Consider the following 57,671-nt stretch of genomic DNA (forward strand, 5'->3'; position numbering starts at 1 on the left):
AAATGCCTTCCAGAAAAGCTCCTCCATGGCTCCGATGGAAGCGGAAATCCTTTTTGGGCAGGGGTTCGGGTGCAATCTTTTGCAGCCCATAGCCACAAACGGCTCCCATTTATCATCAAAACTTCAGCTTGGCTGCACTTAATATATAATATCCGTATAAAAACAAACCCGACAGGTTTTCAAAAAACTGCCGGGTTTGAAATAAAAATTACTCTTATATATAATAGGAAACAAAAGCTATACTATATAAGTAGGTGTTACTGATTCAAAGTGTCTATTACTTCTTTGGTAATTTGAATGCTTTTTAGTTTTGCTTGATGATCGAAGATCGGACTTGTTACCATTAGTTCGTCGATTCTTGCATAATCAATAAACTTTTTCAAATCGGTTACTAATTGTTCTTTGTTTCCTGTAAAGGTTCCTGCTGTCATTTGGTTTACATGAAAACGTTCTGCTTCGTTCATGATATCATCTAATGAAGGAACTGGTGGTTGCAATCCTTTGCGGTCATTCCTAATTAGGTTTAGGAACATTTGATACAAACTAGTAGACAATAATTCTGCTTCTTCATTTGTGTCTGCTGCTATAATATTGACACATGCCATTGTTTTTGGTTTATCCAAATACTGTGATGGCTGGAAATTTTCTCTATAAAACTCAAATGCCTGAATCATCAATTTTGGTGCAAAATGACCAGCGAAAGCATAAGGCAAACCATAAGCTGCCGCCAAAGCTGCACTGTCCATACTTGACCCTAAAATCCAGATTGGCACATTAAGACCTTCTGCAGGAAATGCACGAACTTTTCCTGTTGCATTTTCTGCTGAAAAATATTCCTGAAGTTTGCTCACGTTTTGCGGGAATCGTTGTGCTTGCTCAAAAAAGTCTTTTCGAATTGCTTCGGCAGTTGGCTGATCTGTTCCAGGAGCCCTTCCTAAACCTAAATCGATTCTATTTGGATAAAGCGTTTCTAGAGTTCCGAATTGTTCTGCTACTACTAAAGGAGAATGATTTGGAAGCATGATTCCTCCAGAACCTACACGGATCTTTTCAGTTTGACTTGCCACATAACCAATTAAAACAACCGTTGCTGTACTTGCAACGTGTGCCATATTATGGTGCTCTGCCAACCAGATTCTTTTGTATCCAATTTTATCGGCTAATTGTGCAATGTCTTTTGTTTTTTGAAATGTTTCTGTTGCGTTACTATCTTGAGTGATAATTGCAAGCTCTAATATTGAGACTGAAATTGGGTTTTTCATATTAATTAAGGCTAAAATGCAAAATTAAGTCATTTATACGAATGCCTTTGTTTTCTAATGTTAATAGAATTATAATATTTGTAGCTACAAATATTATTTCTCCAACTGAATAAAAATCTGCTTGTGAGTTGTTTTTCCGTCGTCTTTTATTTTCAAATCTTTATTTGGCTCGACTTCAAATTTTGATGCAGTTTCTACATTCAATGAAATTTCACGATTTCTGAAAGTTTCTGGAATTTCAGGAAGCTGAATTGTAACGGTCACTTCTTTATTTTTCTGCTGAAAATCTGCTTTTATTCTATCTCTTAACCAAATATATTCGTAAACTTCCTGCCATGGCGCCATCCAAATCGAATCATTTCCTTTTAATCCATATTTATTGGCTAGCGTAGTCATATAATATTTAAATTCTGGAAAACGCATGCTTAGATTCCATAGATTTGTATTTCCTGTTCCGTGTGTGAATTCGTTAAACCAAACTGTATTTGGCTGTTTCACGATCGAATCTAACATTTGTAAATAATGGTCCATAGTTTTAAAAGTGATAGTATCTTTTGAGCTTTGAACAAAAGTTCTAGCAGAAATCATTTTATCTAAATCTACTTTTGAGTCAACTTTAAAAACTGGACCAACACCATAATAAGAAGCTACTGAAAAATGTCCATTATTAAGCGCTTCTTTTTCATATTCTAAATAATATTTTTCATCACCTTCTCCGCCAGGAACTACAAAATGAGACATTGTAAAATCTAGATTCTGCTTTATTGAAGTTTTATTTTCGGTCACTTCTGCAAAATAATTCGTTCCATGTTTTGTGGCGTGATGAAAACCGTGATTCAAAATGTCCCAGCCTGCATTGTACATTTCCTTTACCTCAGCCCAAGAAAGATGTCCGCGATTTTCTGGTAATTCACGAATCGAACCTCCATTAATCGCTAATGCCAATTTAAACGGAATTTTATTTCCCATTCCGTCTGAATAGAAAAGTCCTTCCGAAGTTGTTCCGTCTCCGCCTTGATCGATTTTCCATTCGTTAATCAAAGAATTACTGATTTTTCCTCCATTCAATAATGGAAAAGCTGTTAAGTAAGCAGATCTATAACCATCGTCGAGCGTAAAACTATAGGCTAAATGTTTATTGTATTTTAAAGGCGAAACGGTAATTTTTACTTTATCAGCCGATTTTAGTTTTATTTTGAATGAAATGGTTTTCGGTTTTAAAGAATCCTTTTCGATAATTCCGTTTGAAAAACAATTGAAATTGCTAAAAAATAAAGCAGTTACTATTAAAAGAATTTGTTTTGACATAAAATTTTAGTGGTTCATTTTCGAATTAAAATTACATTTCTTTTTCAAAAAAATATTTTAAAACTGATTCTAGCACTAAAATAATTTCTGTCGATTCAAAAAAGCGAACAAATTTAAAACCTAAATTTGTAGATCAAATACCAAAATTTGATTTAGCATCTCTGCAAATGACACACAAAATTTTAATTATAGACGACGAAGAAAAACTGAGAAGTCTGTTGGTTCGTATTATTAAATCGGAAGGATTTGAAGTTTTTGAAGCGAAAGATTTAAAAACTGGTTTTAAAAAACTGGAACAAACCGATATTGATGTTGTTTTGTGTGATGTAAAATTACCTGACGGAAACGGCGTTGATTTTGTTCAAAACATAAAAAGCAGTTTTTCTTTAACAGAAGTTATTCTGCTGACGGCTTTCGGAAATATTCCCGACGGTGTTCAGGCGATGAAAAATGGTGCTTTCGATTATATTGTAAAAGGTGATGATAACGACAAGATCATTCCGCTTCTTTATAAAGCAGTCGAAAAAGTACATTTGCAGAAAAAAGTAAAACAGCTTGAAAAACGCATTGGCGATAAATACTCTTTCAATACCATAATCGGAAAATCAAAAGGAATTGAGCAAGTTATTGATTTAGCTCAAAAAGTAGCCAAAACCGATTCGACTGTTTTATTGACTGGTGAAACGGGAACAGGAAAAGAAATTTTTGCACAGGCGATTCATGAAAACAGTAATCGTGCAGGAAAATCTTTTGTGGCTTTAAACTGCAGTACCTTCAGCAAGGAAATTTTAGAGAGTGAACTTTTTGGTCATAAACAAGGTGCATTTACAGGAGCTTTGAAAGATAAAAAAGGTTTTATTGAAGAATCAACGGAGGAACTTTATTTTTGGATGAAATTGGTGAAATGCCAATTGATCTTCAAGCGAAATTATTACGTGTTTTAGAAACTTCTGAATATATTCCTGTTGGCGATACCACTCCAAAAAAATCAAATTTTAGATTAATTGCGGCAACAAATCGAGACTTAAAAACAGAAAGTGATGAACATCGTTTTCGTTCCGATCTTTATTTCCGTTTGAATATCTTCGAAATTAAATTGCCTTCGCTTCGTGAAAGAGCAAAAGATATTCCGTTGCTAGCGAATTTTTATGTGAAACAGTTTTCAGAAAAAACAAATAAAAAGACTTTACAAACCTCAGCCGATTTTATAGAGAAATTAGAAAATTATTCTTGGCCAGGAAATATCCGTGAACTCAAAAATGTCATCGAAAGATCGGTTATTTTGAGCAATGGAGATATTTTAACTTCGGATGTTCTTCCTTATGAAATGCAACATCAAACGGAAAATAATTCGAAACCAATGTCGGCTTTTTCAATGCAAAGTGTTGAGAAATTGCATATTCAAAAGGTTTTAAATTATACGAAAGGAAATAAGGCTGAAACGGCAAGATTACTTGAAATTGGAATTGCGACCTTATATAGAAAGCTGGAAGAATACCAAATTCAATAACAATTACAAAAATCAATTTTTAAAAGCTTCGGAGAAGCGACATATTTATAGCATAATTTAACCGCAATTTATTAAAAGCTCTAGCGGAGCGACACCGCCACAATCTAAAAAACATGTCACCCCGCTGGGGCTCTTGTAAATGTGAATACATCATTTTCTATAAATATGTCGCTTCTCCAAAGCTTCAAAATAACATATCAAAACGAGAAAAGCTTATCAAAATGATAGGCTTTTTTTATGCCTGATTTTTTGCACAAAAATACATTCCTTTTATTTACAACACTTTATACTCAACCTGACTTTTTCGGAACATCTTTTGGCATAAGAAGGAAGAACATAAAAATTCCTTCTCATGAAAAATCAAGTTAATTCTATTTACAAACAGGCTGAACGCTTTGCTGAGATAACTAAAAAAAACATTATCTGCGGCAATATCGTTCGGGCTAAAAAATGTCTAGCACTTGCTGAACGATTATTTATTACTGGAAGCATCGAAACTAAAAATGCTATTTCGAACGTGTATATTTTCTCAGTTTCGTCTTTTATGGAAATGCGTCATTGCAATATCTCTCATCTTTTCCCTCAAACCCTTAAAGCGGAATATATCAAGCAGGTTAATGCTTCGGGAGTCTAAAAAGTTTAATCGGTTAACTGTTTAATCGTTTAATCGCTTCAATACAATCTAAAATCTGAATTCTAAAAAAATTTCCTATGATCACTTTTCTTTTACTCGCATTAGCCGTTGTGCTGTTTGCCATTTGTTTTCTGTCAGTTGAATTCTTTGAAAAAATCTAAATCATGACCGCACTATTTATTATTTCAATCGCCGTTTTCGTGTATTTGATTTATGTACTAATCAAACCCGAAAAATTTTAAAAAAAAGAATTTTAGAATTTCAGATTCTTTCAAAGAAATCTAAAATCTAAAATCAACAATCTAAAATTAAATAATATGAACACAGAGTTACTTGGCGTCATTAGTATTTTTATCCTAACTATTGTTTTAGCGATTCCTTTAGGAAAATATATTGCTAAAGTTTATTTGGGAGATAAAACACTTCTTGACCCAATTTTCAATCCAATTGAAAAATTTATTTTTAAAATCAGCGGTATAAATCCTGCCGAAGAAATGAACTGGAAACAGCACTTAAAAGCACTTTTAAGTATCAACATGGTTTGGTTCTTTCTTTGCTTTTTCGTTTTATTGTTTCAGGGATCTTTACCTCTTAATCCAGATAATAATCCCTCAATGTCACCAGATTTGGCATTTAACACTGCTATTTCATTTTTAGTCAATTGTAATTTACAGCATTATTCAGGCGAAAGTGGGGTTTCTTACCTTTCGCAAATCGTCTTGATGTTCCTTCAATTTGTTTCTGCTGGTATCGGAATGGCTGCTGCCGCTATGATTTTTACAGCAATGAAAGAAAGAACAACAGAAAAACTGGGTAATTTTTATAATTATTTCATCAAAAGCTGTACTCGTATTTTATTACCGCTTTCAGCAATTGTAGCTGCAGCACTAGTATTTAGCGGTACTCCAATGACTTTTGAAGGTAAAGATGCTATTACAACGCTGCAAGGGGATCATGTAGAAGTTTCTCGCGGACCAGCTGCAGCGTTTATTGCGATTAAACATATTGGTACAAATGGTGGCGGATTTTTTGGAGCCAACTCAGCGCATCCATTAGAAAATCCAACTTATTTTACGAATGGAGTTGAACTTTGGGCGCAGATGATTATTCCGTTTGCAATGATTTTTGCTCTTGGATTTTACCTCAACAAAAGAAAACTTTCAAATATTATTTTTGGTGTAATGACGGTTGGATTTTTACTTCTGGTTGTTCCAACAGTTACGAGTGAAATCAACGGAAATCCCGCTATCGAAAAAATGGGCATCGCACAGACAACTGGAGCGATGGAAGGAAAAGAAGTTCGGTTTGGTCCAGCAATTTCAGGTTTCTGGAGTATTGCCACAACGGTAATTTCTACAGGTTCTGTAAACAGTATGCATGATAGTTCTATGCCTATTTCTGGGGCTATGCAATTATTATCGATGATGGTAAATGCCTTTTACGGCGGATGTGGCGTTGGTATTTTGAACTACTATATTTTTATTATTCTGGCTGTATTTATCTCTGGATTAATGGTCGGCCGAACACCTGAGTTTTTAGGAAAGAAAATTGAAGCACGAGAAGTAAAAATTGCTGCTTTTATTGCGATTCTTCACCCATTATTGATTTTAGCAGGAACAGCTTTGGCTTCTTATTTTGCTGCACATGATACTGCAATGGGTTATTGGTTCAGCGGAAATGCAACAGGTTGGTTAAACAATCCTAGCAATCACGGATTCTCTGAAATGTTATATGAATATACTTCAAGTGCTGCCAATAATGGTTCTGGTTTTGAAGGTTTGGGAGATAATAATCCGTTCTGGAATATCACTACAGGAATTGTATTACTTCTAAGCCGTTTTATTCCAATCATTGGCCCACTAGCAATTGCAGGTTTATTGGCCGGAAAAAAATACATTCCAGAAAGTGCTGGAACTTTAAAAACTGATACCTCAATTTTCGGAATCATGACTTTTGCCGTAATCGCAATTATCGCTGCTTTATCATTCTTCCCAGCGTTGGCTTTAGGTCCATTGGCAGAATTCTTTACTTTAAAATAATATAAAAAATGACAACTAATAAATCCACATCATTGTTTGAAAGTAAACAGGTAAAAGAAGCCTTAGTGCAGTCTTTTGTCAAGCTGAACCCAAAAATGATGATCAAAAATCCGGTAATGTTTACTGTAGAAATTGGAACTGCAATTATGTTTGCCGTTTGCATTTCTATCTTAATGGGCGCAAGCGATCAGGGAAGTTTTATTTACAATTTGATTGTTTTTCTAATATTACTGGCAACACTTTTATTTGCCAATTTCGCTGAAGCCATTGCTGAAGCACGCGGAAAAGCACAAGCCGACAGTTTAAGAAAAACAAGAGAAGAAACTCCTGCAAGACAAATTATGCCTAATGGAGAAATCAGAAATATCAGCTCTTCAGCATTAAAAAAAGATGATTTTTTCATTTGCGAAGCCGGTGATTTAATCGCTGCTGATGGAGAAATTATTGAAGGTCTGGCAACAATCGATGAAAGTGCTATTACTGGAGAAAGTGCTCCCGTAATTAGAGAAGCTGGCGGGGATAAATCTTCAGTTACTGGAGGGACAAAAGTACTATCTGATAAAATCAAAGTAAAAGTAACTTCAGAACCTGGGGAAAGCTTTTTGGATAAAATGATTGCTTTGGTTGAAGGCGCAAGTCGTCAGAAAACACCAAACGAAATTGCCTTAACCATTTTATTAGCCGCATTTACTTTAATCTTCGTGATTGTGTGTGTTACGCTAAAACCGTTTGCCGACTATGCCAACGCACCCATCACGATTGCGGCTTTCATTGCTTTGTTTGTATGTTTAATTCCAACTACAATTGGAGGTTTACTTTCTGCGATTGGTATTGCAGGAATGGATAGAGCTTTACGAGCTAACGTAATTACAAAATCGGGTAAAGCGGTTGAAACTGCTGGAGATATTGATGTTTTACTTTTGGATAAAACCGGAACCATTACAATTGGAAACCGAAAAGCAACCAATTTTTATCCAACAAAAGGAATTTCTTTTGATGATTTCGTGAAATCGGCTGTTTTGAGTTCGCTTGCTGATGATACCCCTGAAGGTAAAAGTATCTTGGAGTTAAGTGAAATGATAGATGTAAAAAATGAAACGAAAGCAAGTTTCTTAAAAACTACTTCTGATATTTCACACACAATAAAATTTACTGCAGAAACCAGAACTTCTGGAGTCGTATTAAAAGACGGAACTAATATTAGAAAAGGAGCACAAGACGCTGCAAAAAACATTGCGCAACAAGCCGGAAATTCTTTCCCTGAAGATACTGCACAACAAGTATTTTCAATTTCTTCTAATGGAGGAACACCTTTAGTAGTTATTAAAAACAATGAAATTCAAGGTGTTATTGAACTTCAGGATATTATTAAAACCGGAATGAAAGAACGTTTTGAGCGCTTACGCCGAATGGGAATCAAAACGGTTATGGTTACTGGTGATAATCCGCTTACAGCCAAATTTATTGCCGAAGCTGCCGGTGTTGATGATTTTATTGCCGAAGCTAAACCTGAGGATAAAATGAACTACATCAGAAAAGAACAAGCCGATGGACGTTTAGTAGCCATGATGGGTGACGGAACAAATGATGCTCCTGCCCTTGCTCAGGCGAATGTTGGAGTTGCGATGAACAGCGGAACTCAAGCAGCTAAAGAAGCTGGAAATATGGTCGATCTTGACAACGATCCAACGAAACTAATCGAGATTGTTGAAATTGGAAAACAGCTTTTAATGACTCGAGGCACTTTAACTACTTTTTCTATTGCAAATGACGTTGCTAAATATTTTGCTATTGTTCCTGCTCTTTTTATTACTGCGATTCCTGCGCTTCAAGGTTTGAATATTATGCATTTGCATAGTCCCGAAAGTGCGATTTTATCGGCTGTAATTTTCAACGCGGTAATTATTCCAATTTTGATTCCGCTTGCGCTGAAAGGTGTTGATTATCGACCAATTGGAGCAAGTGCCATCCTTAAAAGAAACCTTTTAATTTATGGTCTTGGCGGATTGATTGTCCCTTTTATTGGAATTAAAGTTATTGATTTGTTAGTAGCACTTTTTATGTAAGATACTGAGATGCTAAGATTCTAAGGAACTAAGGTTTTCTCTTAGAATCACAAATACAGGAATCTTTAAAAACTCTAATTAAAAACGTGACTTCGATTTGCTAAGCTTCTGAAAAAAAACTTAGAACCTTAGCAACTTAGTCCCTTAGAATCTTCAAAAAAATGAAAAATCTATTTTCTATAATAAAACTTACTGTGGCTACTTTAATCTTATTCGCAGTTATTTATCCTCTTTCGATTTACGGAATCGCGCAAATTGCTCCCAATCAAGGAAAAGGAGAAACGCTTTCGGTTAACGGAAAAGTAGTGGGTTATCTAAAAATTGGACAAAAGTTCGATAAATCGAATTATTTCTGGGGAAGACCTTCGGCCATTGATTATAATGCTGCAGGAAGCGCCGGAAGCAACAAAGGTCCAAGCAACCCTGATTATTTGGCTTTGGTTCAAAAAAGAATTGATACACTTTTATTGGTTCATCCGTATTTGAAAAAATCTGATATTCCGTCAGATATGGTTACGGCTTCCGGAAGTGGTTTAGATCCGAATATTTCTCCGCAAGGGGCTTTGATTCAGGTGAAACGAATTGCTAAAGAAAGAAATTTAGCTGAAGCTAAAGTAAAAGCTTTGGTGGAATCTAAAATTAATACTGCTGTTGTTGGTCCTGAAACAGTGAATGTTTTGGAGTTGAATGTGGCTTTAGATGCGCTTCGCTAAGACTCTAAGATGCTAAGATTCTAAGATACTAAGTTTTTCTGTGCACATTCTTGTCATTTCGACGAAGGAGAAATCTTCGCAAGAAGCTCCGCAAAGAATGTCTAATCTGTGGCGATCTAGCAACGAAGATTTCTCCTTCGTCGAAATGACAAAGATTGGCGATTCACTAGGTGGAATTTCTAGTGTGATTTCTCCTTCGTCGAAATGACAAAACGAGCCGTTGAATCAAAAACGTAAAAAATTAAATACCCACAAGGTTTTGAAAACCTTGCAGGAAAAGAAAACTCCTTTTTACCCCCAATACCCTAGCCCCGATAGTAGTGGAAATCCTTTTGTGTCTCGTTAAAGAAACGAGACACAAAAGATTGAAACGGATAGCGGGATTAGCTTCTAAAAAATCTACTAATAAATAATCGAATACCACAAAAATGAAAAAAATAATACTTACTGCTTTAATCGCTTTTGGTTATAGCAATTTACATGCACAAGAAGAACCCAAAAGTCCGCTAAAATTTTCAGGATATGTAGAAACCTATTATAGCTATGATTTTGGAAAACCTGAAAATCATACTCAGCCAAGCTTTTTTTATAACTTTAATAAAAGTAATGAAGTAAACATCAATTTAGGTTTGGCAAAAGTAAATTATACGAAAGAAAATGTTCGTGGAAACTTTGCTTTAATGGCTGGAACGTACGCTGAATATAACATGTCGGCAGAACAAGGTTTGCTGAAAAATATATACGAGGCAAATGTTGGTGTGAAGATCTCACAAAAACATAATTTGTGGATCGATGCTGGAATTATGCCTTCGCATATTGGTTTTGAAAGTGCAATTGGAAAAGACTGCCAGACTTTAACCCGAAGTATTCTGGCTGAAAATTCACCTTATTATGAAACGGGTGTAAAAATTGGCTATACTTCTGATTCTGGAGAATGGTATTTGGCTGGTATGTACTTGAATGGCTGGCAGAGAATTGAGAAAGTTGAAGGCAATCAAACGCCAGCTTTTGGAACTCAGGTTACTTACAAACCGTCTGATCGGATTGCTTTGAACTGGAGTACTTATGTTGGAAATGAACAGCCAGATATTGATAAAAAATGGCGTTACTTCAATAATTTTTACGGGCAGTTTAAAGTAGCTGAAAAAGTAAATTTAACGACTGGCTTTGATATTGGTTCTCAGCAATCGGCTAAAGGAAGCAATAAATATGATGTTTGGTTCTCTCCTGTTTTAATTCTACAATACAAACCAACTGATAAAATCCAGCTTGCAGCACGTGGAGAATATTACAGCGATGAAAAAGGTATAATTATCGCAACTGAAACACCTAATGGTTTTAAAACTTACGGATTTTCGGCTAACTTTGATTACTTAGTTACTGATAATGTAATGTTTAGAATTGAAGCCAGAAATCTTTCCAGTAAAGACGAAATCTTCACAAACAAAAACAATCTTCCAACGGATACAAATACGTTTGTAACGACTTCCTTGGCGATTAGTTTTTAGGGGAATATTTCTTGCCACAGATTACACAGATTAAAGGGATTTTTAAATGTCTTTGTGTAGATTTATTTGCCACGAATTACACAAATTTTCACGAATTATATTAAATAAAAATTTGTGCAAATTTGTGTAATTCGTGGCGGAAAAAAAAACTTTGTGACTTAGCGCCTTCGTGGCAAAAAATATGGAAAACGAAAATAATAACGCACAGCATTTTCTCGATTTAATTCAGAAATCACGAAAGGGGAAGTTTAAAATCTACATTGGGATGAGCGCCGGCGTGGGCAAAACTTTTCGTATGCTTCAGGAAGCGCATTCGTTATTGAAAAACGGAATCGATGTGAAAATTGGCTACATCGAAACGCACATGCGAAAGGAAACGCATGGATTATTAGCGGGTTTGCCGATTATTCCAAGGCGGACTATTTTTTATAAAGGAAAAGAACTCGAAGAACTCGATGTTCAGGCGATCATCAACCTTAGACCGGAAGTGGTTATTGTTGATGAATTGGCGCATACGAACGTTGAAGGAAGCAAAAACGAAAAACGCTGGCAAGATGTCCTGGAGATTTTGGAAGCAGGAATTAATGTGATTTCGGCCGTAAACATTCAGCATATTGAAAGTTTAAACGAAGATGTAAAACGTATTACAAACATTGATGTTCAAGAAAGAATTCCAGATAATGTTCTTCGTTTGGCGGATGAAGTGGTAAATATCGATTTGACTTCAGAAGATTTGATTGCGCGTTTAAAAGAAGGAAAAATTTATACGGCAGATAAAATTCCAACTGCTTTAGCTAATTTTTTTAAATCGGAACAAATTCTACAATTGCGGGAATTGGCTTTGAAAGAAGTGGCGAGTCAAGTGGTTCGAAAAGTTGAAAATGAAGTTCCTAATCTTCATGCTTTAAGGCATGAGAAATTGTTGGCTTGCATTAGCAGTAATGAAAAAACAGCCAAAATTATAATTAGAAAAGCAGCTCGATTGGCGAGTTATTATAATGGTTCATGGTATGTTTTATATGTAGAAACGCCACACGAAAGCAGTAATAAGATTGCACTTGATAAACAAAGACATTTAATTAATAACTTTAAACTCGCTGTGCAATTAGGCGCAGAAGTTATTAAACTGGAAAATTCAAACATTACAGATGCTATTTTGACAACAGTAGAAGAAAAACAAATTACAACTGTCTGCATTGGGAAACCACATTTTAATTTGTTTAAAGTAATTTTGTCTACCACAATTTTCAGACGTTTGCTAAACAAACTGTCTTTGTCAAATGTTGATCTTGTTATACTGTCTTGAAAAAAATTTTAAACCATATAAGTTATATAAGTTCATTTAATCGGGACGTTGAATTTTAACCGCAAAGAGCGCAATAATTTACGCAAAGTTCGCTAGAGTTTTTTGCTCGCAAAGTCACAAGGACACAAAGCTTTTACTTTAATCTTTGTGTGCTTTGCTAAACCTTAGCGCTCTTTGCGGTTAAAAAAAAAACTAATATTTCTTATATCACTTATATGGTTCAAAAAAAATTAAATGTTTTATAAAATGAGAATTAAAACCAAATTGAATCTGGGTGTTGGATTGTTATTTTTGATGATCATCATTCTCTCTTTAGTGAGTGCTTATTCTGTTTTTTTGATTAAGCAGGACACCGAGAATATTCTGAAATCTAATTATAATACGCTAGAATATTCTCGAAATATGATTTTTGCTTTGGACGAAATGAAATCGGATTCAAAAGAAACGATTCAGGATTTTGAGGAAAATCTCGAAAAACAAACCCAAAACATAACAGAACCAGGTGAAAAACAAGCAACCGAAAAACTGAAAGAAAGTTTTGCTCTTTTAGAGAAAAATAACGCTGATGAAAATATAAAAGCACAAATTCGTCAGGATATTTTTGCTATTATGAAGTTGAATCTCGACGCTATAAAACAGAAAAGCGACATTGCCAAACATTCTGCTGAAACAGCTAATCTGTCGATTGCGATTGTTGGAACTTTATGTTTTTTAATTGCTTTTAACTTATTGGTTAATCTGCCCAATAATATTGCCAATCCAATTAAAGAGTTAACGCTGAGTATTAAAGAAATTGCCAATAAAAATTATTCAGAACGTGTTCATTTTACAAGTCACAGCGAATTTGGAGATCTTGCCAAATCGTTTAATACCATGGCTCAAAAACTGGAAGAATATCATGACAGCAATGTCTATAAACTTCTTTTTGAGAAAAAACGATTAGAAACGCTTATCAATAATATGAACGATCCAATTATTGGTTTGGATAATGAGGGAATTGTATTGTTTGTGAATGATGAAGCACTGAAAATTATTGGTCTGAAATCGGAAGATATAATAGGAAAACCTACATCTCAATTAGCTATTTCTAATGACTTAATTCGTTCTTTAATTTTAAAAGAAAACGAAACTCCCAAAAAACAGCCTCTCAAAATTTTTGCTCACGGAAAAGAAAGTTATTTCGAAAAAGAAATACATAATATTACCATAACACCAACAGGTGAAGAAAAAGAAATCAATATTGGCGATGTAATTATTCTGCGAAATATTACCCTTTTTAAAGAATTGGATTTTGCCAAAACCAATTTTATTGCCACCGTTTCGCACGAATTAAAAACTCCGATTGCTTCCATAAAATTGAGTCTTCAATTGCTTGAAAATGCTAAAACGGGTGATATGAACGATGACCAAAAACAATTAGTAGAAAGCATTAAAGATGACAGTCAACGTTTGTTGAAAATTACGGGCGAATTGCTCAATTTGTCACAATTGGAAACAGGAAATATTCAGTTGAATATTGGCAAAAGCAATCCGCATGAAATTGTGAAATATGCTGTTGAAGCTGTAAAAATTCAAGCCGACCAAAAACAGATTCAATTGATTATTGATGCCAATGAAAATCTCAAAAACGTAAAAGCAGATGCAGAAAAAACAGGCTGGGTTTTAATTAATTATTTATCGAATGCCATTAGATATTCGTCTGAAAAAAGTACAATTCTCATTAAATTAAAAGAAGAAAATAATCAGATGGTTTTTCAGGTTATTGATACTGGAAAAGGAATTGAACCTCGATACAAAGACAAAGTTTTCGATAAATATTTCCAAATTCCAGGAAGTCAGAAATCTGGAACTGGATTAGGTTTAGCAATTAGCAAAGAATTCATTGAAGCTCAAAATGGAAATGTTGGCGTTGAAAGCAATTTGGGGCTAGGAAGCACTTTTTGGTTTACATTGAAGGTTTAAAGTTGTTTTTTCTTCTTGAAATTGTCATTGATTTCATAATTTCTATTCCCTTGATTAATATTCGCTTAAGGTTCAATTAAGCCCAAAATACCAAGGTATAACATTCGTTAATATTGCAAAACATAACGACTACAACAATGTTCCACAAAACGATTTTCCTAGTGTCTCTATTCGGATTATTTTCTGCAAATGCACAGCAAAACGATTCGATTACAAAAATTGACAGTACTTCACATCAGCTAAAATTCAATTATAAACAATTGATTATTCCGGGTGTATTAATTGGCTATGGTGTTATTGGGCTAGAAAGTGATCAGTTGCTGAGTTTCAATTCACAAATCAAAAATGAGGTCACCGAAGATATTGATAACAAAATTACCATTGATGACTTTTCGCAATATGCGCCTGCAGCATCTGTTTACGCTTTGAATGCTTTTGGCGTAAAGGGCAAGAACAATATGCGTGACCGTTCTGTAATACTTGTAACTTCGTATGCAATTATGGCTACAACGGTTTTGAGTTTAAAATCGATTGTACATGAAGAAAGACCAGACGGAAGTTCGAATAACTCCTTCCCTTCCGGACATACTGCAACTGCATTTATGGGTGCCGAATTTTTATATCAAGAATATAAAGATAAATCGATCTGGTACGGAATTGCTGGTTATGCCGTTGCAACAGGAACGGGATTATTTAGAATTTACAACAATCGCCATTGGCTAACCGATGTCGCTGCCGGAGCTGGAATCGGGATTTTGAGTACTAAAATCGCTTATTGGATTAATCCGTATATCACTAAAAAATTGTTTAAATCATCAGCCGAAAATAAATCGACTTCTATGATAATGCCTTTTTATAATGGACAACAATATGGATTGGGATTTGCGAAGGTTTTTTAAGTTTTTTTTGCCACAAAGGCGCTAAGACACAATGTTTTTTAAGCCACAGATTGCATAGATTAAAAGGATTTTTTTACTACTCTGTATAGTTTGTTTGCCACGAATTGCACAAATTTTCACGAATTATGTTGATTATATTTTGAATAAAAAATTTGTGAAAATTTGTGCAATTGCTTCGCCTATTCGCTATCGCTCGGGTCGTGGCGAAAAACAATCTTTTTAATCTGTGAATCCCGATAGCTATCGGGAGTGGCAAAACTCTTTTTATGTATTCGATGTATTATTTTTAATCTCCCTAACTTCCCTTTTCAATTCTAAAAGCAAATCTTTCATTGCTCCAGTTTCTGTCATTTCTTGTTTTTTATCCGAACGGCCGATATTACATTCGTATTCCCAAATCTCCAAAATATCAGAAGCTTTCACTTCATAATTGGGGTAAAAACTGTTATCAGATTCTAAAACCAAAGAGTTCTTTTTGTTTTTATTAAGACGCTTATAGACCATTCCTTCATTTTTAGTGATAAGAATATAGGTTTTGCCGTCCATCACCTCTCCTAGTTTTTCTACATAACGGCCAATAATAATAGAACCATCTTCGTGTGGTGGCATTGAATCGCCTTCAACTGGAAATCCGCGGTGTTTTCCTGGACCTAAAAACGGAAGTGTAATTTGCTGTAAACTTTCAATATATTCTGGGTCGGCATATCCGTTTAGATAACCTGCTTTTGCTTTTTGAGATACAATTTCGATATAATTTTCTCCAAAACTATCCACTTGAATGGGTAAAATAAGTCGATTGCCTTCTAGTTTTATCAAATTTTGCACATCAATTTTGCGTATATCGACAGATAATATCAAGTCGATACTCATATGAAAATATAATGCAATCTTCTTTAAAATGTCATACGGTGCTTCCGAAGTTCCGTCTTCGTATTTCACGTACCTTCCTCTTGTAATACTTAGGTTTTCAGCTAATTTTTCTTGTGATATTTTATGCTTAACCCTTAGTGCTCTGATATTGTCTGAAAATAAGGACATAATTAATTTGTTATAATTTGGAACAGCAAATATACAAAAAATTGTTACCACCTGTACTAATTTTGTTTCATACAAAAACAAAAGGAAAAAATGGCACGGGCAATTGTACATATGGATTTGGATACCTTTTTTGTATCCTGCGAACGACTCACCAATTCTGAACTTAACGGAATTCCGCTTATTATTGGCGGAGGCGATCGTGGCGTTGTGGCTTCTTGTTCGTATGAAGCCCGCAAATTTGGTGTACGTTCTGCAATGCCCATTGCAATGGCAATAAAACTTTGCCCACAGGCAAAAATCATGAAAGGAGATATGGAATTGTATTCGCGATTATCTCACGATGTCACTGAAATTCTTCAAGAAAAAGCACCTGTTTTAGAAAAAGCAAGTGTCGACGAATTTTATCTGGATATTACGGGAATGGACCGTTTTCATGGAAGTTATAAATGGACAGATGAATTGGCGCAAAAAGTGATTAAAGAAACCGGATTGCCTATTAGCTTTTCGTTATCGATCAATAAAACGGTTTCTAAAATTGCTACAGGCGAAGGCAAACCAGTAGGAAATCTCGAAATTCCAGAACACAAAGTACAGACTTTTTTAAATCCGCTTTCGATTCAGAAAATACCAATGGTCGGAACAGTGACCTTTCAGCTTTTGTCCCGAATTGGCGTTCGTAAAATTCAGACTTTGGCCGAAATGCCTGCTGAGATTTTACAGCAAATGATCGGTAAAAATGGTTTAGATATTTGGAAAAAAGCTAACGGAATCGATCATACGCCCGTTGAACCTTATAGCGAAAGAAAATCTATTTCGACAGAAAACACTTTTTCTCAAGACACCATTGACATTGCAAAACTCAAAAGAGTGCTTTTGGGAATGGTCGAAAAACTGGCTTTCCAATTACGTTCAGAACAATGGCTAACTTCTACGGTTACAGTTAAAATTCGTTATGCCAATTTTGATACCGAAACCAAACAATGCCGCGTTGCTTATACTTCAGCCGATCATATTTTAACTAAAACTGTAATGGAGCTTTTTGAAAAAGTATATCAGCGACGTATGCGTCTCCGCTTGATTGGTGTTCGCTTTAGCGGATTGGTGCGTGGAACATATCAAATTGATCTTTTTGAAGATACTCAGGAAATGTTGGCGCTTTATGCTGCTATGGATAAAATGAAAAGCCGTTACGGTTTTGATGCCGTTATGCGCTGTGCCGGAGCTCATTTTAAACCTAATACTAAAGACGAAATTTTAAAACGCACTAAATAAACCATGTATCTTAATTGTCATTCTTATCATTCTCTGCGTTATGGCACGATTCCGTTGAAAGATCTTGTTGGTCTAGCGGTTTCTTGTGGCGTAAAAGCAATGGCATTGACTGATATTAATACGGTAACTGGAATTTATGATTTTATAAGAGATTGTAAAAAAAACGAAATTAAGCCTTTGGTTGGAATGGAATTTCGTTGTAATCATCAATTCAAATATATTGGTTTGGCTAAAAACGCAAAAGGTTTGGCTGAAATGAATCGTTTTTTAACGGAACATAATTTCAGCGGAGAAACTCTGCCTTTACGAGCTCCAAAATTTGAATCGGCTTTTGTGATTTATACTTTAGAGAATGCTCCCGAAACACTTTATGAAAATGAATTTATCGGAGTTCGTCCTGAGGAAGTTTCAAGTCTTCTGACTTCAAAACATAAAAATAAAATTGCCAAAATGGTGGTTTTACAGCCTGTGACTTTTAGCAATAAAAAAGAATATAATCTCCATAAAGTACTTCGCGCTATTGACACGAATATTATTCTGTCAAAACTTACCGAAGCGGATTATTGCAAAGTTTCTGATATGATGAAACCTTTAGAATCGATTCTACCATTTTATGAAAAATATCCTGAAATCATTTTGAACACACAACGTATCATTGACGATTGTAATTTTCAATATGATTTTTCAGCTAAAAGAAATAAAAAGTTCTATACTGAAAACCGTCAAAAAGATTTAGAAAAACTGACCGAATTAGCTTGGGAAGGATTTGAAAAACGTTATGGAGACGAAAATATTGAAGCAAAAGCTCGCGTAGAAAAAGAATTAAAAGTTATTGACGAATTAGAATTCAGCGGTTATTTTTTAATTACTTGGGATATTATTCAATATAGCAACAGTCAAGGTTTTATGCACATTGGAAGAGGAAGCGGTGCCAACAGCATTATTGCTTATTGCCTTGGAATTACTGATATCTGTCCAATAGAACTTGATTTGTATTTTGAACGTTTTTTAAATCTGAACCGTAAAACGCCGCCCGATTTTGACATTGATTGGAGCTGGCAGGAACGTAATGTGATTTTAGAATATATATTCGAAAAATATGGCAGTGATCATGTTGCTTTCTGCGGAACTAATGTCGAATTTAAATACCGTTCTATTTTCAGGGAAGTTGGAAAAGTTTTTGGTCTTCCGAAAGAAGAATTAGATGTATTGGCAAAAAATCCGGAAGAACTTCATCCTACAAATAAGATTGTGAAATTGGTTCAAGAATATGGTTTTATGATGCAGAAATACCCAAACCAGCGCAGTATGCATGCATGCGGAATCATTATTTCTGAAGAACCAATTACCAATTATACACCACTAGAAATGCCACCAAAAGGATTTCCGATCGTGCTTTTTGATATGCATATTGCCGAAGAAATTGGTTTTGACAAATTTGATATTCTAAGCCAACGCGGTATCGGACATATTGATGACAGCGTAAAACTAATTGAAAAAAACCGAGGTATAAAAGTTGACATTCGCAATACTTCGATTTCTAAAGATGAAGCTACGTGCAATGTTTATCTAGCGCAAGGAAACACGATTGGCTGTTTTTATATTGAAAGTCCAGCAATGCGTGGATTATTACGCCGATTGAATTGTGATAATTATAAAATTCTTGTTGCCGCTTCGTCTATTATTCGTCCTGGAGTTGCACAATCTGGAATGATGAAGGAGTATATTTTTCGTCATAATAACCCAAATCAGTTTGAGTATTTCCATGAAGTTTTTAGAGAACATCTTGGCGAAACATATGGAATTATGGTGTATCAGGAAGACGTTATTAAAATCGCCCAACATTACGGCGGACTTCCCGCTCCTGATGGCGATATTCTGCGTCGCGCCATGTCGGGAAAAGGAAGATCTTTAGAAGCGTTGCAAAAAGTAAAAGATAATTTCTTTGCGAGCTGTGCTCAAAAAGGGCATCCTGAAACTTTAAGTCAGGAAATTTACCGCCAGATTGAGTCTTTTGCGGGTTATTCTTTTTGCAAAGCACACTCGGCCTCTTATGCGGTTGAAAGTTATCAGAGCTTGTATTTGAAAGTCAATTATCCTGTAGAATTTATGACAGCGGTAATCAACAATCAAGGCGGATTTTACAGAACTGAAGTGTATGTACACGAAGCAAGAATGTCTGGCGGAACGGTTCATAATCCGTGTGTGAATAAAAGCGAATATCAAACTACTTTATATGGTACCGATATTTATTTAGGTTTTATGCACATTCAAAGTCTGGAATCTAAAATCGCTCATTTGATTGAAGAAGATCGAAATAAAAAAGGAGATTTTACTTCTCTGGAAGATTTTATCAACCGAATTCCAATTGGGATTGAAGGCGCTAAAACTCTGATTTTTATTGATGCTTTTCGTTTTACAGGAAAAACCAAAAATCAGCTTTTGGTAACAGCCAGTCTGTTGTTGAATAATTTTAAACCTGAAAATAGAGATTTAAAATTACTGCAAGAACCCGTTAAAGAATACAAGCTTCCAAAATTGGAACGCTCCATTTTTGAAGATGCTTTTGATGAAATTGAGCTTTTAAGTTTTCCTGTTTCGTGCACTGTTTTCGATCTTTTACAAACCAAACACCGTGGAGATGTCATGGCGAAAGATTTGGTTCAATATCATAAAAAACAAGTCAGAATGCTGGCGTATCTCATTTCCAGAAAACACGTACCAACAAAAAAAGGCACCATGTATTTTGGAACCTGGATCGATCATGAAGGCACTTATTTTGATACAGCACATTTTCCAGATAGTCTTGCTAAACATCCATTTCAGGGAGGTGGCTGTTATCTTTTGTTAGGAAATGTTGAGGTCGATTATCATTTCCCGACCATTACAATTCTCAAAATGGCAAAAATGCCTTTTATTCCAGATCCGCGTTATATGGATTCAAAAGATCAATATAAAACACAAAATCAGATAAAAGAAGATGTGAGTTTGACGCATCGAGCGCCTTATCCGCAAGGACATGAAATTAATCTGCCGAGACATCGAATGAAATTTTAAATGAGTACAATGATTTAACACATAGAAAAATAGTTTTTAGCTTGTAGAGACGCCATTTTAACTTTAACCTATGTGTTAAATTTTAAATAACTAAAGAACAACTTACGTTATATAAAGATGAAAAATACGGAATATGCTATAGTCGATATTGAAACCACAGGCGGAAATGCCAGTGGCAGCCGCATTACAGAAATTGCGATCATTATTCATGATGGTAAAAATGTGCTGGATCGTTATGAAACACTTGTAAATCCTCAACAGGACATTCCTCCTTCTATTTTTGGATTAACAGGAATTAACAACGAAATGGTAGCCAATGCGCCAATCTTTGATGATATTTCAGAGAAGGTATTAGATATGCTGACAGATAGAATTTTCGTTGCACATAACGTCAATTTTGATTATTCGTTCGTTCATCACCAACTGGAACAAGCGGGTTTTAAATGGTCGGCAAATAAGCTTTGTACGGTTCGTGCTGCTCGAAAAATCAAGCCTGGATTGGGTTCTTATAGTTTAGGAAATCTTTGTAATTCTTTAAATATATCTTTAGAAAACAGACATCGCGCTGGTGGAGATGCCGATGCCACAGCTTTATTATTTTCACTTTTATTGGAATGGGATGATGCTGGAGAAATTGATAAAATGATCAAAAAAACAGCAGAAGATCAACGATTACCTCCAAATCTTCCTGCAGACGATTTTAATAATTTACCTGATAAACCTGGTGTCTACTATTTTTATAATCAGGCTAAAAAAGTAATTTATGTTGGAAAAGCAATTAACTTAAAAAAACGTGTCACTTCACATTTTACAGGAAATAACATTAAACCGCAAAGGCAACATTTTTTAAGAGATATTCACGGAATTTCCTTTGAAGTATGTGCAACCGAATTAATGGCGCTTCTTTTAGAATGTACTGAAATCAAAAAACTTTGGCCAACTTACAACAGAGCTTTAAAACGTTTTGAAGCCAAATTTGGCATTTATCAATACGAAGCCAGAAATGGCTATAAATATCTGGCAATCGGGAAAATGAGCAAATTTCAGACTTGTATTCATGAATTCAACAACCAACATACTGGTATTCATTTCTTGCGAAGTCTTGCAGAACAATTTGAAATTGACCATCGCTTCTGTAAATATTCAAGACCTGAAGAGGGTGATTTTTTCTATAACAATGAAATAAAAGAATTGCCAGATGTTTCGCTTCACAATGAACAAGTCGATAATGCCATTACTTTTTTATTGAATAACAGACCAAGTTTTGCCATTATAGACAAGGGACGATCTGCAGACGAAAGAAGTTGTATCTGGATAGAAAACGGTCATTTTTACGGAATGGGATATATTTCAAGAGATGTAGCCATCAACGATTCTGATGAAGTTAAAAATTACGTTACACCATATAAAAGCAATCAATATATTGATCAGTTAATTTTTGCTTACGCCGAAAAATATCCTCGTAAAGTATTCTTTAATAAACAACTTTTCGTTTCCTAAACCGAATACAAATAAAATAGAGCTGTAAAACTAAGATCTAAATTATGACACTATTTAGCGACACCGAATTATTTACTACAGGTTTGGGAGGAAAAAAAATATTTGACATTCCAGATTCTGAATTAATTTTAATCGATAACTTCTTCACCAAAGAAGAATCTGATTCTTTTTATGAGAGAATACTTCGCAAGACCAAATGGAGAGAACATGAAATGGAAGTTTACGATAAAACTTATACAGTTCCTAGAATGATTGCATGGTACGAAGACAAAGATAATGAAGGCGCAGATCCAAAAGGTCCAGATTGGACTTATGAATTATTAAAAATTAGAGGACGTGTGGAAAAAGAAACACAACTTGATTTTAATGCCGTCCTGCTCAATTTATATCGAAACGGAAATGATGGTGTAGGCTGGCATAGCGACCGAGAACATAATACGGGACCAAATCCTGTTATTGCTTCTGTTACTTTTGGGGAAACAAGAATGTTTAAACTTCGCCATAAATTCAGGAAAGAAATTCCGCCAATTGAGATTCCGCTCCATCATGGATCTTTCTTACTGATGGCTGGAACTACTAATAGTTTTTGGCAGCATCAAGTTCCGAAAACAGCTCGCGATGTTTTGCCAAGGATCAATCTTACCTTTAGAAGAACCAATCGAAATCTTTGATTTTTATTGCATTGAATCTTTAAAAAGAAGTATTTTTTCTTCAAAACAACGTAAGATATTCCTTCTTTAAAAAGTTAAAACATGCACTATATGAACCTTTTACTAGGCAAAACCTATCTTTTTTACTATTTTTGCAACCTTTTTTAAAATACAACACCGTAATGGCTTATTCGAACAATGATTTAGCGCGTTTCTTAGACGCACAGAACAAACTTTATCTTACCGCTCTTTCTGAAATCAGTAAAGGGAAAAAAGAAACACACTGGATGTGGTTCATTTTCCCGCAAATAAAAGGCTTAGGAAAAAGCGATACTGCAAATCTTTATGCCATTAATGACTTAAAAGAAGCTACAGATTATTTGGAACATCCAATTTTAGGAAAACATTTAATCGAGATTTCAGAATTATTATTAACTTTTAAAATGAAATCAGCTGATGGGATTTTTGGAGATTTAGATGCTCGAAAATTACGTTCATGCATGACTTTGTTTTCTTTAGTTGAGAATGCAAATCCTATATTTCAGGAAATTTTGGACGCTTTCTTCTCTGGAGAAACTGATCCAATTACTTTGTCTATTATTAATTCAACTATAAAATCTGTTGATGAACCAGTTACAATATAACTAAGTTTTCAACGATTATTTACATTCAAAAGACACTAATTATAGTGTCTTTTTTTGTTTACAGATTATTCTATTCGACAAAATGCAATCATAATTTATTTATTTAAAAAGAATTAGCCTTAACTTGCATAATCAACCTCAAATCTAACCACATCATGACCGAAAAAATTAGAGCTCTACAGATTATTCATTTTGGTATTTGCGCAGGAACAATTATTGCTTATTTCATTATTGGAGATCTTTCGTTAGAAAAATTACACTTCCCTATTATTGATTCTGCTTCCATAATTTATCTTGCAATACCAGTTCTAGCCTTTGTTTTGAGCAGTATATTATTTAAGGCTCAATTAAAACAAATTGATCCGAAACTAAAAATCGAAAATAAACTGCCAATTTATCAAATAGCCTCAATTATGCGCTGGGCAGTTTTAGAAGGCGCTGCTTTTATCATTTTATTTCTTAACCCCGATTTTATAATATTCGGAATTCTTCTAATTGTATACCTTCTTTTCCTAAGACCAACAGAAGAAAGAATTACTAATGATCTTTCTGATAATTAAGCCATGCTTAAAATAAAAAAGCATCTTGAAAAATCAAGATGCTTTTTTATTAAGTAGTTTTTTCAACTTAAAAATATTATTCGTTTGGCTTTGTCAAATAGTAAACTGGAATTCCAGTTAGCATAATTAATACTCCCCATCCGCAAGTTGAGAATTTTGTAATTAATAGCGATACGCAAATTGCTGTCGCTACAATGATATATAGCATTGGTAAAAACGGATACCCAAATGCTTTATAAGGCCTTTCTAAATCTGGCATCTTTTTTCTAAGAATAAAAATTCCGTAAATCGTCAAGATATAGAAAATCAATACAATGATAATTACAAAATCTAACAGATCACCATATTTTCCTGTAAGACACAAGGCAGATGCCCAAAAACATTGTGCCCAAAGTGCCCATGCCGGAACACTAGAACTATTTAAAGTAGCAGCTTTTTTGAAAAACAAACCATCTTTTGCCATAGTATAATATACTCTCGCACCTGCCATAATTAATCCGTTGTTACAGGCAAAAGTAGAAATCATAATCATAATTGCGATAATCAACGCTCCGACATTTCCAAAAATATAATCTGAAGCTACAACTGCAACACGATCGAATTTTGCTGTTGCAATCTCATCAAACGGAACTACAGCCAAATACATAAGATTTGTCACAACATACAGAGATGTCACAATAAAAGTCCCTAGAAACAGACTAAGACCTACATTTCGTTTCGGATTTTTAATTTCACCAGCGATAAAAGTTACACCATTCCAAGCATCACTAGAGAATAATGATCCTACCATTGCTGCTGAAATTCCAGAAATTAAAGCCGTTCCGCTAATTGGAAGCCATGAACCGCTTTCCTTATCAAATGTTCTTGTGCTCCATCCATCTGCCCAGTTAGCATCCCAAACAGAAGATTTCGCAGCAAGCGTTAATCCAAAAATGACTAATCCAACAAGAGATAAAATTTTAATTATTGTTAAAACGGTTTGCAGAATTTTTCCGTTTTTAACACCACGGCTATTAATAAAAGTTAGCACAATAATTGTAAAAATCGAAACCAGCTGAGCCGCATTCAGTTTAAAAGCTCCCAATTCGTAAAGAATATTTTCGTCACTTAAGGGCTCATACAAATAAGCAGCAAATTTAGAAAAAGCTACTCCGACAGCTGCAATAGTACCTGTCTGAATAACAGCAAAAAAACTCCAGCCGTATAAAAAGGCTATTAGTTTGTTGTAGGCTTCTTTCAGGTAAACATATTGGCCACCAGCTTTAGGAAACATCGCACTTAATTCGCCGTAACTAACTGCTGCTACAACAGTAATAAATCCAGACAAAAGCCAGATTAATGTAAGCCATCCTGCCGATCCTACTTGTCGGGCAATATCTGCGCTTACGATAAATATCCCGGATCCGATCATAGAGCCAACCACAAGCATGGTTCCGTCTAAGAGGCCGAGTTCTCTTTTAAAATGTTCTTGGTCGTTTTCTTGCATTTTTATTGGTTTAGGTTGGCTAAAGATATACTTTTTTCTGAAATCTTAATCTTCACTGCTAATTTTTTAAAAAAGATAAAAAAACCATATAAAAACTTACTCTTTACGGCTTTACGTAATGTTGTAATATTTAATTTACATAAATTTGAGACATACAGAGGTATATTTTTACAAAATATTCAGCTATCACAAACAAAATATAAGCTTTAATCAATTAATAAATTCAGAAATTTAACCTAACGTTTCAATAGTAATTTCAGGTACTTTGATATGGCTGCAAATAAATTATTGAGCGGATTGTAAAATCTAAAGTTAAAAATTTGGAAGGCGGAACAACTTAACCCAAATCTAGTACCTAAAGTTTTCGTCGTTAAAGGCAATTATGTCACAAAAGGGAAATAATAAATTATGAAAAATTTAAAAATTTATCTAAGTATTGCTTTCATTTCACTGCTAACAAGCGCAACTTTTCTTGCTTGCTCAAATGATGAGAACGAGAAACAAACTGCGAAAACTTCCAAAGAAGAGTCCAAAACTAATTCACTAACAAGTAAAGCAGCACAAACTACCTGTGATATTACAAGTCCATCAATATCAGTTGCAGGAACTTCTGAAGTTTTTGCAGGTTCGCAAGTAACATACACTTATACAAATACTACTGGAGTTCCAAGTGATATCCAATGGAGTACAAACGACCCAGTAAACATTCAATTACTTTCAAATACCGGATCAACAATAACGGTCAAATTTGGAAATAATTTTACAGGAGGGCAGATTACCGCTGGAGGAACTGGACCTGGAGCTTCATTTTGCCAGTCAACTGTAAATGTGACAAAATTGGCTTGCTGTACCCCAATTCTTTCTGCATCATATATTTGTAGAGGAAGCGGCACGGGAAGCGCTGGAGGAAGCCTTGAAATAGCACTTCCTACTGCTAATAATTGCAAAATTACTTGGGAACATATTACTAAAATAGACCTAAGCCTGTCAGACGGAACTAAATTTACGGTTACCAATCCAAGTAGCTTATACAACCAAAGTCAAGGTACATTAACATACCCATATATTTTAACTAACAACAAAATAAATTTACCATTTCGTAATCAACAATGTTCACCAGACATAGCGTGTTCAGCGACATTTTATTTCAATAACGGATGTCCTACTACAACAGCAACTGTAGTTACACTAGGACCACTTGAAACATCTGAATAATTTTAATTTATAGAATTTGAAAAACTGCAAAATATTTTTGCAGTTTTTTTTTATATAATTGAGCGCTTGAATTCGTAAGCAAAATACTTACTTGAAAAGATAAAAACTTTCCAGAAACTACATTTATCATTTGTTTTGAAGCATTAGAATTTTTACTTAATTTTAAATAAAAACAACATCATGACTTGGGATCCTAAAAAATACAACGAATTTAAAGAAGAACGTTCTAAACCTTTTGATGATCTTACAAGTCATATTATTGACAAACCCAATCTTAAAGTTATTGACTTAGGCTGTGGAACAGGCGAGCTTACCAAAAAATTGTTCCAAAAACTCACCAATCCAACTGTTCTTGGCATTGATAATTCTGCAGAAATGTTGGCAAAGGCACCCACCCATGAAAATCTTAAATTTGAAGAAAACACAATTCTGGAACAAATTAAAGACGAAACCAAATGGGATTTAATTTTCTCGAATGCAGCATTGCAATGGATTGATAATCATAATGACCTTTTTCCGAAAATTATTTCGCGGATCAATCCAGGCGGGCAACTAGCAGTCCAAATGCCACAGCAAAATGAAAACATTCTTAATAAAATACTTTTTCAACTGGTGCAAGAAGAGCCTTTTGCATCGTACCTTAAAAACTGGACACGTCCTTCTCCCGTACTTACTTTAGATGAATATGCTAAAATCCTTTTCGAAAATGGTGGCAAAGATTTGACTCTTTATGAGAAAGTTTACCCATTAATTTCCAATAAAAAAGATGACTTTTTCGATTTTATTTCAGGCTCAGCATTAACTGTTTATCAAGAAAGATTAAAAGAACAAGAGTTTGCATTATTAACAGCAGAATTTAAGAATAGAATAGACACATATTTCCCAACTGTCCCATCGATATATGCTTTTAGAAGATTGATTATTTATGCTAAATTCTAACAAAAAAACGATAAAATCAATCCGTAATCTTTAAACAAAATAAAGCATTATTATTTTCTGTCCTAAGTCTTCTCTGATTCTCCTTTTCTACTCAAAATTGATTGCACAATCTCTTATTTTAATTTTTTAAATTGTTAAAAATTCCATCAAAATAAGACAAGTTTCTAAAAACCAATACGTTAAACAAAATAAAGAATAAATAGAAAATATTTTTTCTTCATGATTATTTTTTACAAAAATTATAGGATAATTTTTATTATATTTGAGATAATGATTTCAATAGCATTTATAAAAACAAAATATTTTAACAAGTGTTTAATTTTTAGCAATAGATCAATTTAGCCCATAATTATTTATTCTCGCTAAAAAAAACACGCATAAGGCACTTTTTTATTAACCTACTAATTTTAAGATTATGTCTAAATTGCAAGCTTTAAAAAACTTTCGTTTTCCAAATGTTTTCATTCTTATTTTAATAGTTTTTATATCATGTGCCCTATTAATATGTATCAATTTTTTTACTATTAAAATCTTATCTGCCAATAGAGCTTATGTAAACGGTGAATCGCATTATTCAAAAGGACAAAAAGATGCCTCAAGACATTTAATTACGTATTTATTTACCAAGAATCCCACTCAATGGAAATTATATCTAGAGGAATTAAAAGTACCTCAAGGAGATGGCATTGCAAGAATTACTCTTTTGAAAGCTGGAGACAATAAAGTTGCTAGAGAAGGTTTTTTAATTGGACGAAATAAAGAAGATGACTTAGACGATATTATTTGGCTATTTGAAAATTTCAAAAATGTAAGCTTTTTATCTAAAGCTATACACGAATGGGGACAAGGAGATAAGTTAATTTTCAATTTGTTTGTCATTGGACAACAGATTAACGCAAAAATCAAGCATAATTTATTAACTCCTGAAGATCAAAAAAAATACTTAAAAGAAATTAGTGCAATAAGCGATCAACTAACTATTAATGAACGCAATTTTTCAAACACATTAGGAGAAGGAACTCGAAAAATAAAAGACTTTTTAATTATTACAAACATCGTTTTCATTTTGATTATCATTTGTAGCGTTTGCATGTATTATTCGATTATGGTCAAAAGATTATTGGTTTCAAAGAAAGAAACTGACGTGAAAAATGAAAATCTTATTATTGTAAATCGCGAATTGGACCGATTTGTTTACAGTGCTTCGCACGATTTGAGATCACCGATAACTTCACTAAAGGGACTTATTGAAATTACAGCATTGGAGGATGATGTGCAGCAAGTTCGAACTTATCTCCAAATGATGCATCAAAGTCTTGCCAGACAAGATCAGTTTATTAGCGATATTATTGATTACTCTAAAAACAAAAGAAAAGAAGTGATCATGGAACCAGTAAGTTTAAAAGAGCTATGCAATGAAGCTATTCTACAGTTAATGCATATTGAAAATGCAAACAGAATTAAATTTACCCAAGAACTTATGGTCGATCAGATCGAAAGTGATGGTCTCCGCTTAAAAATCATTATCAACAATCTGCTTTCCAATGCTATAAAATATGCAGATTGCAACAAACAAGAAATGTTTATCACAATAAAAACTTATTTTAGTGAAGGTTTAAATAAAATTGAAGTAACAGATAACGGAATAGGCATTCATGACGATCATAAAGCTAATATTTTCGACATGTATTTTGGAACAAATAAAAACAAAGGTTCTGGACTTGGCTTATATATTGTAAAAGAAGCCGTTGAAAATATTAGAGGAGACATTTTTGTTTTTTCAGAAAGCAGTGTTGGAAGTAAATTTATAGTAACAATACCAAATTCATATGCCATATAGATCTCAATTTGTAATCATAGAAGACAATTTGATTGACCAATTTGTCACTAAAAAACTGCTTAAAAAAGGGCTCGATATTAATCCTGTCTGTATTGCCAATAATGGAAAAGAAGGAATTGACTGGCTTATAAAGAATCAGACCACAAATCCGCTGATTATTCTTTTAGACATTCAAATGCCTATAATGAATGGCTTTGAATTTTTGGAAGAATTTGACAAATTACCAGAAGATGTAAAAGCAAGAACTGAAATTTTCGTGCTTTCTTCAACTTTGGATACTGATGAAATTAAAAAAGTTAAAGCAAACAAATATGTGTCTGACTTCTGGAATAAACCCTTTAGATTAGAAATATTGACGAATGCTTTTCTTCAGGTTTAATTTAAAACACGATTTACTTGAGAAAAAGCTCTTGTGTAGTATGGTTCCTTTGTAGAAGAAATAATTACTCCGCCGTGTGTTGATGAGTGAACAAATTTAATTTCGCCTCCTTCTGCTACTTCTACTATCATTCCCACATGGTTTATGTGGCGTCGACCATTAGTTCTAAAGAAAATCAAATCTCCTTTTTGAGCTTCTTCCGCACTTACTTTTGTTCCTATACGTGATTGTTCTATAGAACTTCTTGGCAATTTAATATCAAAGTTATTAAATGTGCAAATCATTAAACCTGAACAATCAAAACCAGCTTTAGTTGTACCACCCGACCTGTATCTTGTTCCGATATTTCCAGTAGCATTAGCAATAAGCTGTTCTATTAACTCAGAATGATTTCCTATTGTTCTAACAAAAGAAGAATCCTTTTTTATCTCTGGAAGAGTTTCTGCTACTTGATTAGAAGCAACATCTGTTTGAACGTTTGGTTCTTGTGGCGTCTGCGTTGCCTGAATTGCATCTGCTTTTTCTTTTGGAACACGAATTTTTAATAGATATCCAACTGGCATTTTTCTTTTGACCGAAGGATTCTGGCGTTCTAACTCAGCAACCGTAATACCATATTCCTTCGAAATACCATATTTTGTTTCTTTAGCCTTAACTTCCCTCACAAGTTCCACATCTGTTGAAATGACTTCAGTAGAAGTTTCAGGTTGCTTTTCATTTGCCAAAGCCACATCATTATTAGAAGGAATGGCAATTTGTTGTCCAATTTTTAAGCCTTCTTTTTCTAAAAGCGGATTTGCTTTCTTTAGATCATCAACAGAAAGATTATATTTTTTAGCAATTCCCCAAAGCGTTTCTTTAGATGCCACTTCATGAATTCCTGAAGTATTAGATGGAGCATTATAATTATCAGCTACAGCAACTTCAACATTTTTAGGTTTTGCCTTTGCAGTATTTTTGTTTTTATTTGGAATTAAGAGTGTCGAATTTAATTTTAATATTTTAGGTGCATTTGGATTTGCATCTGCAATATCTTTTACTTTCACCCCGTATTTTTTAGCAATAACTGAAAGATTTTCTCCTTTTGAAATTTTGTGCTTAATAAAATTATCCTGCGCAAAAGCTCCAACACTGAAAAAAAACAATACTATTATTAACCGATAAACCATACTCTATTATTAAAGTTTTTACACTTTCTTTAAATTTCACATTAATCTCAACTCAAAAAAGACAAATATATTGCCTAAAAGGCGAATTTAACTTATTAAAGCAAAAAAATCGATATTTTTAACAATTATTTTACTTCAAATTAACAGCCTCGGCATAGAAATTGAGCCAACTTTTTGAAAAGCAGCTTTTTATAAAAAAGACATGTTTTTTGATTAAATTTAACCTTACCAAAAACTTATTATCGTGAAAAAACTACTCTATATTATCATTTTACTGCCTTTTATTGTAAATGCGCAAACTGTAAGCGGAATTGTTAAATCTCAAAACACCAATTTACCAATAGAAGACACCAATATATATGCATTGCGCACTCAAATTGGAACTTTAACGAACGAGAATGGGGAGTTTTCATTAAATAATAAGATAAAAGCAAACGATACGCTTCAGGTTTCTCATATTGGCTACATCACAATAAAAATTGCGGTTAAAGATTTAAAGAAATCAAACAATACTATTTCGCTTGAAGAAGATATTGAAACCTTAAGTAATGTAGACATTACAAGTCGAAAAGTGAAATTAAAATCGAAACTTGATTTTACCCAACTTGCATCTTTAGAAACAGGAATATATTCTTTTGGCTCTACAGTAATAAATGATAAGATTTATGTGACCGGAGGTGATAGCAGTGAAGAATCAAACGCGTTACACACTTTAAAAGAAAAAGGCATAGATAGTGAAGATCCTAAATTTGAACAAAAGTACTTGCAATTAGTAGGCTTTCAAGGCAGTAAAAACTTTTACAATGGCGATTTATTAATATACGATCCAAAAACAGATTCATGGGAAAAATCGGCTGAAAAATTTAAAAAAAGAGCTTATCATAATATAAATTATTACGATAACACACTTTATATCTTAGGAGGTAAAAGACTATCTACAAACAAAAAAATTGAATATTTAGATAATGAAATTGAAGTGTTTGATATTAACAAAAAAACCATTGCAATTGACAAAACCAATCCTCATAAGGCTGCAGATTTTGCTTCTTTCGTTTACAAAGACAACATTATTGTGATGGGTGGCTCAATAAAATCAAATGAAAAAAATCAAAAAATATTCACTGACCAAGTCCACATGTATAATATCACTTCTGGCTTATGGTATGAACTAGCAAAAATGCCTGAGGCTAAAGAGGTAAAAGGAGTTTTGATTGGAGATAAAATCTTCACAATTGGCAATACTGACAGCAAAAGTTTCTCTGAAATTCAGAGTTTTGATTTAACAAGCGAAACTTGGAAAAACGAAACAACTTTGTTCTCACGTTTAGAAAATCCAGCAATCGCTTCTGACAATAACACAATTTATCTATTTGAGGATGGAAAATTATTGGCTTACAATGTAAAATCGAGGCAAATTAAAGAGTATCTCGTTCAGCTTGAGCTAAAATCAGCCACAATGCATTTTTTAAATAACAAATTATACATTATTGGAGGCCACACATTTACAACATATATAAAAACTCCATCAGAAAAAGTATACAGCATTTCTATAGATGAGCTTGAAACCACAAGACCTAGCCGCGTTAGAATCTTATCACAAAATAATGTCGCACAAAGAAACTAGTTTTAGCAACAAGTTCAAATGTAAAATATCAAAATAAAAAATGCCTTGTAAATACAAGGCATTTTTTATTGAATATCAAAGAATCTTAATCTTTATGCCTTTTAAGACATAATTAAAACTTAAAAACAAGAAACATTTACAAAACGTATGAAGTAAAAAATTCTGCACCTATTATATTTACTCAAATATTTTAACACTAAAATTACCTCTATTAAGTATTCTTACCTGAAAAATTGGATCCATTTTTTTTGTATTTTTAAAAGAATTTTCAAACAAAATAAATTTATATTCGATTGTGAAAAAACTACTATACCTTATCTTCTTATTGCCTTTTATTACAAATGCGCAAACAATAAGCGGAATTGTTCTATCCAAAATCACTAATTTACCAATAGAAGACACCAATATATATGCATTGGGCACTCAAATTGGAACTTTAACAAACAACAAAGGAGAATTTGCATTGAATAAAAAAATAAATGCAAACGATACTCTTCAAATTTCCCATATCGGATACATTGCAACAAAAATTTCAGTTATAGATTTAAAAAAATCAAATTATACTATTTTGCTTGAAGAAGATATTGAAACCTTAAAGAATGTAAATATCAACAATACCAAATGGTCAAAATTAAAATCCAAACTTGACTTTACCGAACGATCATCTTTAGAGTATGGCATTTATTCTTTTGGTTCTGTATTAGCAAATGGCAAGATCTATGTTGTTGGAGGTGATAATAGCGAACAATGGAATATTTTAACTACTATTAAAGGAAAAAACATCGGTGGTGATCCTACCAGATTTAGCGACCCTGGTTTTGGAAATAGATATCTTCTAGAACTTGGAGGCGATCCTGCTGAAAGAATTTTCTTCAAGGGAAATCTATTTGTTTATGATCCAAAAACAGATTTGTGGGAGAAATCGAATCAAAACTTAAAAAAAAGGGCTTATCATAATGTAAATTTTTATAACAATACACTTTATATTTTAGGAGGAAAAAAAACGCCGCTCATTAAAAAACGCGAATATTTAGATAACGAAATTGAAGTTTTTGATCTAAACACAAATACCCTTGCAATTGATAAAACAAATCCACATCAAGCTATAAACTTTGCTTCTTTCACCTATAAGGATAACATCATTGTTATGGGTGGCTCAATAAGATCGACTGAAAGTGGTATAAAAACTTTTACTGATAAAGTACATTTGTACAATTTAACTTCTGGTCTATGGTATGAGCTAGAAAAAATGCCCGTAGCCCAAGAAGTAAAGGGAGTTTTGATTGGTGATAAAATATTTACAATTGGTAATACCAACAATAGAAGCTTTTCTGAAATTCAAAGTTTTGATTTAACAAATGAAAGCTGGAAAAGTGAAGCAACTTTGCTTTGTCGATTCGAAAATCCATCAGTTACATTCAATGATGAAACTATTTATATGTTTGAAGATGGAAAACTGCTCGTTTACAATATAAAATCGAAGCTAATCAAAGAGTACTATATTAAGCTTGAGCTAAAATCTGCCGCAATGCATTTTACTAATGACAAATTATACATTATTGGAGGATATGATTTCACCAATTACTATACCTCTCCTTCATCAAAAGTGTATAGCATCTCTATTGATGAGTTTGACACTACACGACCTTACCGAGTTAGGGTTTTATCAGAAAATAATTTAGCAAACAGGAATTAATTTTATCTATAAATTTTGCACCAAAACAAAAAAAGCTCTGTTTTTACAGAGCTTTTTCAATATATAAAATCTAAATATTAAGCCTTTCCAGCAGCAATTAAATTTAATGCAGAACCTGCAACAAACCAGCCTATTTGACCTTCGTTGTATGTATGATTTGCTAAGATAATATCTTTTGTGCCATCTGCATGAACAAACTCAATAGTTAATGGTTTTCCTGGAGCAAATTCTGTTAAATCTAAGAAGTTAATTGTGTCATCTTCTTGGATTTTATCATAATCTGCTTCATTTGCAAAAGTCAACCCCAAAAGACCTTGTTTTTTAAGGTTGGTTTCATGGATACGAGCAAAAGATTTTACCAATACCGCTTTAACTCCTAAGAAACGAGGTTCCATAGCAGCGTGCTCACGAGAAGAGCCTTCTCCATAGTTATGATCTCCAACTACAATAGACGGAACTCCTGCTGCTTTGTACGCACGAGCTACTGCAGGAACAGCATCATATTCACCAGTTAATTGGTTTTTAACTGAGTTCGTTTTTTGATTGTAAGCATTTACAGCTCCGATCAACATATTGTTTGAAATATTATCTAAGTGTCCACGGAAACGCAACCAAGGTCCGGCCATAGAAATATGATCTGTGGTACATTTCCCAAAGGCTTTGATTAATAATTTAGCACCTGTAATATTTTTACCATCCCAAGCATCAAATGGAGCTAATAACTGCAAGCGCTCTGAAGCTGGATTAACCACTACCTGAACGTTTGAACCATCCTCTGCTGGAGCTTGAAAACCTGGATCTTCAGCATAGAAACCTTTAGCAGGAAGTTCATCTCCTGTTGGTTCATCAAGCATTACCTCTTCTCCATCTTCATTGATTAATTTATCTGTCAATGGATTAAAACTTAAATCGCCCGCGATAGCCAAAGCTGTAACCAACTCTGGAGACCCTACAAAGGCTAACGTATTTGGATTGCCATCTGCGCGTTTTGAGAAGTTACGGTTGAAAGAGTGAACAATTGTATTTCTTTCTTCTTTTTCCGCTCCTTCTCTATCCCACATACCAATACATGGTCCGCAGGCATTAGCAAAAACTGTTGCTCCAATTTTATGGAAAGTATCAATAAAACCATCTCTTTCGATTGTAGAACGGACAACTTCAGAACCCGGAGTGATTGTAAACTGTGATTTTGTTTTTAAATTTTTATCAGCAACTTGTCTTGCCAATGAAGCAGCACGAGAAATATCTTCATAAGAAGAGTTTGTACAAGAACCAATTAGACCCACTTGAATTTGTAAAGGCCAATTATTTTTAACCGCTTCATCTTTCATTTTAGAAATAGGAGTAGCCAAATCTGGAGTAAAAGGACCATTTAAGTGCGGTTCTAATGTAGATAAATTAATCTCAATAACTTGATCGAAGTACTTTTCTGGATTAGCGTACACTTCTGGATCTCCAGTTAAGTAAGGAGCAATTTTATCCGCAGCATCAGCCACTTCTGCTCTATTTGTCGAACGAAGGTAACGACTCATTGAATCATCGTAACCAAAAGTTGAAGTTGTCGCTCCAATTTCAGCTCCCATATTACAGATAGTTCCTTTACCAGTACAAGACATAGCAGTAGCGCCTTCTCCAAAATATTCAACGATTGCCCCAGTACCTCCTTTTACAGTAAGAATACCTGCAACTTTAAGAATAACATCTTTAGGAGCAGTCCAACCAGATAATTTACCTGTTAACTTAACCCCAATAAGCTTAGGGAATTTGAGCTCCCAAGCCATTCCAGACATAACATCTACAGCATCTGCTCCACCAACACCAATTGCCACCATTCCTAATCCACCTGCATTTACAGTATGAGAATCGGTACCAATCATCATTCCGCCAGGAAATGCATAATTTTCAAGTACAACTTGATGAATAATTCCAGCTCCTGGTTTCCAGAAACCTATTCCGTATTTATTAGACACAGAAGACAAGAAGTCGAAAACCTCATTACTTTGTGTTTTTGCTCTAGCCAAATCAGTCACAGCATCTACTTTTGCCTGAATCAAGTGATCACAGTGAACCGTTGTAGGAACTGCCACTTTAGATTTTCCAGCATGCATAAACTGCAATAATGCCATCTGAGCAGTTGCATCTTGACAAGCTACGCGATCTGGTGCAAAATCAACATAATCAACTCCTCTTCCAAACGCCTTTGTCGGACTTCCGTCCCAAAGGTGGTTGTATAAAATTTTCTCTGTCAACGTAAGTGGACGTCCAACAATCTCTCGTGCTTTATCAACACGATTTGGCATGTTTTCGTACACTTTTTTAATCATTTCGATATCAAAAGCCATAAGTTCTATATTATTTTTTGTTTTTTTATTTTATTTTGAACATGACAAGTTACAAAAAATAGGAGAGTTAAAAAAGAAAAAGCCCGAGTTTATCGCTCGGGCTTTTGATATATTAATAATCGTAAGATTACATTACTAACGATTTATTAGAAGGTGCAAACTTAGTCAAGTTAATACCTTCAACCGCAGTTGTATATTCCGCTAATGTTGGAGTTCTTCCTAAAATTGTAGACAAAACTACAACTGGTGTAGAAGAAAGCAATGATTCTCCTTTTTTACCTTCTTTATCTTCTACAACTCTACCTTGGAAAAGACGAGTTGAAGTTGCCATTACAGTATCTCCTTTTGCCGCTTTTTCTTGGTTACCCATACAAAGGTTACATCCTGGGCGCTCTAAGTATAGCATGTTTTCGTATTCTGTACGTGCAGCACCTTTTGGAGCATTATCGTCGAATTCGAAACCAGAGTATCTTTGTAAAACTTCCCAGTCACCTTCTGCTTTCAACTCATCAACAATGTTATAAGTTGGAGGAGCAACTACAAGAGGAGCATTAAATTCTACTTTTCCTGTTTGTGCCTCTACGTTTTTCAACATTTGAGCGAGGATTTTCATATCTCCTTTGTGAACCATACAAGAACCAATAAATCCAAGATCTACTTTTTTCTCTCCACCATAGAAAGATAATGGTCTAATTGTATCGTGAGTATAACGTTTAGAAACATCAGCATTGTTTACGTCTGGATCGGCGATCATTGGCTCAGCAATTTGATCCAAATCAACTACAACTTCAGCATAATACTTAGCATTTGCATCTGGAGTTAAAGCTGGTTTCTCTGCCGATTTAATTTCAGCAATTCTCTTATCAGCTTTATTGATCAATCCTTGAAGAACGTGTTTCTCGTTATCCATTCCTTTATCGATCATAATCTGGATTCTGCCTTTAGCAATTTCCAATGATTCGATCAAAGTATCATCTTCAGAAATACAGATAGAAGCTTTAGCTTTCATCTCTGCAGTCCAGTCAGTAAATGTAAACGCTTGATCGGCAGTTAATGTTCCAATATGAACCTCAATAATTCTTCCTTGGAAAACATTTTCTCCTCCAAATTGGTGAAGCATTTGAGCTTGAGTAGCATGAACCACATCACGGAAGTCCATATACCCTTTCATATCTCCTTTGAAAGTAACTTTTACAGATTCTGGAATTGGCATTGAAGCTTCTCCAGTAGCCAATGCAAGAGCAACAGTTCCTGAGTCAGCACCAAAAGCAACACCTTTTGACATTCTTGTATGTGAGTCACCACCAATGATGATCGCCCACTCATCAATAGTGATATCGTTAAGTACTTTGTGGATAACGTCTGTCATTGCATGATAAACACCTTTTGGGTCACGAGCTGTGATCAAACCAAAATCGTTCATGAATTTCATCAATTTAGGAATATTAGCCTGCGCTTTTTTATCCCAAACTGAAGCAGTGTGACAGCCAGATTGGTAAGCACCATCAACAATTGGTGAAATTACTGTTGCAGCCATAGATTCTAATTCTTGAGCAGTCATTAAACCTGTAGTATCTTGAGAACCTACAATGTTAACTTCTACACGAACGTCAGAACCAGCATGCAATACTTTTCCTGGAGCGATTCCAACTGCATTTTTGTTGAAGATTTTCTCAACAGCAGTAAGACCTTGTCCTTCGTGAGAAACCTCTTTTGAAGGCGCATACACTAAAGGAGCTTCAACATCTAAAACTTTCGCTGCTAATGTTTGAAGTTTTTTACCAAATACAATAGCATAAGAACCACCAGCTTTGATAAATTCCATTTTTTGAGGAGTAAATGCTTTAGAAATGTCGATCAATTCCTGATCTCCGTTATAAAGTTTTTTCTCTTTAATATTGATAGTTAAAACAGTTCCTGTAGCAACAGAATAAGTTTGCTCAAGAATTGGTTCATCGTTTTCGTTACGAATAACATTTCCTTCCGCATCAACTTTTTTAACCCAGTTTTTAAGGTCTAAACCTATACCACCAGTAACGTCAACAGTTGTTAGGAAAATTGGAGAAATTCCGTTTGTTCCACCAACAATTGGAGCAATATTTACGAATGGAATATAAGGGCTTGCTTGTTTTCCTGTCCAAAGCGCCACGTTATTTACACCTGACATTCTAGAAGAACCAACTCCCATTGTTCCTTTTTCAGCGATTAACATTACGCTTTTATCTGGATGCTGTGCTTGTAACGCTTTAATTTCTTGTTGCGCTTGAGGAGTGATCATGCACTGACCATGAAGTTCACGATCTGAACGAGAGTGAGCTTGATTTCCTGGAGAAAGTAAATCTGTTGAAATATCACCTTCACCAGCAATAAAAGTAACCACTTTAATTTCGTCTGCTACTTCTGGAAGTTTTGTAAAAAACTCAGCTTGAGCATAACTCTCAAGGATTTCTTTTGCAATTGCATTATCATTTTTGAATGCCTCTACCAAACGATCTGTATCTGCTTCGTAAAGGAAAACTTGTGTTTTTAGTACTTTCGCCGCTTCTTTTGCAATTACAGCGTCATTACCTAAAGCCAAATCTAATAATACTTCGATAGATGGTCCACCTTTCATGTGTGAAAGCAACTCAAAAGCAAAAGCTGGAGTGATTTCTTTTACTACTGATTGACCAAGAATAATTTCTTTTAAAAACTTTGCTTTTTCACCTGCAGCACTTGTAGTACCAGGTAATGTATTGTAAATAAAAAACTTAAGAGAGTCTTCGCGATGTGCGTTATCTGCATCTTTAATTTGGGAAATGATTTCGCTTAATAATTCAGCTCCATCGATTGGTTTAGGGTGCAACCCTTGATTTTTTCTTTCTTCAATTTCTTGAATGTAATCCTGATAAATATTCATAATAAAAGCGGATTTATTTTTTTGAGGCAAATTTAAGCATTAAAGACGATAATTAAAAAAAATTTAATAGAACAAGCCTTTTCAAAAATTATTATTGTTAAAAAACGATTTTCAGTGCTTGTTTTTGCCAAAAAATCAATTTAATATTAAAATAATGAATTATTAATATTTAAAAATCTTTTCTTTAACAAAGTCGAAATTCAATGTTATAAAGCAAGTAAGTTTTTACATCTATTTTCGCAAAGAATCTTTCTAAATAAGCAATTATAACGTTATAGTTGGGATTTAAAACGTCATCTTGAAGAGCTTTTTCGGGTCTCTGAAAACAAAAAATCCTGACAATAAATTGTCAGGATTTCTATAAATGCAAATTTTAGATTTTTACATTAGTTTTTTAATAATTACCTCTTCTGTTATACCTTCAGCATCAGCTTTATAATTTTTAATAATTCTATGCCTCAAAATACCCGTTGCCACAGCTTGAACGTCTTCAATATCTGGCGAAAACTTTCCATTAAAAGCTGCGTGTGCTTTTGCAGCAAGAATTAAATTTTGTGAAGCCCTTGGTCCTGCTCCCCAATCTAAATAGTTTTTTACAAAATCATTAGTCAAACTATTATCTGGACGAGTTTTACTTACCAAAGTTACTGCATATTCAATAACATTGTCTGCAACTGGAATTCTACGAATTAAATGCTGAAAATCGATAATTTCCTGAGCATTAAATAACGGATTAATTTCTGTTTTAACATCAGAAGTTGTTCGTTTAACTACCTGAACTTCTTCTTCAAAAGTTGGATATTCTAATTTGATAGCAAACATAAAGCGATCTAACTGCGCTTCAGGCAAAGGATAAGTTCCTTCCTGCTCAATAGGATTTTGAGTTGCTAAAACAAAATAAGGTAAATCTAATTTATGATGTTGCCCTGCAATCGTAACCGATCTTTCCTGCATGGCTTCAAGTAGAGCGGCTTGTGTTTTTGGAGGTGTTCTGTTTATCTCATCCGCCAAAATAATATTAGAAAAAATTGGTCCTTTAATAAATTTGAAGTTTCTATTCTCATCCAAAATTTCGCTTCCTAAAATATCAGAAGGCATTAAATCTGGTGTAAATTGAATTCTTTTAAAATCTAGCCCTAAAGCCTGAGATAAAGTATTTATCATTAAGGTTTTTGCCAAACCTGGAACTCCAATTAAAAGTGCGTGTCCCCCAGAAAATATACAAAGTAAAATTTGATCTACAACGGCGTCTTGCCCTACAATAATTTTCGCTATTTCTTTTTTTAATTCGTTTCTTTTTTGAACTAAATTGTGAATTGCTGCTACGTCAGACATTTATAAATGTATTTAAAATTAAAAAGAGTTAATTCTATGAATTCATAAAACTAACTCTTTTTATTTATTTATTAAAACTTATTTTTTCAACCAATTGTTTGCAAACGTACAGTCTTTATATTCTCCAATAATTTTGATATACGTGTCTTTAATTTTAGCATCAAACCATTTTGCTATTGCATTGATTTGTTTTTCTTTTAATGCCAATTCTTTAATTTTAGTATAATCCTTCGCGTAATCAGCTGTATGCTCGTCAATTCTATTTGTAACCGTAATTAACTTATACGTCTTTTTACCTTTATCATCTGTATTTAAAAGTGGTTGAGAAACTTCGTCTCCTTTCAAATTTGAAACTTGGCTATATAAAGTTGGATCCATTTTTGTCAACTCAAAACGAGTATCTTGTGTTGTTGGATTTACCAATGTTCCTCCGTTTGCTCTAGTTTCTTTTTCATCAGATTCTGTTCTTGCAGCTTCGGCAAAAGTCACCTCTTTATTGACAATTTTATTTCTAATATTTGTAATTCTTTCTTTAGCTTCTTTTAAAGCTGCTTCTGAAACAGTTGGAGAAATCAATATATGACGAAGCTCTACTTCTTGCCCTTTAATTTTTTCTACCATAATAATATGAAATCCGTAAATTGTTTCAAATGGCTGCGAAATTTCTCCTGCCTGTAAACTAAAAGCAACATCTTTAAATTCTTTCACAAAAGGAGTTTTTCTTGTCATTTTGTAATATCCTCCATTTGGAGCAGATCCAGGATCTTGAGAATATAAAACTGCTTTTGTAGCAAAACTAGAACCTTCAAGAACATCTTGTCTTATGGCATTTAATCTATCTATTACTTTTTGCTTATCTTCTTTAGAAACTTTTGGCTCAACAACGATCTGAGCAACTTCCATTTCTGCTCCAAAAGTTGGCAATTCATCTTTTGGGATTTTCTTAAAGAAATTACGAACTTCCTCTGGAGTAATCTCAACATCTTTTACAATCTTATCCCTCATCTCACTAGCCAATTTCTGCTCTTTTAAGATATCTGCAAAATAGGTTTTAAATTCTTCAACAGAACCTTTTTTATAGTATTCTACTACTTTATTGATATCTCCAACTTGCTGCGTCATATAATTAAGACGTTCCTCCATCATACTTCTAACTTCAGCATCGCTTACAATAATACTATCCTGAATTGCTTGGTGAGCATATAATTTATCCTCCAAAAGTTTACCAAGCATCTGGCATCTTGTAATATCCTTTATAGATCCACCTTGTGCAGTAATTTCTAAAAAGCCTTTGTCGATATCAGAATCTAAAACGATATAATCTCCTACTGTAGCGATAATTCCGTCAATTTTCATTTTTCCGCCAGAAGGAGTTTCAACTGGCTTTTGAGCAACAACATCAGGAATAACTTCTTGGGCTGTGATGATTGAAGTAAAAAAAAGGAAAAAACAAATTGTTAGTGCAAACCTGTAATCAATTGTTTTTAGCTGTAATTTTTTTAATAGCATTATTTTAAATTTTATTTGAATGTAAGCCTGTTTTAGATAATCCCCCAGAAACTATATATGTTCGTCAAACATAAATAATTAAAGTATAGTTCTTTCGTAACTTATAACGAACAAAAATAACAATTCAATTACATAATCCAACTATCGGATATACTATTAACAAAAAATTATAGGATAGTTCGATTTCAATCTGCAAAATCATCTATTTCAGCTTTTTCAATTCACTTATAGGGATTTTTCTAATTGACTTTAAATCTTGATTTTAAACAACCAATAAACTGCTTATTATAAGCATTATAAAAAAGTTCTTAACACTACAACGTTTTCGTAAAGAACTATTTTCTTACAAATTAAAATTAAATCAAAAAACATTTACTTTAGATGCGTAATTATCAATTTAGAGCATCTAAAAATAGTAATATCTACTTTTTTTAGAGCTTTAAGTTAAAGAATTACAAAGCTTACTATTTAACTTAACCACATCTATTATGAAAAAACCTATTTTAAAATTATGCCTTATTATGGCATTTAGCGGACTATTGTATTCGTGTTCTCAAAATGAAATCAATGAGTCGGATGCAAAAGCTGAAAGTCAAAAATTTAAAGTAATTGATGTTACACATCATGACGGAAAACCTTTTAGCACGGGAGTTTCGAGTACTTCTGCAACAGGAAAATATGTTGACAATCCTGGCGGTGGCGTTATGATGCAGGCTTTCTACTGGGATGTTCCATCTGGAGGAAATTGGTGGAATACCGTAAGCAGCAAAGTAACTGCATGGGGAAATGCTGGAATTGGCTCAATTTGGCTTCCACCCGCTTCTAAAGCCCAAAACGGAGCTTTTTCTATGGGGTATGACCCAACAGATTATTTTGATTTTGGAGATTACAACCAAAATGGAAGCACTGAAACAAGATTTGGATCTAAAGCTGAGTTAGTAAGCTTAATTACAGCAGCTCATAATGAGAATATAAAAGTGTATGCCGATATCGTAATCAATCATAATAGTGGAGGGCAATCTGAAGCTAATCCTTTTACTGGAACAAATACTTGGACCAATTTTACAGGAGTAGCATCGGGTAAATTTCCTCGTAACTATAATGATTTTTACAAAAATAGTTATGGAAACAATGACGAAGGATCTTTTGGAGGTTTTCCAGATTTGTGCCACGCTGCACCAAATGTTCAAAACTGGCTTTGGCTTAGAGCTGATGGTGTTGGTAAGTATTATAAAAACACTATGAAATTTGATGGATGGCGATTTGACTACGTAAAAGGTTTTGGCCCTTGGGTTGTAAATGCTTGGAATGCAAACGTAGGTGGATTTTCTGTTGGAGAATATTGGGATTCTAACGTAAATACGCTTGAATGGTGGGCTAATAATGCAAACAGTTCTGTGTTTGATTTTGCTTGTTACTATAAAATGAATGATGCCTTTGACGGAAACAATTTGGCTTTATTGAATGATGATATGATGTGGAAACGTAATCCGTATAAAGCAGTAACTTTTGTAACCAACCATGATACTGATGAAATTTGGAACAAATTACTAGCCTATTCTTACATCTTAACTCATGAAGGTTATCCAACTATCTTCTACAGAGATTATGAAGAATGGCTAGACAAAAACAAACTAAACAACTTAATTTGGATTCATAACAATAAAGCAACTGGAACAACCTCTATTTTATATTCTGATAATGACGAATATGTTGCAAGAAGAAATGGATACAACGGAAATCCGGGATTGGTAGTTTACATTAACAACTCTGATGTTTGGCAAGAAAGATGGATTCAGACTAACTGGGCAAACACTCAAATTAAAGATTTCACAGGAAACTCAACTTGGTATCCAACTACTCAGGCAGATAAATGGGTAAAAATACAATGTCCTCCAAAAGGATATTCAATTTGGTCAATTAATCAGTAATTTTAAAAATGACTATTTAAGGCTGTTGCAAAACAGCCTTATTTTTTTGTTTCAAAATCCAGTTAGAAGAAAGACTTCCAAATTTAAGAACTGAATATTTTTATAAAGCCGTAATTTAATAGTACTTTTGCAACCTATTTATACGAAATATGAGCTTTTTAAAAGAAATACAACGCAGAAGAACATTTGGAATTATATCGCATCCCGATGCCGGTAAAACGACATTAACAGAGAAATTACTTTTATTTGGAGGTGCAATTCAAGAAGCAGGAGCTGTAAAAAATAACAAAATTAAAAAAGGCGCAACTAGTGACTTTATGGAAATCGAACGCCAAAGAGGTATCTCGGTTTCAACTTCTGTGCTTGCTTTTAATTATAAAGATAAAAAAATCAACATCCTTGATACTCCTGGACACAAGGATTTTGCTGAAGATACATTTAGAACTTTAACTGCTGTTGATAGCGTAATCGTTGTGATTGACGTTGCAAAAGGGGTTGAGGAGCAGACAGAAAAATTAGTTGCTGTTTGTAGAATGCGTAACATTCCAATGATTGTTTTTATCAATAAATTAGACCGTGAAGGTAAAGATGCTTTCGATCTAATGGATGAAGTAGAACAAAAATTAGGCTTAAAAGTAACTCCTTTAAGTTTCCCAATTGGAATGGGTTATGATTTCCAAGGAATTTATAACTTATGGGAAGAAAACATTAACCTTTTCAGCGGAGACAGCCGTAAAAATATCGAAGAAACAATTGCTTTTTCTGATGTGCAAAACAATCCAGAATTAGATAAAATTGTTGGTGAAAAAGCGGCAAATAAACTTCGTGAAGAATTGGAATTGATTGATGAGGTTTATCCAAAATTTGAACGTCAAGATTATTTAGATGGAAAAATTCAGCCCGTATTCTTTGGTTCTGCTTTAAATAATTTTGGAGTTCGCGAGTTGTTAGATTGTTTCATTACAATTGCCCCATCTCCGAGAGCAAAAGATTCTGAAACTCGTACGGTTGAACCTACAGAAGAAAAAATGTCTGGATTTGTTTTCAAAATCCACGCAAATATGGATCCGAAGCACCGTGACCGTTTAGCATTTATTAAAATCGTTTCTGGAACTTTTGAAAGAAATAAACCGTATTACCATGTTCGTCAGAAGAAAAATTTAAAATTCTCAAGTCCGAATGCTTTTTTCGCTGAGAAAAAAGAAATTGTAGATATTTCTTATCCAGGTGACATTGTTGGTTTACACGATACTGGAAACTTTAAAATTGGAGATACTTTAACTGAAGGCGAAATCATGAGTTTTAAAGGAATTCCGAGTTTCTCTCCAGAACACTTTAGATACATCAATAATGCTGACCCTATGAAAGCCAAGCAATTAGAAAAAGGGGTTGATCAGTTAATGGATGAAGGTGTTGCTCAGTTGTTTACTTTAGAAATGAACAACCGTAAAGTTATCGGAACTGTTGGTGCACTTCAGTATGAGGTAATTCAATACCGTTTGGAGCACGAATACGGAGCAAAATGTACTTACGAGAACTTCCCTGTACACAAAGCATGCTGGGTAAAACCTGACGATGCTAAAAATGAAGAATTTAAAGAGTTTAAACGTATCAAACAAAAATTCCTTGCTCACGATAAGTATGGTCAATTGGTATTCTTAGCAGACTCTGATTTTACAATTCAAATGACGCAAAGCAAATATCCATCTGTAAAATTATACTTTACATCGGAGTTTGATTAAATCTAAACTTTAAAGAAATATAAAAAGGCTGTTTAAAATTTTAAACAGCCTTTTTATTTAGCTTCTCTTTCATACCAGCAAAAAAGTTTACATAAAAAAAGCGCTAATTCTAAAATCAGCGCTTTTTTATAATTTGAATTAAATCAACCTTACTAAGTCATTATATTTCAAAATTTAATCTTTTTTAGGCTATCCCAAATTAAGATAAAACACGGTTAAAACGAAATTTAGTCGACCAAAGTAAATTAAATCAGACAAACTGCATTTTCATTTCTGTATTCCAATAAAAAAGCCCCTTAAAAAAGGGGCTTAAAAATTTATGCTTGTCCAGCAGGACCAAAATTAAGCGGAATTGGTGCTTGTTCCGTTTCTTTGATTTCGCCATGAGCAGCTTCAAATCTGTGGATGTTTTCACCTATTGCTCTCAATAATCTTTTAGCATGTTGTGGTGTCAAAACAATTCTTGACTTTACCTTGGCTTTAGGAATACCTGGCATAATGCTCACAAAATCTAAAACAAATTCTGATGATGAGTGATTGATAATCGCAAGATTAGAATAAATTCCTTCTGCAATTGTTTCGTCTAACTCAATGTTAATTTGCTCTTGTTGTTGTTTCGGATTACTCATAGTTTCCCTAATTAATAAATGTATTCTTCTTTATTAGCCATCATTTCGTTGTAATCGTCTTTAGATCCTACGATAGTGTTATCGTATTCTCTCATACCAGTTCCCGCAGGAATTCTATGTCCAACAATTACATTTTCTTTTAATCCTTCTAGATCATCTACTTTACCAGCTACAGCAGCTTCGTTAAGTACTTTCGTTGTCTCCTGGAATGAAGCCGCAGAAATGAATGATTTAGTTTGTAACGAAGCTCTTGTAATACCTTGAAGAACTGGCGTTGCAGTTGCAGTAATTACGTCTCTTGCTACAACAAGATTTTTATCATTTCGTTTCAATAATGAATTTTCATCACGTAATTCACGAGGTGTAATAATCTGACCTGGTTTCAATACTGAAGAATCTCCAGCATCTTCAACTACTTTCATACCGTATAATTTATCGTTTTGAACGATGAAATCTTTAGTGTGAATTAATTGATCCTCTAAGAATAAAGTATCACCTGGATCCTGAACTCTTACTTTACGCATCATTTGACGAATAACTACCTCAAAGTGCTTATCATTAATTTTTACCCCTTGTAAACGGTAAACCTCTTGAATTTCATTTACCAAGTACTGTTGAACAGCAGCTGGACCTTGAATTCTTAAGATATCATCTGGTGTAATTGCACCGTCAGACAATGGAACTCCCGCTCTTACGAAGTCATTTTCTTGTACTAAGATTTGACTAGAAAGTTTAACTAAATACTTTTTAATCTCACCAAATTTAGATTCGATAACGATCTCACGGTTACCTCTTTTGATTTTTCCAAAAGATACAACACCATCAATTTCAGATACAACCGCTGGGTTTGAAGGGTTACGAGCTTCTAAAAGCTCAGTAATTCTTGGTAAACCTCCCGTGATATCGCCCGCTTTAGAAGAACGACGTGGGATTTTTACTAATACTTTACCTGCTTTAATTTTCTCACCGTTTTCAACCATTAAGTGTGCACCTACTGGTAAGTTGTAAGAACGAATCAATTCACCTTCTTTACCGTAAACCAATAAAGTTGGGATTAATTTTTTGTTTCTAGCCTCAGAAATTACTTTTTCTTGGAAACCAGTCTGCTCATCGATCTCAACCATGAACGATTGTCCTTGCTCTAAATCTTCGTAAGCAATCTTACCAGTAAATTCAGAAACAATTACACCGTTATATGGATCCCATTTACAGATTACAGTTCCTTTAGCGACAGTATCTCCATCATTAACAAAAATACTAGATCCGTAAGGAATGTTATGTGTATTTAAAACAATTCCAGTTTTCTCGTCAACTAATTTCAACTCAGTTGAACGTGAAACTACGATATCAACAGAGTTACCTTCTCCGTCTTCACCTTTAACTGTTTTTAAATCTTCAATTTCAAGTCTACCTGCGAATCTTGTAACAATACTAGACTCTTCAGAGATACCTCCAGCAACCCCTCCAACGTGGAACGTACGAAGTGTCAACTGTGTACCTGGCTCTCCAATAGACTGAGCTGCAATAACTCCGACAGCTTCACCTCTTTGTGTCATCTTACCAGTAGCTAAGTTTCTACCGTAACATTTAGCACAAATACCTTTTAAAGCTTCACAAGTTAATGGAGATCTAACTTCTACTTTTTCAATTGGAGAAGCTTCTATAGTTCTCATGATTGATTCTGTAATTTGCTCTCCAGATTTAACCATTACTTCGTTAGTAAGAGGATTAATAACGTCTTGTAATGCAACACGTCCTAAAATTCTCTCTCCTAAAGATTCAACGATTTCCTCATTTTTCTTCAATGCCGCAACTTCAACACCTCTTAAAGTTCCACAATCTTCGATGTTAACAATAACATCTTGAGAAACGTCATGAAGCCTTCTAGTCAAGTAACCAGCATCGGCCGTTTTAAGAGCCGTATCCGCAAGACCTTTACGAGCACCGTGAGTAGAAATGAAGTACTCAAGGATCGAAAGACCTTCCTTAAAGTTAGAAAGAATCGGGTTTTCAATAATCTCACCACCACCAGCAGTAGATTTTTTAGGCTTAGCCATCAAACCACGCATACCAGTTAACTGACGAATCTGTTCCTTAGAACCCCTCGCCCCAGAGTCAAGCATCATATATACAGAGTTGAAACCTTGTTGGTCTTCTCTAATATTCTTCATTGCTAACTCTGTCAACTGAGCATTTGCTGAAGTCCATACGTCAATAACTTGGTTGTAACGCTCGTTATTTGTGATAAGACCCATGTTATAGTTAGTTGAGATACCCTCAACTTGCTCTCTAGCATCTGCAATTAACTTCGTTTTTTGTTCTGGAATTCTAATATCACCTAAAGAGAATGATAAACCTCCTCTAAATGCGAATTTATAACCCATATCTTTCATATTATCCAAGAAAGCTGCCGTTGTAGGTACATCAGTCACACTTAAAATGTGTCCGATAATATCTCTAAGGTTTTTCTTAGTCAATACGTCATTGATATATCCAGCTGCTTCAGGTACTACTTCGTTAAATAATACACGTCCTGCAGTTGTTTGAATGATTTTGTACACTAATTCTCCAGCATCATTAAAATCTTTAGCTCTAATTTTCACACGAGCATTCAATTCTAATCTTCCTTCGTTTAATGCAATGTTTACTTCTTCAGCAGAATAGAAAGTCAAATCCTGACCTAAAATAATGTGATCTTCTGTAGAAATACGCTCTTTGGTCATATAGTATAGACCCAAGACCATGTCCTGAGAAGGTACAGTAATTGGAGCACCATTTGCAGGGTTCAAGATATTGTGAGAAGCCAACATTAATAATTGTGCTTCTAAAATAGCTTCTGGTCCTAATGGTAAGTGAACCGCCATCTGGTCACCATCGAAATCGGCGTTGAAAGCCGTACATACTAGTGGGTGTAACTGGATCGCTTTTCCTTCAATTAATTTTGGCTGGAAAGCCTGAATACCAAGTCTGTGCAAAGTAGGAGCACGGTTCAGTAATACTGGGTGTCCTTTAATTACGTTTTCTAAGATATCCCAAACTACCGGCTCTTTTTTGTCAATGATTTTCTTAGCAGATTTTACTGTTTTTACAATACCTCTTTCTATCAATTTACGGATAACGAAAGGTTTGTATAACTCAGATGCCATATCTTTTGGCAATCCGCACTCATATAATTTCAACTCTGGACCAACAACAATTACCGAACGAGCAGAATAATCCACACGTTTACCAAGTAAGTTTTGACGGAAACGTCCTTGCTTACCTTTTAACGAGTCAGATAATGATTTTAATGGTCTGTTAGATTCTGTTTTAACAGCAGAAGCTTTACGAGTGTTATCAAATAATGAATCTACAGATTCTTGTAACATACGTTTCTCGTTTCTTAAGATAACTTCTGGAGCTTTAATCTCCATTAATCTTTTCAAACGATTGTTACGGATGATTACACGACGATATAAATCGTTCAAATCTGAAGTTGCAAAACGACCTCCATCAAGTGGCACAAGCGGACGTAATTCTGGTGGAATAACTGGAACCACTTTCATAATCATCCATTCTGGACGGTTTTCGCGGTTTTCGTTAGACTCACGGAAAGACTCAACAACTTGTAATCTTTTTAGAGCTTCAGTTTTTCTTTGTTTAGAAGTCTCATTGTTAGCACTGTGTCTTAATTCATAAGATAAAGCATCTAAGTCAATACGAGCTAATAAATCCATAATACACTCTGCTCCCATTTTGGCAACAAATTTATTTGGATCTAAATCATCTAAATATTGGTTTTCTTGTGGAAGAGTATCTAAAATATTCAAATATTCTTCTTCAGTTAAGAAATCTAATCTTTGTAATGATTCTCCATCTGCATTTTTAGCGATACCTGCTTGGATTACTACGTATCTTTCGTAGTAAATGATCATATCTAATTTCTTAGATGGAAGACCAAGGATATAACCAATTTTGTTTGGAAGAGAACGGAAGTACCAGATATGAGCAATTGGCACAACAAGGTTGATGTGACCTACTCTATCACGACGTACTTTTTTCTCAGTAACTTCAACACCACAACGGTCACAGATGATACCTTTGTAACGAATTCTTTTATACTTACCACAAGCACATTCGAAATCTTTTACTGGTCCGAAGATTCTTTCGCAGAAAAGTCCGTCACGCTCTGGTTTGTGCGTTCTATAGTTAATTGTTTCTGGCTTTAAAACCTCTCCTCTTGATTCTTTCAAGATAGATTCTGGTGAAGCCAATCCAATAGAAATTTTGTTAAATCTTTTTACTGGATTCTTATCTTTATTGTTTCTGTTATTCATCATAGTTTTTACTATTGATTTATTTGCAATTAAAAAATTGATTCTTAGCCTAGTCTAAAGTCAAATGTCATAAAGTTTTTAAAGTCATTGCTGACTTTAGACTTTGGACTTTTAAACTTTTGACTTAAAACACTACCTCGGGTTACTTCTCTAAACCTCAAATTCTTATTTGAAGTGCTAGTTATAAAATGCCTTGCATTGTTATAAAAAATCGGAACGGTTTACGGGTATAAATCTTTAAAAACTTCTAACATTTAGTAAACAGTCTCAGTCCCAATGTTCAGCGCTAAACTGAATACTGAGACTGTGACTGGAAACTTTTTATTTATTCTTCCAAACGAAGATCTAAACCTAGACCTTTCAATTCGTGCATTAATACATTGAATGATTCTGGTAAACCTGGTTCTGGCATAGTTTCACCCTTAACGATAGCTTCGTAAGTTTTAGCTCTACCAATAACGTCATCAGACTTAACAGTTAAGATTTCACGTAGTGTACTAGAAGCTCCATAAGCCTCAAGTGCCCAAACCTCCATCTCTCCAAAACGCTGACCTCCAAATTGAGCTTTACCTCCAAGTGGCTGTTGCGTAATCAATGAGTATGGTCCGATAGAACGTGCGTGCATCTTATCATCAACCATGTGTCCTAATTTAAGCATGTAAATTACACCCACAGTCGCTTTTTGTGCAAAACGCTCTCCAGTTCCACCATCAAATAGATAAGTATGTCCAAAACGTGGTACGTTAGCTTCATCAGTCAAAGCATTGATCTCGTCAAGAGAAGCACCGTCGAAAATTGGAGTAGCAAATTTTCTACCCAAGTTCATACCAGCCCATCCTAATACAGTCTCATAAATCTGACCAATGTTCATACGTGAAGGTACCCCAAGTGGATTCAATACGATATCTACCGGTGTTCCGTCTTCAAGGAAAGGCATATCTTCATGACGAACGATTCTAGCAACAATACCTTTGTTACCGTGACGACCCGCCATTTTATCACCCACTTTTAACTTACGTTTTTTAGCGATATAGATTTTAGCCAATTTCAAGATTCCAGATGGTAATTCATCTCCAACTGTAATAGTGAATTTCTCTCTTCTTAAAGCTCCTTGTAAGTCGTTCAGCTTAATTTTATAGTTATGAATTAAATCATTAACCATTTTATTAGTAGCGTCATCAGCAACCCACTGACCTTTGCTTAAGTGAGCAAAATCTTCTACTGCGTAAAGCATTTTTTGAGTATATTTTTTACCTTTTGGTAAAACTTCTTCACCCAAATCATTCATTACACCTTGAGATGTTTTTCCGTTAACGATCAAGAATAATTTTTCAACCAATCTGTCTTTTAATTCAACAAATTTAGTTTCGAATTCCATTTCTAAAGCGCCTAAAGCATCTTTATCCTGAGTACGTTTACGTTTATCTTTTACGGCTCTTGCAAATAATTTTTTGTCAAGAACTACACCATGTAAAGATGGAGAAGCTTTTAATGAAGCATCTTTTACATCACCTGCTTTATCTCCGAAGATTGCACGAAGCAATTTCTCCTCTGGAGTAGGATCTGATTCTCCTTTTGGTGTAATTTTTCCGATCAAAATGTCGCCAGGCTTAACCTCTGCTCCAATTCTGATCATACCGTTTTCATCTAAATCTTTAGTAGCTTCTTCAGAAACGTTAGGAATATCGTTTGTTAACTCTTCGTTTCCTAACTTAGTATCTCTAACCTCTAATGAATAATCATCAACGTGGATAGAAGTAAAAATATCATCACGAACTACTTTCTCAGAAATTACAATCGCATCCTCGAAGTTGTACCCTTTCCATGGCATGAACGCAACTTTTAAGTTTCTACCTAAAGCTAATTCTCCATTTTGAGTAGCATATCCTTCAGACAATACTTGACCAGGAACAACTCTATCACCTCTTCTTACGATTGGTTTCAAGTTGATACTTGTACCTTGATTGGTTTTTCTAAATTTAATTAAGTTGTACGTTTTCTCATCAGCATCAAAACTTACCATTCTTTCGTCTTCTGTACGATCGTATTTAATAGTAATGATGTTAGCATCTACGTATTCAACAGTACCATGCCCTTCAGCATTGATTAATACTCTTGAATCAGAAGCTACCTGACGCTCTAAACCTGTACCAACAATCGGTGCTTCAGGACGGATCAAAGGAACTGCCTGACGCATCATGTTAGATCCCATCAACGCACGGTTCGCATCATCATGCTCCAAGAAAGGAATCAATGATGCAGAAATCGAAGCAATCTGGTTTGGTGCAACGTCTGTATAATGAACTACTGATGGCTCAACAACCGGGAAGTCACCTTCCTCACGAGCAATTACATTGCTAGCTGTAATTTTACCAGTTTCGTCCATCTCAATGTTTGCCTGAGCAATCATTTTACCTTCTTCTTCTTCAGCACTTAAGTAAACTGGAGTACTTTCTAAATCAACTACACCATTTGTTACTTTACGGTATGGAGTTTCGATGAATCCCATTCCATTAACTTTTGCATAAACACCAAGAGATGAAATCAAACCAATGTTTGGTCCCTCAGGAGTTTCAATCGGACATAAACGACCATAGTGCGTATAGTGAACGTCACGAACCTCGAAACCAGCTCTTTCTCTCGAAAGTCCACCTGGTCCAAGTGCAGAAAGTCTTCTTTTGTGTGTAATCTCAGCTAATGGATTCGTTTGGTCCATAAATTGAGATAACTGGTTAGTTCCAAAGAAAGAGTTGATAACTGATGATAATGTTTTAGCATTGATCAAATCAATTGGTGTAAACACCTCGTTATCTCTAACGTTCATTCTCTCACGAATAGTTCTAGCCATACGCGCTAAACCAACACCGAATTGTTGAGACAATTGTTCTCCAACTGTTCTAACACGACGGTTTGATAAGTGATCGATATCATCAATCTCTGCTTTAGAGTTGATCAATTCGATCAAATATTTAACGATAGTAATGATATCCTCTTTAGTAAGCACTTGCTTATCCATAGGGATATCTAAATCTAATTTTTTGTTCATTCTGTAACGACCAACTTCACCTAAGTTATAACGTTGATCAGAGAAGAATAATTTATCTATAATACCACGAGCAGTTTCCTCATCAGGCGGTTCAGCGTTACGCAACTGACGGTAAATGTGCTCTACAGCTTCTTTTTCAGAGTTTGTTGGATCTTTTTGTAACGTGTTGTGGATAATAGCATAATCTGCTTGGTTGTTATCCTCTTTGTGTAACAAAATAGATTTAACGTTAGAATCAATGATCTCTTCAACATTATCTTTGTCGATAATAGTATCACGATCAAGGATGATTTCGTTACGCTCGATAGAAACTACTTCTCCAGTATCCTCATCTACGAAATCCTCATGCCATGTATTCAATACACGCGCAGCAAGTCTTCTTCCAATATATTTCTTAATACCAGTTTTAGAAACTTTAATTTCTTCAGCTAAGTCGAAAATTTCAAGGATATCCTTATCTCTTTCGAAACCGATAGCACGGAATAAAGTCGTTACAGGTAATTTTTTCTTTCTGTCGATATACGCGTACATTACGCTGTTGATATCTGTAGAGAATTCTATCCAAGAACCTTTAAAAGGAATTACTCTCGCAGAATAAAGTTTAGTTCCATTTGCGTGGAATGACTGTCCAAAGAAAACCCCTGGAGAACGGTGTAATTGAGATACTACAACACGCTCGGCACCATTAATAACAAAAGTACCACTAGGAGTCATGTAAGGAATTGTTCCAAGATAAACATCTTGTACAATAGTTTCAAAATCTTCGTGTTCTGGATCTGTACAGTATAGTTTTAACCTAGCTTTTAAAGGCACACTATAAGTAAGACCTCTCTCTATACATTCTTGAATTGTATAACGTGGAGGATCAACAAAATAATCTAGGAATTCCAATACAAAGTTGTTTCTTGTATCTGTAATTGGGAAGTTTTCCATGAAGGTATTGTATAACCCTTCGTTGCCTCTTTCGTCAGATTTCGTTTCTAATTGAAAGAAATCTTTAAAAGATTTAACCTGAACATCTAAGAAATCTGGATAATCAGGGATATTTTTTGTAGAGGCAAAATTCAATCTTTCAGTCTGATTTGTTATCATCAATGGACAAAATTTTGATTAAAAAAAAGTAATTTTTGTTTGTGTAAACACACTGTTTAATCTATACTTTCTTATTATAATCAATACATCTTTAAAAATTAATTCTATAAACTAAGCCTAATTTTCTTTCTTCGTATTGATCAAAAACTTTTTCGTATTTTAAACTATGGGATAATAAAACTTAATATATTTTATTATACGAAAAATGGTTTAGGCCTTTGAGTGTTAACTCAAGACCTAAACCTAGTTCTTAAACTGAGTTTAATTATTTAAGCTCAACAGTAGCTCCAGCCTCTTCTAAAGATTTTTTAAGACCTTCAGCCTCTTCTTTAGAAACACCTTCTTTAACGTTGCTTGGTGCACCGTCAACTACATCTTTAGCTTCTTTAAGACCTAAACCAGTTAATTCTTTAACTAATTTTACAACAGCTAATTTAGAAGCTCCTGCATCTTTCAATACAACTGTAAATTCAGTTTGTGCTTCTTCAGCAGCACCGTCTCCTCCACCAGCAGCAACTACTACAGCAGCAGCAGCAGGCTCGATTCCGTACTCATCTTTTAATATTGTTGCTAATTCGTTAACTTCTTTAACTGTTAAGTTAACTAATTGTTCTGCGAATTGTTTCAAATCTGCCATTTTTTCTATCGTTTAAAATGATTTGTGTAAAAAATATAATTTAATTATTGTGCGCTAATTAAGCAGTAAGGAAATAAACTCCCTTACGATAATTACTCTGCTCCTTCTTCTTCGCTTCCAGCGAATTTGTTTTGTAAAGCAGAAATAATTCTTTGAGCTGGAGATTGTAATAATCCAATGATTTCTCCGATAAGCTCTTCTTTAGATTTAATTGTAGCTAATGCATCTAATTGGTTATCCCCAATATATACTTCAGAATTGATGTAAGCTCCTTTTAAAACTGGTTTGTCAGATTTCTTACGGAAATCTTTGATAATTTTTCCAGGTGCGTTAGCAACATCAGAAATAAAGATAGCACTGTTACCTGATAAAACTGTAGGTAAATCACCATAATCATTATCAGAAGCTTCCATTGCTTTTGCAAGCAAAGTGTTCTTTACAACTTCTAATTTGATACCTGCTTTGAAACAAGCTCTACGTAAGTTTGAAGTTGTCTCTGCGTTTAAACCAGAAATATCAGAAATGTAAATGATATTTGTACCAGCTAACTGCGCAGTTAAATTTTCAATCGCGATTGATTTTTCTTCTCTAGTCATACTAAAAATTTTTAACTACCAATTATACTGCTTTTGGGTCTAATGCGATAGCAGGACTCATTGTGCTTGTAAGGTGAATACCTTTAATGTATGTACCTTTAGCAGCAGTTGGTTTAAGTTTTATTAATGTTTGAATAATTTCGTGTGCGTTGTCAACAATCTGCTCAGCTCCAAAAGAAACTTTACCGATTCCTGCGTGTACGATACCAGTTTTATCAACTTTAAAGTCGATTTTACCAGCTTTAACTTCTTGAACAGCTTTAGCAACATCCATAGTTACTGTACCTGTTTTAGGGTTTGGCATTAAACCTCTAGGTCCTAAAATACGACCTAATGGACCTAATTTCCCCATAACAGCAGGCATAGTAATGATCACATCAACATCTGTCCAACCGTCTTTAATTTTTTGTAAGTAATCGTCAAGACCAACGTGATCTGCTCCAGCTTCTCTAGCTTCCGCTTCTTTATCTGGAGTAACCAATGCTAATACTTTAACGTCTTTTCCTGTTCCGTGAGGTAAAGTAACTACACCTCTAACCATTTGATTCGCTTTTCTTGGATCAACACCCAAACGAACTGCGATATCAACAGACTCATCAAATTTTGCAGAAGCAACAACTTTAATTAATGCAGCAGCATCTTTTAAAGAGTATAATTTGTTCTTTTCAATTTTTGAAGCAGCCTCTTTTTGCTTTTTTGTTAATTTTGCCATTTCTTTTTCTTAATTAAAAAGGAGCATCTCCTGATACAGTTATACCCATAGATCTAGCTGTTCCAGCAACCATACTCATAGCTTTCTCAATTGTGAAAGCGTTTAAGTCTGGCATTTTGTCTTCAGCAATAGTTCTAATTTGTTCCCAAGTAACGCTTGCTACTTTTTTACGATTAGGCTCACCAGAACCAGATTTTAGCTTTGCAGCTTCCATTAACTGAACTGCTGCTGGAGGAGTCTTAACAACAAAATCAAATGATTTGTCTTTGTACACAGTGATTTGCACTGGACAAATTTTGCCAGGTTTATCCTGAGTTCTAGCATTAAATTGCTTACAGAACTCCATGATGTTTACCCCAGCAGCTCCTAAAGCAGGTCCAACCGGTGGCGACGGGTTCGCAGCACCTCCCTTAACTTGTAGTTTAACTACCTTACTAATTTCTTTAGCCATTTTTAAAAAATTTTACACTGTAATCAATGGAAGCGATTACAATGGTTTATTATAGTGTAACAAAAAATTATACTTTTTCAACTTGCATAAAACTCAATTCTAATGGAGTCTTTCTTCCGAAAATCTTAACCATTACCTCAAGCTTACGCTTTTCTTCA

At 34.3% G+C, this 57,671-nt stretch carries 40 protein-coding genes and 1 pseudogene (1 of these 41 running past the window's edge); 24 read left to right on the top strand and 17 right to left on the bottom strand.

Annotation, left to right across the window (positions count from 1 at the left end; translation table 11 throughout):
* Window positions 1-257 precede the first annotated feature (257 nt).
* Together JC605_RS17745 and JC605_RS17750 are read right to left on the bottom strand one after the other, a co-directional pair.
* Entirely contained in the window at window positions 258-1,262 is a 1,005-nt protein-coding gene (locus tag JC605_RS17745) for an LLM class flavin-dependent oxidoreductase (protein WP_198857493.1), read from the bottom strand.
* A gap of 93 nt (window positions 1,263-1,355) precedes the next feature.
* On the bottom strand, window positions 1,356-2,570 hold the full coding sequence (locus JC605_RS17750) for a polysaccharide deacetylase family protein (RefSeq protein WP_198857494.1): 1,215 nt from the start codon (window positions 2,568-2,570) through the stop codon (window positions 1,356-1,358).
* Window positions 2,571-2,737: 167 nt separating this feature from the next.
* Here JC605_RS17750 and JC605_RS17755 point away from each other — a divergent pair.
* From JC605_RS17755 to JC605_RS17800, 10 genes and pseudogenes are all read left to right on the top strand, one after another.
* Window positions 2,738-4,080 (top strand): annotated as a pseudogene (locus JC605_RS17755) (sigma-54-dependent transcriptional regulator).
* Between the two features lie 352 nt (window positions 4,081-4,432).
* Window positions 4,433-4,714 carry a hypothetical protein gene (locus JC605_RS17760; protein WP_198857495.1) on the top strand — a complete coding sequence of 94 codons (282 nt, stop codon included), beginning with the start codon at window positions 4,433-4,435 and terminating at the stop codon, window positions 4,712-4,714.
* 164 nt (window positions 4,715-4,878) lie between these two features.
* A complete protein-coding gene (kdpF, locus tag JC605_RS17765; protein WP_073099479.1) occupies window positions 4,879-4,956 on the top strand; it encodes a K(+)-transporting ATPase subunit F in 78 nt (25 codons plus the stop codon).
* A 75-nt stretch (window positions 4,957-5,031) separates the two neighbouring features.
* Complete coding sequence (kdpA, locus tag JC605_RS17770) at window positions 5,032-6,753, top strand: potassium-transporting ATPase subunit KdpA (protein WP_198857496.1); 1,722 nt, start codon at window positions 5,032-5,034, stop codon at window positions 6,751-6,753.
* 8 nt (window positions 6,754-6,761) lie between these two features.
* Complete coding sequence (gene kdpB / locus JC605_RS17775) at window positions 6,762-8,819, top strand: potassium-transporting ATPase subunit KdpB (RefSeq protein WP_198857497.1); 2,058 nt, start codon at window positions 6,762-6,764, stop codon at window positions 8,817-8,819.
* 161 nt (window positions 8,820-8,980) lie between these two features.
* Window positions 8,981-9,532: a K(+)-transporting ATPase subunit C gene (locus JC605_RS17780; RefSeq protein WP_198857498.1), complete on the top strand. Its 552-nt coding sequence runs from the start codon at window positions 8,981-8,983 to the stop codon at window positions 9,530-9,532.
* 428 nt (window positions 9,533-9,960) lie between these two features.
* Window positions 9,961-11,040 (top strand): porin, encoded by a 1,080-nt coding sequence (locus JC605_RS17785; RefSeq protein ID WP_198857499.1) that lies wholly within the window; start codon window positions 9,961-9,963, stop codon window positions 11,038-11,040.
* Between the two features lie 181 nt (window positions 11,041-11,221).
* Complete coding sequence (locus JC605_RS17790; RefSeq protein ID WP_198857500.1) at window positions 11,222-12,346, top strand: sensor protein KdpD; 1,125 nt, start codon at window positions 11,222-11,224, stop codon at window positions 12,344-12,346.
* Window positions 12,347-12,592: 246 nt separating this feature from the next.
* A complete protein-coding gene (locus JC605_RS17795; protein WP_198857501.1) occupies window positions 12,593-14,308 on the top strand; it encodes an ATP-binding protein in 1,716 nt (571 codons plus the stop codon).
* A 137-nt stretch (window positions 14,309-14,445) separates the two neighbouring features.
* Window positions 14,446-15,207 (top strand): phosphatase PAP2 family protein, encoded by a 762-nt coding sequence (locus JC605_RS17800; RefSeq protein WP_198857502.1) that lies wholly within the window; start codon window positions 14,446-14,448, stop codon window positions 15,205-15,207.
* A 264-nt stretch (window positions 15,208-15,471) separates the two neighbouring features.
* Here JC605_RS17800 and JC605_RS17805 read toward each other — a convergent pair whose 3' ends face one another.
* Window positions 15,472-16,245: a LexA family transcriptional regulator gene (locus JC605_RS17805; RefSeq protein ID WP_198857503.1), complete on the bottom strand. Its 774-nt coding sequence runs from the start codon at window positions 16,243-16,245 to the stop codon at window positions 15,472-15,474.
* A gap of 90 nt (window positions 16,246-16,335) precedes the next feature.
* On the opposite strand from JC605_RS17805, the gene dinB reads away from it, so the two are divergent.
* From dinB to JC605_RS17835, 6 genes are all read left to right on the top strand, one after another.
* Window positions 16,336-17,517 (top strand): DNA polymerase IV, encoded by a 1,182-nt coding sequence (dinB, locus tag JC605_RS17810; RefSeq protein WP_198857504.1) that lies wholly within the window; start codon window positions 16,336-16,338, stop codon window positions 17,515-17,517.
* A gap of 3 nt (window positions 17,518-17,520) precedes the next feature.
* Window positions 17,521-20,574, top strand: coding sequence for a DNA polymerase III subunit alpha (locus tag JC605_RS17815; RefSeq protein WP_198857505.1), 3,054 nt, complete (start codon window positions 17,521-17,523; stop codon window positions 20,572-20,574).
* A 117-nt stretch (window positions 20,575-20,691) separates the two neighbouring features.
* The gene (locus JC605_RS17820; protein ID WP_198857506.1) at window positions 20,692-22,074 is read left to right on the top strand and encodes an exonuclease domain-containing protein; all 1,383 of its coding nucleotides are present in this window, start codon (window positions 20,692-20,694) and stop codon (window positions 22,072-22,074) included.
* A 44-nt stretch (window positions 22,075-22,118) separates the two neighbouring features.
* Window positions 22,119-22,745, top strand: a complete 627-nt coding sequence (locus JC605_RS17825; protein WP_198857507.1) for an alpha-ketoglutarate-dependent dioxygenase AlkB — start codon at window positions 22,119-22,121, stop codon at window positions 22,743-22,745.
* A gap of 161 nt (window positions 22,746-22,906) precedes the next feature.
* Window positions 22,907-23,368: a DUF1810 domain-containing protein gene (locus JC605_RS17830; protein ID WP_198857508.1), complete on the top strand. Its 462-nt coding sequence runs from the start codon at window positions 22,907-22,909 to the stop codon at window positions 23,366-23,368.
* A 155-nt stretch (window positions 23,369-23,523) separates the two neighbouring features.
* Window positions 23,524-23,928, top strand: a complete 405-nt coding sequence (locus tag JC605_RS17835) for an MFS transporter (RefSeq protein ID WP_198857509.1) — start codon at window positions 23,524-23,526, stop codon at window positions 23,926-23,928.
* A gap of 76 nt (window positions 23,929-24,004) precedes the next feature.
* On the opposite strand, the gene JC605_RS17840 is transcribed toward JC605_RS17835, so the two are convergent.
* Window positions 24,005-25,414 (bottom strand): APC family permease, encoded by a 1,410-nt coding sequence (locus JC605_RS17840; protein WP_198857510.1) that lies wholly within the window; start codon window positions 25,412-25,414, stop codon window positions 24,005-24,007.
* 408 nt (window positions 25,415-25,822) lie between these two features.
* On the opposite strand from JC605_RS17840, the gene JC605_RS17845 reads away from it, so the two are divergent.
* The 4 genes from JC605_RS17845 to JC605_RS17860 all read left to right on the top strand — a co-directional run bounded on the left by JC605_RS17845 (window position 25,823) and on the right by JC605_RS17860 (window position 29,787).
* A complete protein-coding gene (locus JC605_RS17845; protein WP_198857511.1) occupies window positions 25,823-26,629 on the top strand; it encodes a hypothetical protein in 807 nt (268 codons plus the stop codon).
* 180 nt (window positions 26,630-26,809) lie between these two features.
* Complete coding sequence (locus JC605_RS17850) at window positions 26,810-27,568, top strand: methyltransferase domain-containing protein (protein ID WP_198857512.1); 759 nt, start codon at window positions 26,810-26,812, stop codon at window positions 27,566-27,568.
* 415 nt (window positions 27,569-27,983) lie between these two features.
* The gene (locus JC605_RS17855) at window positions 27,984-29,408 is read left to right on the top strand and encodes a HAMP domain-containing sensor histidine kinase (protein WP_198857513.1); all 1,425 of its coding nucleotides are present in this window, start codon (window positions 27,984-27,986) and stop codon (window positions 29,406-29,408) included.
* Window positions 29,398-29,787 (top strand): response regulator, encoded by a 390-nt coding sequence (locus tag JC605_RS17860; protein ID WP_198857514.1) that lies wholly within the window; start codon window positions 29,398-29,400, stop codon window positions 29,785-29,787. The genes JC605_RS17855 and JC605_RS17860 overlap by 11 nt, the downstream gene beginning before the upstream one ends.
* On the opposite strand, the gene JC605_RS17865 is transcribed toward JC605_RS17860, so the two are convergent.
* The gene (locus JC605_RS17865) at window positions 29,784-30,956 is read right to left on the bottom strand and encodes a peptidoglycan endopeptidase (RefSeq protein ID WP_198857515.1); all 1,173 of its coding nucleotides are present in this window, start codon (window positions 30,954-30,956) and stop codon (window positions 29,784-29,786) included. The two genes, JC605_RS17860 and JC605_RS17865, sit on opposite strands and share 4 nt — an antisense overlap.
* Window positions 30,957-31,200: 244 nt before the next feature.
* Between JC605_RS17865 and JC605_RS17870 the strand changes: the two genes are divergently transcribed.
* Together JC605_RS17870 and JC605_RS17875 are read left to right on the top strand one after the other, a co-directional pair.
* Window positions 31,201-32,580, top strand: a complete 1,380-nt coding sequence (locus JC605_RS17870; RefSeq protein WP_345157495.1) for a carboxypeptidase-like regulatory domain-containing protein — start codon at window positions 31,201-31,203, stop codon at window positions 32,578-32,580.
* Between the two features lie 295 nt (window positions 32,581-32,875).
* Entirely contained in the window at window positions 32,876-34,276 is a 1,401-nt protein-coding gene (locus JC605_RS17875) for a carboxypeptidase-like regulatory domain-containing protein (RefSeq protein ID WP_198857516.1), read from the top strand.
* 77 nt (window positions 34,277-34,353) lie between these two features.
* Here the strand turns inward: JC605_RS17875 and JC605_RS17880 are convergent, their stop codons facing one another.
* The 4 genes from JC605_RS17880 to JC605_RS17895 all read right to left on the bottom strand — a co-directional run bounded on the left by JC605_RS17880 (window position 34,354) and on the right by JC605_RS17895 (window position 42,361).
* Window positions 34,354-36,618, bottom strand: coding sequence for an aconitate hydratase (locus JC605_RS17880; protein ID WP_198857517.1), 2,265 nt, complete (start codon window positions 36,616-36,618; stop codon window positions 34,354-34,356).
* Window positions 36,619-36,745: 127 nt separating this feature from the next.
* Window positions 36,746-39,517: a bifunctional aconitate hydratase 2/2-methylisocitrate dehydratase gene (locus JC605_RS17885; RefSeq protein WP_198857518.1), complete on the bottom strand. Its 2,772-nt coding sequence runs from the start codon at window positions 39,515-39,517 to the stop codon at window positions 36,746-36,748.
* Between the two features lie 381 nt (window positions 39,518-39,898).
* Window positions 39,899-40,852, bottom strand: a complete 954-nt coding sequence (locus JC605_RS17890) for a MoxR family ATPase (RefSeq protein WP_198857519.1) — start codon at window positions 40,850-40,852, stop codon at window positions 39,899-39,901.
* Window positions 40,853-40,930: 78 nt separating this feature from the next.
* Window positions 40,931-42,361: a peptidylprolyl isomerase gene (locus JC605_RS17895; protein WP_198857520.1), complete on the bottom strand. Its 1,431-nt coding sequence runs from the start codon at window positions 42,359-42,361 to the stop codon at window positions 40,931-40,933.
* A 488-nt stretch (window positions 42,362-42,849) separates the two neighbouring features.
* Between JC605_RS17895 and JC605_RS17900 the strand changes: the two genes are divergently transcribed.
* Window positions 42,850-44,292, top strand: a complete 1,443-nt coding sequence (locus tag JC605_RS17900; protein WP_198857521.1) for an alpha-amylase — start codon at window positions 42,850-42,852, stop codon at window positions 44,290-44,292.
* Window positions 44,293-44,441: 149 nt separating this feature from the next.
* Window positions 44,442-46,034, top strand: a complete 1,593-nt coding sequence (locus JC605_RS17905) for a peptide chain release factor 3 (protein ID WP_132989548.1) — start codon at window positions 44,442-44,444, stop codon at window positions 46,032-46,034.
* A 317-nt stretch (window positions 46,035-46,351) separates the two neighbouring features.
* Here JC605_RS17905 and JC605_RS17910 read toward each other — a convergent pair whose 3' ends face one another.
* The 8 genes from JC605_RS17910 to nusG all read right to left on the bottom strand — a co-directional run.
* Window positions 46,352-46,663, bottom strand: coding sequence for a DUF3467 domain-containing protein (locus tag JC605_RS17910; protein ID WP_012024017.1), 312 nt, complete (start codon window positions 46,661-46,663; stop codon window positions 46,352-46,354).
* An 11-nt stretch (window positions 46,664-46,674) separates the two neighbouring features.
* Window positions 46,675-50,982 (bottom strand): DNA-directed RNA polymerase subunit beta', encoded by a 4,308-nt coding sequence (gene rpoC, locus JC605_RS17915; RefSeq protein WP_198857522.1) that lies wholly within the window; start codon window positions 50,980-50,982, stop codon window positions 46,675-46,677.
* A gap of 322 nt (window positions 50,983-51,304) precedes the next feature.
* A complete protein-coding gene (gene rpoB / locus JC605_RS17920; RefSeq protein WP_073410849.1) occupies window positions 51,305-55,117 on the bottom strand; it encodes a DNA-directed RNA polymerase subunit beta in 3,813 nt (1,270 codons plus the stop codon).
* Window positions 55,118-55,382: 265 nt separating this feature from the next.
* Window positions 55,383-55,754, bottom strand: coding sequence for a 50S ribosomal protein L7/L12 (gene rplL, locus JC605_RS17925; RefSeq protein WP_008466917.1), 372 nt, complete (start codon window positions 55,752-55,754; stop codon window positions 55,383-55,385).
* Between the two features lie 92 nt (window positions 55,755-55,846).
* Window positions 55,847-56,350 (bottom strand): 50S ribosomal protein L10, encoded by a 504-nt coding sequence (rplJ, locus tag JC605_RS17930; RefSeq protein WP_091492767.1) that lies wholly within the window; start codon window positions 56,348-56,350, stop codon window positions 55,847-55,849.
* A 22-nt stretch (window positions 56,351-56,372) separates the two neighbouring features.
* Window positions 56,373-57,062: a 50S ribosomal protein L1 gene (rplA, locus tag JC605_RS17935; protein WP_025572415.1), complete on the bottom strand. Its 690-nt coding sequence runs from the start codon at window positions 57,060-57,062 to the stop codon at window positions 56,373-56,375.
* Between the two features lie 13 nt (window positions 57,063-57,075).
* Entirely contained in the window at window positions 57,076-57,513 is a 438-nt protein-coding gene (gene rplK, locus JC605_RS17940; protein ID WP_008466923.1) for a 50S ribosomal protein L11, read from the bottom strand.
* Between the two features lie 67 nt (window positions 57,514-57,580).
* Window positions 57,581-57,671, bottom strand: partial view of a transcription termination/antitermination protein NusG gene (gene nusG, locus JC605_RS17945; protein WP_008466925.1) — the 3' end only. It continues 461 nt past the right edge of the window; the window shows 91 of its 552 coding nt (coding positions 462-552); the start codon falls outside the window, past its right edge; the stop codon is at window positions 57,581-57,583.

The organism is Flavobacterium sp. IB48, from assembly GCF_016405855.1.
Lineage (GTDB): Bacteria > Bacteroidota > Bacteroidia > Flavobacteriales > Flavobacteriaceae > Flavobacterium > Flavobacterium ginsengisoli.

Excerpts from the sequence above, each read along its gene's own strand:
- JC605_RS17745 (WP_198857493.1), bottom strand. The coding sequence starts at position 1,262 with ATGAAAAACCCAATTTCAGTCTCAATATTAGAGCTTGCAATTATCACT.
- JC605_RS17750 (WP_198857494.1), bottom strand. The coding sequence starts at position 2,570 with ATGTCAAAACAAATTCTTTTAATAGTAACTGCTTTATTTTTTAGCAAT.
- JC605_RS17760 (WP_198857495.1), top strand. The coding sequence starts at position 4,433 with ATGAAAAATCAAGTTAATTCTATTTACAAACAGGCTGAACGCTTTGCT.
- kdpF (WP_073099479.1), top strand. The coding sequence starts at position 4,879 with ATGACCGCACTATTTATTATTTCAATCGCCGTTTTCGTGTATTTGATT.
- kdpA (WP_198857496.1), top strand. The coding sequence starts at position 5,032 with ATGAACACAGAGTTACTTGGCGTCATTAGTATTTTTATCCTAACTATT.
- kdpB (WP_198857497.1), top strand. The coding sequence starts at position 6,762 with ATGACAACTAATAAATCCACATCATTGTTTGAAAGTAAACAGGTAAAA.
- JC605_RS17780 (WP_198857498.1), top strand. The coding sequence starts at position 8,981 with ATGAAAAATCTATTTTCTATAATAAAACTTACTGTGGCTACTTTAATC.
- JC605_RS17785 (WP_198857499.1), top strand. The coding sequence starts at position 9,961 with ATGAAAAAAATAATACTTACTGCTTTAATCGCTTTTGGTTATAGCAAT.
- JC605_RS17790 (WP_198857500.1), top strand. The coding sequence starts at position 11,222 with ATGGAAAACGAAAATAATAACGCACAGCATTTTCTCGATTTAATTCAG.
- JC605_RS17795 (WP_198857501.1), top strand. The coding sequence starts at position 12,593 with ATGAGAATTAAAACCAAATTGAATCTGGGTGTTGGATTGTTATTTTTG.
- JC605_RS17800 (WP_198857502.1), top strand. The coding sequence starts at position 14,446 with ATGTTCCACAAAACGATTTTCCTAGTGTCTCTATTCGGATTATTTTCT.
- JC605_RS17805 (WP_198857503.1), bottom strand. The coding sequence starts at position 16,245 with ATGTCCTTATTTTCAGACAATATCAGAGCACTAAGGGTTAAGCATAAA.
- dinB (WP_198857504.1), top strand. The coding sequence starts at position 16,336 with ATGGCACGGGCAATTGTACATATGGATTTGGATACCTTTTTTGTATCC.
- JC605_RS17815 (WP_198857505.1), top strand. The coding sequence starts at position 17,521 with ATGTATCTTAATTGTCATTCTTATCATTCTCTGCGTTATGGCACGATT.
- JC605_RS17820 (WP_198857506.1), top strand. The coding sequence starts at position 20,692 with ATGAAAAATACGGAATATGCTATAGTCGATATTGAAACCACAGGCGGA.
- JC605_RS17825 (WP_198857507.1), top strand. The coding sequence starts at position 22,119 with ATGACACTATTTAGCGACACCGAATTATTTACTACAGGTTTGGGAGGA.
- JC605_RS17830 (WP_198857508.1), top strand. The coding sequence starts at position 22,907 with ATGGCTTATTCGAACAATGATTTAGCGCGTTTCTTAGACGCACAGAAC.
- JC605_RS17835 (WP_198857509.1), top strand. The coding sequence starts at position 23,524 with ATGACCGAAAAAATTAGAGCTCTACAGATTATTCATTTTGGTATTTGC.
- JC605_RS17840 (WP_198857510.1), bottom strand. The coding sequence starts at position 25,414 with ATGCAAGAAAACGACCAAGAACATTTTAAAAGAGAACTCGGCCTCTTA.
- JC605_RS17845 (WP_198857511.1), top strand. The coding sequence starts at position 25,823 with ATGAAAAATTTAAAAATTTATCTAAGTATTGCTTTCATTTCACTGCTA.
- JC605_RS17850 (WP_198857512.1), top strand. The coding sequence starts at position 26,810 with ATGACTTGGGATCCTAAAAAATACAACGAATTTAAAGAAGAACGTTCT.
- JC605_RS17855 (WP_198857513.1), top strand. The coding sequence starts at position 27,984 with ATGTCTAAATTGCAAGCTTTAAAAAACTTTCGTTTTCCAAATGTTTTC.
- JC605_RS17860 (WP_198857514.1), top strand. The coding sequence starts at position 29,398 with ATGCCATATAGATCTCAATTTGTAATCATAGAAGACAATTTGATTGAC.
- JC605_RS17865 (WP_198857515.1), bottom strand. The coding sequence starts at position 30,956 with ATGGTTTATCGGTTAATAATAGTATTGTTTTTTTTCAGTGTTGGAGCT.
- JC605_RS17880 (WP_198857517.1), bottom strand. The coding sequence starts at position 36,618 with ATGGCTTTTGATATCGAAATGATTAAAAAAGTGTACGAAAACATGCCA.
- JC605_RS17885 (WP_198857518.1), bottom strand. The coding sequence starts at position 39,517 with ATGAATATTTATCAGGATTACATTCAAGAAATTGAAGAAAGAAAAAAT.
- JC605_RS17890 (WP_198857519.1), bottom strand. The coding sequence starts at position 40,852 with ATGTCTGACGTAGCAGCAATTCACAATTTAGTTCAAAAAAGAAACGAA.
- JC605_RS17895 (WP_198857520.1), bottom strand. The coding sequence starts at position 42,361 with ATGCTATTAAAAAAATTACAGCTAAAAACAATTGATTACAGGTTTGCA.
- JC605_RS17900 (WP_198857521.1), top strand. The coding sequence starts at position 42,850 with ATGAAAAAACCTATTTTAAAATTATGCCTTATTATGGCATTTAGCGGA.
- JC605_RS17905 (WP_132989548.1), top strand. The coding sequence starts at position 44,442 with ATGAGCTTTTTAAAAGAAATACAACGCAGAAGAACATTTGGAATTATA.
- JC605_RS17910 (WP_012024017.1), bottom strand. The coding sequence starts at position 46,663 with ATGAGTAATCCGAAACAACAACAAGAGCAAATTAACATTGAGTTAGAC.
- rpoC (WP_198857522.1), bottom strand. The coding sequence starts at position 50,982 with ATGATGAATAACAGAAACAATAAAGATAAGAATCCAGTAAAAAGATTT.
- rpoB (WP_073410849.1), bottom strand. The coding sequence starts at position 55,117 with ATGATAACAAATCAGACTGAAAGATTGAATTTTGCCTCTACAAAAAAT.
- rplL (WP_008466917.1), bottom strand. The coding sequence starts at position 55,754 with ATGGCAGATTTGAAACAATTCGCAGAACAATTAGTTAACTTAACAGTT.
- rplJ (WP_091492767.1), bottom strand. The coding sequence starts at position 56,350 with ATGACTAGAGAAGAAAAATCAATCGCGATTGAAAATTTAACTGCGCAG.
- rplA (WP_025572415.1), bottom strand. The coding sequence starts at position 57,062 with ATGGCAAAATTAACAAAAAAGCAAAAAGAGGCTGCTTCAAAAATTGAA.
- rplK (WP_008466923.1), bottom strand. The coding sequence starts at position 57,513 with ATGGCTAAAGAAATTAGTAAGGTAGTTAAACTACAAGTTAAGGGAGGT.